Genomic DNA, 56,813 nt, shown 5'->3' on the forward strand with positions numbered 1-56,813 from the left:
CCAGTCACCAGGCTCACTTCATCCGGACCACCCCGACGATGCCTGAGTACGAGCCGGTGGCCCTTTCGAAGCGCGCCGGTGAGGACGCGCTCCGAGAGCTCATCCCTGGTCTCGCCGAGAAGGGGATCGGATTCACCGTCGTCTCCGGCGACATGATCGAGGGCACCATCACCGCCACTCTGCTGGAGCGTGCCAACCCGGGCGCGATCGCAGAGCGCCGGGAGTCGGCCGGGAAGCTCTACAACGTGTCGGAGTTCGCGGCCGAGGTCGCGAAAGCGGCCGTCGAGCCCGTGCCCGCCGACAACACGCGTCTCGTCGGAGACGTGAGCGCGTTCGTCGCGGAATAGCCGCCGAAACAGAGGATCGGCCCGCCCTGCACGATGCAGGGCGGGCCGATCTCGTCGGGGAGAGGTCAGCCCTGGACTGCGGCGACGTACTCCTTCTCGTCCTTGCCGAGCGTGATGGCTCGGACGATCTGGATGATGCCGAGCACCACCAGCGAGATGCCGAGCAGCAGCCAGAAGGCGAAGCCGGCGATGAGCGGCGAGAACAGGACGATGATTCCCGCGATGATGCTCAGGATCGCGTAGAGCAGCGTCCACACGCGGGAGCCGTCGCTACCCAGGAGCGACAGGGCGACGACCCCGTCGACGATCCAGCTGACTCCGATGAAGATCACGACGACGAAGGCCAACGTGGCGGCGGCGACGTTCAAGTTGAAGAACGCGATGACACCTGCGGCGATGTAGAGCAGCCCGAGAACGATGTGACCCACGCGGGCCCACCCTCCCTTCGTGCTCGAGAAGATCCCGAGCCCGATGTACACGAGGCCGGCGATGATCAGGTAGGAGGCGAAGATCGCCGTCACGATGACCGCGGACTTGACGGGCCAGACGAGCAGGACGATTCCCGCGATGAGCGCGAGGACTCCGGCGACGGCCAGCGTGACCCGGATCGACTTGAACAGCGACTTCGCCTCGGTGAGTGGTTCAGACATGGTGGGGACCCCTTTCTGAGAAGATCCTGTGAGGATGCCCCTCAGGGTAGCGCCCTCGCGGCACACGATGGGGGAGGAGTGCACACCCGCGTTTCCCGAAGTCATGCCAGGACTCGCGGCGTCATGGCAAAATCAAGTCGTGACCGCCCTGGAAGATTCGCGCCTGCGCGAGCTCACCGTGATGCGGAAGGTCAGGGACCGCATCGACCGGGAGTATGCGAAACCCCTCGACGTGGAGGCGCTGGCGCGCGGGGTGCACATGTCTGCCGGTCATCTGAGCCGCCAGTTCCGGGACGCGTATGGAGAATCCCCTTACTCCTATCTGATGACCCGACGGATCGAGCGAGCGATGGCGCTCCTGAGGAGAGGCGACCTGACGGTGACCGAGGTCTGCTTCGAGGTCGGGTGTTCATCGCTCGGCACATTCAGCACGAGATTCTCGGAGCTGGTCGGTGTCGCACCCAGCGTGTACCGTGAACGCGCCGCGAACGTCGAAGGGATTCCCTCCTTTCAGGCGAAGCAGGTGACCAGACCGATCAGGAATCGAGAAGCGCCGCGCACCGATGCGCACCTAACGTGATCACCATGAACATCAGCATCCACTACGCATTCCTCCCACACACCGACGCTGACGCTGCCCTCGCCTTCTACCGAGATGCTCTCGGCTTCGAAGTGCGAAACGACGTCGGCTACGACGGCTTGCGCTGGCTCACGGTCGGCCCCGAGGGGCAGCCGGAGACCTCGATCGTGCTGCACCCGCCGGCAACCGACCCCGGCATCACGGATGCCGAGAGGCAGACGATCCTGGAACTCATCGCCAAGGGCAGCTACGCGGCGCTCACGCTGGCGAGCGACGATGTCGACGGGCTGTTCGAACGCCTCGTCGAAGGCGGCGCCGACGTCGTCCAGGAGCCGATGGATCAACCGTACGGCGTGCGCGACTGCGCCTTCCGCGACCCCGCAGGCAACCTGCTCCGTATCAACCAGGCCGTCTGACTCTCCCAACCGACCGAACGAAGGACGCCGATGGCCGCCGATTCGCATCCCGCCGACACCCACGACCTGATCCGGGTGCAGGGTGCTCGTGAGAACAATCTGAAGGAAGTCAGCGTCGACATTCCCAAGCGCCGCCTGACGGTGTTCACCGGTGTGTCCGGTTCGGGGAAGAGCTCGCTCGTCTTCGATACCATCGCGGCGGAATCGCGACGCATGATCGACGAGACCTACAGCGCTTTCGTGCAGGGCTTCATGCCCTCCGTGCCGCGGCCCGACGTGGACATCCTCGAGGGTCTCACGACCGCGATCATCGTCGACCAGGAACGCCTCGGCGCGAATCCTCGGTCGACCGTCGGCACCGTGACGGATGCCAACGCGATGCTCCGCATCCTGTTCAGCAAGCTCGGGCAGCCCTACATCGGCGGGCCGACCGCGTTCTCGTTCAACATCCCCACGCAGCGGGCCAGCGGCGTGATGACCGGTCCCGGTGGTGAGAAGAAGATTGTCAAGGATGCCATCTACCTCGGTGGCATGTGTCCGCGGTGCGAAGGCAGGGGAGCGGTGTCCGACCTCGATCTCGCCCAGATCGTCGACGAGTCGAAATCCCTCGACGACGGTGCCATCATGGTGCCCGGTTACACCGCGGACGGATGGATGGTGAAGGGCTTCTCGCAGTCGGGGTTCTATCCGGCCGACAAGCCGATCTCGCAGTTCACCGAGAAGCAACGGCACCTCTTCCTGTACGGGGAGGTGACGAAGGTGAAGATCTCGGGGATCAACATGACCTACGAGGGCCTGATCCCGAAGATCACCAAGGCGATGCTGTCGAAGGATCTCGACGCTCTCCAGCCGCACATCCGAGCATTCGTCGAACGTGTGGCGACGTTCGCGGTGTGCCCCGAGTGCGACGGCACCCGGCTCACGGAGGGCGCTCGGTCTTCCAAGATCGACGGGATCAGCATCGCCGACGCGTGCCGGATGCAGGTGACGGATCTCGCCGCGTGGGTCCGCGGGCTCGACCTTCCCGGCGCGGGACCGCTGCTGCAAGCCCTCAGCGCGAACCTTGATGCCTTCGTGACGCTGGGCCTCGGTTACCTCAGCCTGGAACGGCCCTCCGGCACGTTGTCCGGGGGAGAGGCGCAGCGCATCAAAATGCTGCGGCACCTCGGCTCTTCTCTGACTGACATCACCTACGTGTTCGATGAGCCGACCATCGGCCTGCACCCACACGACATCCAGCGCGTGAATGGTCTTCTGCTGCAGCTGCGAGACAAGGGGAACACCGTGCTGGTCGTCGAGCACAAGCCGGAGACGATCGCGATCGGCGATCACGTGATCGACCTGGGCCCCGGCGCCGGAAGCGCCGGCGGGGAGATCTGCTTCGAGGGCACGGTCGAAGGACTCAAGGCCAGCGGCACGAAGACCGGCGATCATCTCGAGGATCGTGCGCAGCTGAAGGATGCCGTGCGCGCGGGCGACGGCTCGATCGAGGTCCGGGGTGCGACAGCGAACAATCTGCAGGATGTCGACGTCGACATCCCGACCGGCGTCCTCACGGTGGTGACGGGCGTGGCCGGGTCGGGCAAGAGCTCGCTCATCCACGGGTCGGTGTCCAAACGAGAGGGCGTCGTGGCGATCGACCAGGCCGCGATCAAGGGCTCGCGGCGGAGCAACCCTGCGACGTACACGGGGCTGCTCGAGCCGATCCGCAAAGCGTTCGCAAAGGCGAACGGCGTGAAGCCCGCCCTGTTCAGCGCGAACTCCGAGGGCGCCTGTCCTTCCTGCAAAGGCGCGGGCGTCATCATCACGGAGCTCGGATTCATGGACACGATCGAGACGCCGTGCGAGGACTGTGGCGGCAAGCGCTTCCAAGCAGGCGTCCTGGAATACAAGCTGGCGGGCAAGGACATCACCGAGGTGCTCGATCTGCCGGTCTCCGAGGCGCGGGTGTTCTTCAGCGAGGGAGAGTCCAAGCTCCCTGCCGCCACCGCGATCCTCGGCCGCATGGAAGACGTCGGACTCGGCTACCTGTCGCTCGGGCAGCCCCTGTCGACGCTTTCCGGCGGTGAACGCCAGCGCATCAAGCTCGCGATCCAGATGGGGGAGAAGGGCGACGTATACGTCCTCGACGAACCCACCACGGGTCTCCATCTCGCCGATGTCGACAAGATCCTCGGCCTGCTCGATCGACTCGTCGACGCCGGGAAGACCGTGATCGTCATCGAGCACCATCAGGCGGTCATGGCCCACGCCGACTGGATCATCGACATCGGACCCGGCGCCGGGCACGACGGCGGAAAGATCGTCTTCGAAGGAACCCCCGCCGATTTGGTATCCCAAAAATCGACGCTGACGGGGGAGCACCTCGCGCAGTATGTCGGAGCCTAGAGCGACGGCGAAGACGAGCCTCGGAGTTCAGCGACCCCCGACCGGCTCTCCATCACCGAGCACGCGAACGGGAAACAGCTCCGTGCGCGCGATCACACGGTCTCGCTCGTCGGCGCGTTCCTGCCGACGCGGATCCGCCAGGAACCCGTCGAGCGCGTTCTGGTTCGGAAACCAGAACGTCTGGACCTCGTCGGGGCGGTCATCTGCGCCGTCGGAGATCGGCGTGCTCATGACACGCTGCAGGACCACGGCACCATGGTCCGCGACGAGCGCCAGCACGGCATCCTCATAGGCGGTCAACTCGTCCGAGAGTCCCGGTCGAGCCCAGAGGAGGCAGCAGAGCGTGATCTCGGGGGAAGCGTTCGCCATCATCCGATTCTGGCACCGGCAGGCCGACGACCCCTTCCGAGATATAGCCGATAATGCACATTATGTCAGAACGAGTCACGATGCCCTCCAGCCCCTCCGAGCCATCGTTCCCCCGTTTCGCTGACTCGGACGGGATCGGTCAGCGCCTCGGACGGAAAAGTCGTCCGCTCTGCGTCAGCCCCGTGGGGACGGATTCTCTTCGAAGATCTGCTGTGCGCGGGCAACGATGTCGTCGAGTCGCGATTGCAGGTATGGCCCAGGACATTCGGTTCCCGACCACGTTTCCTGGTGGCTGATGACGTGGTCCCTGTCGATGGCGAACGACACCGGCACCCCGTCCAGGCTCTTGCCGTCGAATGTCGCGAGCCACGCGACCATCTGTGCGAGTTCTTCCATCTGGGCCGTCGTCACGGCGTACTCCGGAGCATCGGTTTCGTTCAGCGTCTCCACCGCCACGGATCGCCAGTTCCAGTCGGCCCCGGTTGAGGAAGGTTTCGCGCCCGGACGAATGAGCTCGATGACGGATCCGTCATGCCGCAGATAGAACGTGGGCGCGGACGATCTCCTGTTGCAGCGCGAGAGGAAGTCCAGCTGGTCCGCAGTCGTGCCGGTGTGGTGAATGATGAACCGGTCTATGACAGGCGCCACCGCGTGGCGGTCTCTTCCTGCCGTGCCACGGTTCGCCCGAGCGACGGGGCGGGCACAGTCCTCGAACCCCAAGGGCGCTTCAAGACCCCGCACCGCGCGCTCGTAAACCGGGTCGTACTGCTTCAGGTTCCTCGGGTTATCCGGGTCCACCGCGGGCATCGCGTCGTCTGGCACCACGCGGCTCGCAGCGAGCCAGATCTCCGCTGCGGTCACAGAAACACCTGTGCCCGCAGCGATCAGAAAGCGCCGACGGGTGGGGGCCGAAGAATACTCACCGGAGTCGGGTGCCTGGGGGCGCTGCATCTGCCTATTCAACACGCGCTCGCCCAGGGTCAGCGCGACGGACACAGCTGTTGTCGACGGGACTGCGTCGTCTCCCCGAGGATTCTCTGCGAAGATCTCCATCTTCATTTGTCGGCCCTAGGATCGGGATGTGTTCATCGCCGATTGCATCGCCGTCCTCGAAGCCCACGATGTCCGGCTCGAACCCGGACTGCGCCCCGCGGAGATCGACGAGATCGAACGACGATACGGATTCGAGTTCAGTCCCGATCATCGACAACTGCTCGAGACCGCACTTCCGACCGGCGAACGGTGGGTCGACTGGCGGAACGGCAGCGCGGAATCGATTCAGGCGCGGCTCGATTGGCCGTTGGACGGCTTGCTGTTCGACGTCGAACACGACTCGTTCTGGCCGTCGACATGGCCCCTGAAGCCTGAAACGCTCGCGGAACAGAGAAGACTCGCGACGGAGCGGATCAGGAAGTGGCCCACGCTGATCCCGATCTACTCGCACCGGTACATGCCGGCGGCACCGGCCAGGACGGGTGCCCCCGTCTTCTCCGTGTGGCAGGCCGACGTGATCTTCTACGGCGACAACCTGCTCGACGATCTCCGACGGGAGTTCGCACCGGCCGACGCACGCCTCGATGTCCAGAGCATCACGGCCGGTCCGGACATCTGTCCGCCGTGGTCTTTCCTCCCCTTCGAGATCGAAGTGATCGGCTGAAGGCCGCTTCCCTCCGCTGCACTCCCCTCCCCTGCGATTCCCGCGCGGCGGCCTTCGGCGATGACGATGGCTAAGTCCGCCGCGCCTGGCTGCAACGTTTCGTCGCCTGCCGGGAATGTACCGGCAGAGGAGGAACGGAGTGAACATGGATGACCTCGAGCTCGACCAGCTGCTGTCGGCGTCGATCGCCCCCCTATCTGCATCGGTGATGCGTGAAACGAGGACGCTGGCGGCTTCGACGAAGCCGGCACGGCTGCGCCGTGGACGGATGCCACGACCGCGGTGGGCGATTCCGGTGATCGTCGCGGGTGCCCTGGCACTCACCGGCGCGGCGAGCATCGCCACTGCCCAGCTGTCGGTCTGGCCGTGGGTGACCCTCCCCGACGGTTTCGAGCGCACCATCCGCATTCCGATCGAGTACACGACCGACGAGGGACACACGGAGGAATGCGGAGCGTACATCGAACTCCGCAACGCCGGCGATCGCGATCTGGCCGCACTCAACGCGGCCATCCACACTCGCGACTGGACCGGATTCGGTCAGGAGCTCTACGAACGAGGGACCGTCGTCCCGGACGATCCCGACAGCGAGATGCGGGTGAGCAACGAGCTCTACCCGGTGCTCGTCGAGATGACGAGAGCGGCGGTTCCGGGCGTGCTCACGCTCGGCGAGAGCGGCGACACCGTCGCGATCGGCGCAATGGGCCTGAGCTGCAGGGTGGACACCCCGTGAGCGCGCGTTCAGACGACAAGCGCCGCCGCATCGAACGGGCGGTGCCGGAACACTCCCCCGCGCTCCTGGCCTACTTCGTACGTCGTGTGGTGCCCGCCGACGCCGCCGCCGATCTCCTTGCGGAGACTCTGCTGGCACTGTGGAAGCGAGCGAACGCGTTGCCGGCGCGCGACGAGGAGATCCGTCCATGGATGTTCGGCATCGCGAGGAACGTGCTTCTGCACCACCAGCGCAGCACGGCCCGGCGGCTGGCCCTCGGCGAGCGGCTCCGGAACCAGCTTTCCGCGGAGCCGGCTCCGGGCTTCGTCGACGTGTCCGTGTTCGGCGAGCTCCACGACGCACTCGGCACGCTTGACCAGACGGACCGAGACATCATCGGCCTTCTGCACTGGGACGGCCTCTCGCACGTCGAGATCGCCCGAGTGCTGCGGATGAAGGAAGGCACCGTCCGCAGCCGATATCACCGCGCGAGGGAGCGCCTTCGCCGCGAGTTGACAGGCGCACCCTCCTCGCTCGACAGCCGGTGACCCGCCGGCCAGCCGGATGGTCGCTACGCTGTCGGCATGAAGTGGTCCCGCGGTCTCGTCCTTCTCGGCGCCTTCGCCGTCCTGATCGGCATCTCCGGATGCGCGGCCGTTCCGTCGATCGGGGTGACCGATCAACGAAAGCCAGGCGTCCCCGAAGGGGTTGACATCGTCCCGTTCATGGAGGGCCCCGCCGTGGTCGCCTATGACGACGGAAGCATCGACGTCGTGACGTGGGGAAGCGGCAGCTGCCCTGCGGAGGCGGCCTCTGCCGAGAAGGACGGTGTCGAGTTCGTGGTCGTCTTCACGACGAACTCGGAAGGCGTCTGCACCGCCGACATGGCACCGACCACGCACACGTTCAGTGCGGAGTCGGTCGGTTCGAGGGTGCCGGAGACCGCGACGGTGCGCTTTCAGGAGTACGACGACGAGATCGTCGTCGACGTCATACGCGCCGAGGAACGTGGCGGCATCTCGCCCTGAGCGGGACCCGGAACTACTGCGCGGACCAGACGCCGAGCTCGTTGCCGCTCGGGTCGGCGAAGTGGAGCCGGCGACCTCCGGGAAACCCGTACGGCTCCTGCAGGATCGTGCCGCCGGCCGCGACGATACCGCTCATGGTGGCGTCGAGGTCGTTCGAATACAACAGTACGAGCGGGCCACCGACGGGGCGCGCCTCTTCGGCGAGCAGCAGTCCGCCGACTTCGCTCCCGTCGCCCTTCGGAGACACGATTCCCGCGTATCCGGGTCCGTAGTCGTTGAAGGTCCAGCCGAACGCGGCGCTGTAGAACGTCTTCGCCGCGGAGAGATCGGTGACGACAAGCTCGACATAGTCGAGCGAGTGGTGCAGGGATGAGTCCGTCATGCAGCCACGCTAGCCGCCGCTTCCGACATCCGGTCTCTGGTCGGAGCGCGCACCTCCGCAGGAGTAGCGTTGAAGGGTGTCGCAGGTCTCCCACTCCCCCGTCTCCACGCCGGGATGGCGCGCATGGGTGATCTGGTCCGTCGGAGTCGCCGCCTACGTCCTCGCCATCACCAACCGGACGTCGCTCGGAGCGGTCGGCGTCGAGGCTGCCGAGAGATTCCAGGCGGATGCTTCAACTCTGGCCCTGTTCGCCGTGGTGCAGCTGGCCGTGTACGGCGGAATGCAGATCCCGGTCGGCGTCCTCCTCGATCGCTTCGGATCTCGACCGATCATGACGGTCGGCATGCTGCTCATGGCGGCCGGTCAGCTGACGATGGCCCTCTCCCCCAGCATCGGCGTGGCGATCGCCGCGCGCGTCCTGCTCGGCGCCGGCGACGCGGCGATCTTCCCTGCCGTGCTGCGTCTCGTCGCGACCTGGTTCCCTGCGCAACGAGGACCGATCATGGTCCAGTTCACGGGGATCATCGGCCAGACGGGCCAGCTGATCGCTCTGGTCCCCCTCGCCGCGATGCTGCACGCCACGACCTGGACGATCACGTTCGGGAGCATCGCCGGACTCGGCGTGCTGTTCACCATCCTCGTCGCGCTGGTGATCCGCAATCACCCGGCCGAGCGCGGCGCCGACGTCACCGTGAACACCGACACGGGAGTCATCCGCGTCGTCACCTCGGCGATCGATACGGGCGTCGGCATCCGCGCCGCCTGGGCGCACCCGGGTACGCGCCTGGCGTTCTGGTCGCATTTCACGACACCGTTCGCGGGAACGGCATTCGTGCTGCTGTGGGGAATGCCCTTCCTGACGGCGGCTGAAGGCCTCGACACCCCCCACGCCGCAGGCATCATCTCCGTATATGTCGTTGCGGGCATGCTTCTCGGCCCGGTCATCGGAGATCTCTCGCGGCGTCTCCCGAACCATCGCTCCCTCGCTCTCGTCCTCCCGGCGGTCGGCGTGCAGATGGCGGCGTGGATCGCCGTCATCTCCCTCCCGGACACGGCGCCGATCTGGCTTCTGTACGTACTCGCGGTCGCTCTCGCGACCGGTGGCCCTGCGTCGATGATCGCTTTCGATCATGCGCGGACCCACAACCCGAGCCACCGGTTGAGCACGGCCACCGGAGTCACGAACGCGGGCGGCTTCATCGCGGCGCTCATCGCGATCTTCCTGATCGGGCTCGCCCTCGATGTGCAGGGAGCAGGCACTCCTGAGACGTACTCGCTCGATGCCTTCCGCATCGCTTTCCTCATGCCGATCCCCTTGTGGCTCATCGGCACCGTGTTCATCCTGGTCGAGCGGAAGCGGACACGGATCCGGATGGGCCTCGATCCCGAACGGCGCCGCTGAGCCCTCATAGGATGAGGCGTGACCTCCGCGCCTCCCCTACCCGTCCCCTCCTCCGTCCCGAGCCCGGACGGACGCCTCCGGCGTCTGCTCCGCTCGCCCGGCATCGTCGCCGGGCTCATCCTCTCCGCTCTCTGGGTCATCTCCGGCGGGGTTGCGCGGATCGCCACAGCGGACATCATCGTGACGCGTCTCGTCAGCTTCCTGGGCGTCGGCTGGGTTCAGACGCAGGAATGGCTGCTCCCGGGGTTGTGGACTCCGCTCTCCCTCCTGGCCGCATCCGCCGTACTCACGACGGTCACCTGGTTCATCGCCGCACGGGGTGCTCGCCGCGGGAACGCTTTCCTCGTGCTGTGGCTGGCCGCGATCCTCGCGGGGACGGTCCTCGGCCTGAGCTTCGACCTGACCCGGGTCCTCACCTTCATCCCCGACTTCGGCATGCGCGGTCTCACCGAGGCCGTCGTCGAGTCCGCGCCCATCACCACATACTGGGGCGCGGTCGTCGGCTGGATCCCGGCCCTCATCGTCTCCCGCCGGATGAAGCGGGATGACTTCGTCACGCCGAGGACGCTGGTCTCGGTGGGCGCAGTGCTCGTGAGCATCGTCGTGCTCGTCGTCGTCAGCTTCTTCGGCTACGAAGCCAGGCAGGCCGACGTCATCCGCCAGAATGCCGAGGAACAGGGCCTGAGCGCGGAGGACGGCGCCTACCCGGACCCGGGTGCGGAAGGAGACCCTGTTCCCGACACCGCACCGGGAGCCGCGGAACCGGACCTCGAACCGGGCTGGTGCACGAGCGACAACGCCATGCTCCTGCTCGGCGGCGCCGACGCGGCGACCGGACACCGCATCCAGGTGATCCATCTGATGAACTTCACCGACGAGCCGTGCATGATCGAGGGCTACCCTGACATCGCGTTCGCGGATCAGAACGGGAACGAACTGAACGTCTCGGTCGCTCGCGGCTCGTCATTCATGTCGGAGGATCCCGGTCCCACCCTCATCACGGTGCCGGCCCAGGGGCAGGCCAAGACCACCATCTCGTGGGACGCGAACTCCACGAACGGGGAACTGGTCGCGCGACAGCTGTACGCCGCCTCGCTCGCCGGTCTCCCCCGCGGTTCCTGGCCCGTGGAGCTGGATGTCGTCGAAGACTCCGAGGTCACGATCAGCGCCTGGCAGGTGGACACGACCGCAGGAAGCACTCCATAGGCTGAGGGGAGTCGCCGCGCCCGATCAGCCGAGCAGATGCTGGACGGTCTCCAAGACCAGTTCGACACTCACGCGCTCCGGAACCTCCGCGTCGCCTGCTTCGAACTCCGCGAGTTCGACGCCGCGCACCGCCCCGGATGGCAGAGCCGCGAAGATGGCGGCGATCTGATGCGGCAGCAAGCCGCCTCCGACCCGGTAGGCGGCGGGGATGTAGCCCGGCTCCAGGACGTCCCAATCGACATGGATCCACACCGGACGTCCGGCCAGGAGTTCGCGGACCCGTTCCGGCGTGCTCTCGGACGGAGCGAGCACGGTCACGCCCGCATCGGCGAGAAGCTCAGCCTCCGCGGGATCGATGTCGCGACCTCCGACCACGACCACCTGCTTCGGATCGATGCCCGAACCGTGCCCACTGTCCCAGAGCCCGCACGCCGCGGCGAGGACCATGCCGCCCAGATAGCCCGAGTCGGTGGTGTCGGGGGTGTTGAAGTCACCGTGGGCGTCGATCCAGAGCAGAACGGCGTCAGGATGGCGCTCGGCGACGGTCGGCAGGGTTCCCAGGCTCGCGGCGCACGTGTTCGTGACCAGCAGCGGTGTCGTCTCCGCCGTGATGGCGTCCTCCACAGCGGTGCGCAGGCCATCCAGGGTGGCGGTCGCCTCAGGGAGCGCGCGGGACCAGTCGTCGACGACGCTCGGTGTCGGTGTGCCGACGATCACGGGATCGAGGTCGAGCAGAGTCGAGAACGCCTCGCCCACAAGTCGGGCCCCGACGAGCGCGCCGTCGGTGCGATCGGCGACGCGACCTTGAGAGACGATGAGCGAGAAAGCGGGGGTCATGCCTCCAGCCTTTCATCCGTTCACCTCCGAACAAAACGCGGAGCGTCAGGGCTGAACCTCGCCCTGAGGGGCCGCGGCGACGTCAACGACGGCGCGGCGTCCATCCCGACGGCAGCGGACCGTCTTGCGCGGCACGCTCCCGATCTTCCCCGGCCGACCATCCCTGGGCCTCGTCCAGAGTGTCGAACGCGCCCCGGGCGAGGCGAAGACCGACATCCTCATGGTGCATGCGGGGCGCTCCCCCGCGGCGGACGGACGCGCGCACGCTCCAGGCATCGTCAGCGAACCCGCCGCCGCGAAACACCCGGTACTCGTCGTACCGGGCGGGGTCGAGCAGATCCCAGCACCACTCCCAGACGTTGCCGAGCGTGTCGAAAAGTCCATTCAGGTTCGGCAGCTTCCCACCGACGTTCTGCGGAGACCGCACGCCGTCGGCACTCGTCCATGCCGCCTCGGCGAGCGGTGCGTAGTGCGGTCCGGTCGAACCTGCGCGACACGCATACTCCCACTCCGATTCCGTCGGGAGCCGGTAGCCGTCCGCGGTCGTGTCCCAGGTCACGTCCTCACCATCGAAGAGGTAGACGCGATCGAGGCCCTCCCACTCGGACGCCGCATTGCAGAAGTGCACCGCTCTGAGCCAGCTGAGGTCCGCCGCGGGGCGATTCGGATGCCGCGCCGGAATACCGAGCACGTCAGCGAACTGCTCCTCGGTCACGGGGTAGACCCCGATCTCGAACGGCGCCAGGACGACCTCCCGCTGCTGTTCCCGGCGCGCATCCCGCAGGGTCAGCACTCCGGCAGGTATCCGTGCCAGCTCGAAGTCGGTCATGGCCCGGTCCGCAACGGCCGGATGCACGTCACGAGGGTACTCTCTCGACCCAGCTGGGGTACTTCGCCGCCCGACCATCGCCGGAAGAGGTCCGTGTCACCCTGCGGCGCACCCAGGGCCCGACGAACTCGCGGTAGTAGGCAAGTCCGGACGGCCCGGCCCCGAGCCGATCATTCGGCGCCCACCACGTCTCCTGCGGCTCGAAACCCAGAGCATGCAGGACGCGTGCGGCCACGCGGTGATGGCCCGATGCGTTCATGTGCAGGCGATCGTCGGCCCAATAGGCACCTCGGGACAACTCACGATCCGGCCAGTTGAGGGCTCGGATCACGTCCGGTCGATCTTCGATCCGCCGAAGCACGGCCTCCGAGAGGAGGTCACCACGACGCTGCACGAGAGAACCCATCGGAAGCTGCCCGCTCGGATTCGCACCAGAGAGCACGATCATCGTCACGCCCTCCTCGTCGCAGCGGCGCAGCACTCGGCTGAAGGCGTCGGCGATGTGCTCCACATCGGTGCGGGGACGCAGCATGTCGTTGCCCCCGCCGTTGAACGAAAGATGCGTGGGCCGCAGCGCGAGCGCCGGCTCGAGCTGCTGCTCGACGATGGGCCAGGCGAGCTTGCCTCGGATCGCGAGATTCGCATACTGGATCGAATGTCCTGCCGCGTCCGCCCATCCCTGGGCGGCGAGATCCGCCCACCCGCGCTCACGCCCGTCGGGAAGGACGTCGCCCACTCCCTCCGTGAACGAGTCGCCGATCGCCACGAAACGCACATCTGCCATCAGGCAAGCCTATTGCGCGCGCAGACAGTGGGTCACCGATCGTCGAGCGCCATGCCGCCCCGATCGACGAGCCCCCACGCCGCCGCGGCCGCCGCGAGGAAACAGAAGCCGAACACGGCGAACAGCAGGGGTGCTCCCCCGGCGACGAGCAGAACGGGAACCGACAGCGGCGCCACGATGGACGCGATCCGCCCCACGCCCGCAGCCCACCCTGCGCCCGTTCCTCGCAGAGACGTCGGGTAGATCTCCGGCGTCACCGCGTACAGGGCGCCCCATGCTCCGAGGTTGAAGAACGACAAGGCCATCCCCGCAGCGATGATCGCCACCTCGGTGGTCGCTGTGCCGAAGACCACGGCCGATACCGCGGATCCGAGCAGGAAGACCGAGAGGGTCACCCGTCGTCCCCAGACCTCGATCAGCCAGGCGGCGACCGCGTATCCCGGCAGCTGTGCGAGAGTGATGATCAAGGTGAAGCCGAAGGACTTCACCAGGTCGAAGCCGGCATCGACGAGGATGCTCGGGATCCAGATGAACGCGCCGTAGTACGCGAAGTTGACTCCCAACCAGACCAACCACAGGCAGAGCGTCCGCAGTCGGAACTCCGGGTTCCACAACGTCGCGAGCCGTGCTCGCGCCGTCACCGCGATCGCGCGGGATGCGGGCTCCTTCCGAATGGCCGGTGCGGTGACGATGCCGGCATCCGCCTCGAAGGCGGACACGATGCGATCGGCTTCGGCGATGCGTCCACGTGACGCGAGCCAACGGGGCGATTCCGGCATGCGCCAGCGCACGAACAGGGCGTAAACGGCGGGAATCGCCCCGAGCGCGAACGCCCAGCGCCAGCCGTCCGCGGAAGCCGGTATCACGAGGAACCCGATCACGGCGGCGGCCGTCCAACCCAGCGCCCAGAACGCCTCGAGCACGACGATCAGGCGTCCACGGATGCGGGCGGGAGCGAACTCGCTCACATACGTCGATGCGACCGGGAGCTCTGCGCCGAGGCCGAGTCCGACGAGGAAGCGCAGCACCAAGAGCGCGGCGATGCCGCCCACCAGCGCGCTGGCTCCCGTGGCGACGCCGTACACGAGCAAGGTGAGCGCGAACACCTGCCGTCGTCCGAAACGGTCTGCGAGGAGTCCGCCGAGCGTGGCGCCGATGGCCATGCCGATGAAGCCGACGGAGGCGATCCAACCGGCCTCACCCTTGCTCAGCCCCCACTGCTGCGTGAGCGCGGCGAGGATGAACGAGATCAGGCCGACGTCCATCGCATCCAACGCCCAACCGAGACCGGAGCCGGACAGCAGACGGAGGTGACGGCGCGTGAACGGCAGGACATCCAGGCGCTCGGCCAGCGATTCGCGGCTCGGCAGGGCGGTGTTGGCCATGCTTCACATCGTAGGGCCGCGCGGCGGACGGATCGTGCTCGATGTCGTCAGTCGCGGGCGGCGAGGATCTTCCGCACCCGCGGGATCACCTCGGTGCCGTAGAGCTCGATGCTGCGCAACATCGACTCGTGAGAGAGAGTCCCGGTGGCGTACTTGAGATCGAAACGTCCGAGCCCCAGCGTCGTGATGGTGTCGGCGATCTTCGCTGCGACCCGCTCGGGCGAACCAGCGTAGATCGCACCCTCCGGGCCCACATCGTTCTGGAACCGGGCACGGCTGTACGCAGGCCAGCCGCGTTCGCGGCCGATCGTGTTGTTCATCGCCTCGAAACCCGAGTAGGCGGCGTCCCAAGCCTCGGCATCCGTCTCGGCGATGTGCCCGGGCGAATGCACCGAGACCGGGTGGGAAGCCGTACCGAACGATGCCACGGATCGGTGGTAGAGGTCGACGAAGGGCTTGAACCGATGGGCCGGTCCGCCGATGATCGCGAGCATGAGTCCCAGGCCGTGCCGGGCGACTCGGACCACGGACTCGGGGCTGCCTCCGACCCCGACCCAGGTGCGCAGGCCCTTCTCGGTCTTGGGGAAGACGTTCGCATCCTCCAGCGAAGCCCTCATCGTTCCCGACCAGGTGACCGGCTCCTCCTTCAAGAGCTCGACGAAGAGCTCGAGCTTCTGCTCGAAGAGCGCGTCGTAGTCACGGAGGTCGTAGCCGAACAGCGGGAAGGACTCGATGAAGGACCCGCGTCCGAGCACGACCTCGGCGCGGCCGTTCGACAGCGCATCGAGGGTCGAGAACCGCTCGAAGACACGCACAGGATCGTCGGACGACAACACGGTCACCGCCGTGCCGAGTCGGATGTGCTGGGTGCGGGCTGCGATGGCAGCCAGCACCATCTCGGGCGCGGACACCGCGAACTCCTTGCGGTGGTGCTCCCCCACGCCGAAAAAGTCCACGCCGACGGTGTCGGCGAGTTCTGCCTGGGCCACGACGTTGCGGATCGTCTGGGCGCCAGTGAGGAGCTCTCCGTCCGCGTCCCTGGTGATGTCCCCGAACGTGTCCAACCCGAATTCGATGCCCATGTCATCCCTTCCTATTCAGATGCATGAACACGCGGTGGTCGGACCGCATTCCCGTCAGCGCGGAAGGAGCGCGGAGCGCAACGTGTCGAGGCCGACGCCACCGAGGTCCAGGGCCCGCTTGTGGAAGTCCTTGAAGGAGAAGTCGTCTCCCTGCGCGGCTCTGACACCGTCACGTACCTGCTCCCAGATGCGCTGCCCGACCTTGTAGGAAGGCGCCTGACCCGGCCAGCCGAGGTAGCGGTTGACCTCGAACTGCACGAACTGGTCCGACATGTTCACGTTCTTCCGGAGGAAGTCGAGCGCATAGTCGGCATCCCACATCCCGGTGCCGTCGAGGCGCGGCTTGCCGAGATGCACGCCGATGTCGAGGACGACACGGGCCGCGCGCAGCCGCTGCCCGTCGAGCATGCCGAGACGGTCGGCAGGATCGTCGAGGTAGCCGAGCTGCTCCATGAGTCGCTCGGCGTAGAGAGCCCAGCCTTCGGCGTGACCCGAGGTCCCGGCCAGCAGGCGACGCCAGGTGTTCAATTCGGCCCGGTTGTACACTGCCTGCGCGATCTGGAGGTGGTGGCCGGGAACACCCTCGTGGAAGACCGTCGTGAGCTCACGCCACGTGTCGAACTCCGTCACACCCTCCGGAACCGACCACCACATGCGTCCGGGACGGGAGAAGTCGTCCGTCGGGCCGGTGTAGTAGATGCCGCCCTCCTGTGTGGGGGCGATCATGCACTCGAGAGTGCGAATGGCATCCGGGATGTCGAAGTGCGAGGCGCCCAACTCGGCGACGGCGCGGTCGCTCGTCTCCTGCATCCACTTCTGGAGGGCCTCCGTGCCGACGAGCTTGCGAGCGGGATCCGCCTCCAAGTGGGCGACGGCCTCTTCGACGGACGCGCCGGGCAGGATCTCGTTCGCGATGGCGGTCTGTTCCGCGACCATGCGTGCGAGCTCCTCGCGACCCCACTCGTATGTCTCGTCGAGGTCGATCGTCGCGCCGAGGAAGCGCCGCGAGTTGAGCGCGTACAGGTCGCGGCCGACGGCGTCGACATCTCCCGCGGCCGGCGCGAGTTCCTCGGCGAGGAACCGACGCAGTTCGTCGTAGGCAACGCGCGCAGCCGCCGAATTGTCCGCGAGGGTTCGGGCGAGAGAAGCGGGCAACTGGCCCTCATCGGGATCGGCGTTCGCCACGAAGGCGGCGAAGAAGCCGTCGTCCGCGGTGTACCGATCGATCTGGGTCGCCACCTCGGTCACCTGGCGACGCGCCGGAGTGACGCCCTCGGCGATGCCTGTGCGGAGCGTCTCGACGTAGCCGCGGAGGGCTCCGGGAACAGCAGCGAGACGCGTGGCGATGACGTCCCAGTCGTCCACCGTCGCGGTGGGCATCAGGTCGAACGCCGACCGCACGTCCTGTGCGGCGGAGGCGATGACGTTGAGGTCACGCAGATGCCATTTCGCGTCGTGGAGCTCGAGATCCAGTCGAAGCTCGGCGCTGAGGTCGGTCTTGGTCACCTCGTCGATGCCATCGACAGGCTCGAGCGCCGACAACTTGTCCAGAGTCGTCCTGGTCGCGGCGGCGATCTCCTCGTGTCCGGCGGGGCTGAGGTCCCCGAACCGGTCGTTCACCTCGTCACGACCGATGTAGGTGCCGAGAGTCGGCGCCAGAACAGCGATCGTGTCGACCCATTCATCGGCGACGGCGTCGATGGCAGAGGGAGTGCGGGGTGCTGAAGTCATAGCTGCCAGCCTAATCCCCGACTCCCTCCCGCACCGGGACCTCAGTGCGCGGCTTCGTTCCAATCCTTGCCGCGCCCGACCTGGACGTCGAGGGGCACGGACAGGGCGGCGGCGTCTCCCATGCGTGCGCGCACGATGCGCTCTGCGGCGTCCCACTCCCCCGGCGCGACCTCGACGACGAGTTCGTCGTGGATCTGCAGGAGCACCCGCGAGGCGAGCTGCTCAGAGCGGAGATCGTCATGGATGTGCAGCAGCGCGATCTTCATGATGTCGGCTGCGCTGCCCTGGATGGGAGCGTTGAGTGCCGCACGTTCGGCATTCTCGCGCAGCACACGGTTGGGGCTCGCGAGGTCGGGGAACGGTCGGCGGCGCCCGAAGATGGTCTCGGTGTAGCCGACCTCTTTCGCCTTCATCACGGAAGCGCGGAGGTAGTCCCGGACCGCGCCGAAGCGCGCGAAGTACTCGACCATCAGCTGCTTGGCCTCGGACTGCTCGATCCGCAGCTGCTTGGAGAGGCCAAAGGCCGAGAGCCCGTAGACCAGGCCGTACGACATCGCCTTCACCTTCGTGCGCATCGCGGCGGTCACCTCGCTCGGCTCGACTCCGAACACCCGGGCGCCCACGAAACGGTGCAGGTCTTCGCCGCTGTTGAAAGCCTCGATGAGACCTTCGTCGCCGGAGAGGTGCGCCATGATGCGCATCTCGATCTGCGAGTAGTCCGCGGTGAGGAGAGCCTCGTAGCCCTCGCCGACCTCGAATGCGCTGCGGATGCGGCGGGACTCCTCGGTGCGCACCGGGATGTTCTGCAGGTTGGGGTCGGTGCTGGAGAGACGGCCGGTCTGGCTTCCGGTCTGCACGTAGGTCGTGTGCACGCGGTGGTCGTCTCCGATCGCCGTGTCGAGCGACTCGATGATCTGTCGGAGCTTCGTCGCCTCGCGATGCTGCAGCAGCAGGCTGAGGAACGGGTGCGGGTTGGACTCCTGCAGATCTGCCAGCACCGCGGCATCGGTCGAATACCCCGTCTTGGTCTTGCGTGTCTTCGGCAGCTGCAGGTCTTCGAACAGGACTTCCTGCAGCTGCTTCGGCGAGCCGAGGTTGAACTCGCGCCCGACGACGGAGAACGCCTCCTGCGCGAGGCCCTCCGCGCGGGTCGCGAGCTCACCGGAGAACGTCGACAGCACCTCGTGCGAGACCGCGACACCCGCGACCTCCATGTCGGCGAGGGTGAGCAGCGTCGGCAGCTCGATGTCGACCAGGACCGTGGCGACGGACTCGGGGATGTCTTCGCGGAGAGCGTCGGCGACCCGCAGAGCGAACCACGCCTCCTGTGACGGCGTCGCGCCCTCGGTCTCGGGCACGAGCTGTGACGGGTCGGCTTCGGGCAGCTTCTCGCCGAGGTAGCGTTCGACCAGATCGGCGAGCGTCTTGTCGGGGAAGCTCGGACGGAGCAGCCAGCCGGCGAGACTCGTGTCGTAGGCGAGGCCTCCGAGGCGGATACCCTGGCGGATCAGCGCCTTCACCTGCGGCTTCGCATCGTGGAGCACCTTCGGCTCATCGGACTCGATCCATCCGCGCAGCGCGTCGGCGGCGGCATCCGTCCAGTCGGTCTCACGGACCTCGGTGAGGGTGGCGGCACCGATGCGCACCGGCACACCGCCCTGGGTCGTGACGCGGAGCGCGACGTCGCCCTCTTGCGCCGTCGCCCACGTTGCGAGCTCGACGGGCGTCACCTCTTCCGGGACGGGAAGGACCACGACCGATGCGGGGTCGTCGGCGACCTCTCCCGCTCCGACGGCCTCGAACACCCGCGGCAGCAGGGTGCGGAACTCCAGGCGCGCGAAGATGTCGCGCACGGCCTGGGCGTCGATCGGCGCGACCGCCAGGTCTGCAGGCCCGACCGGAAGCTCGACGTCGGTGAGCAGGCGGTTCAGCTTGCGGTTACGGCGGACATCGTCGATGTGGTCGCGGAGGTTGCCGCCGACCACGCCCTTGATCTCGTCGGCGCGAGCGATCAGATCGTCGAGGGAGCCGAACTGCGTGAGCCACTTGACCGCGGTCTTCTCCCCCACCTTCGGCACACCGGGGAGGTTGTCGCTGGTCTCGCCCACGAGAGCGGCGATGTCGGGGTACTGCTCCGGCCTCACACCATAGCGTTCCTGCACAGTCGCCGGATCGTAGCGCTTGAGCTGCGAGACACCCTGCACCGACGGGTACAGCAGCGTGACATCGTCATTGACGAGCTGGATGGTGTCGCGGTCACCCGAGACCACGAGCACGTCGAAGCCCTGTTCGGCGCCCTGCGAGGCGAGCGTCGCGAGGATGTCGTCGGCTTCGATCCCCTCTTTCGTCAGGACCGGGATCGACATCGCGGCGAGGCAGTCCTGCAGGAGGGGGATCTGGCCTTTGAACTCCTGCGGCGACTCCGATCTCGTGGCCTTGTACTCGGGGTACTCGTCGGTGCGGAACGAGTGACGCGAAGTGTCGAAGGCGATCGCGAGATGCGTCGGCTGCTCGGCCTTGATGAGGTTGACCAGCATCGACAGGAAGCCGTAGATGCCGTTGGTGTGCTGGTTGTCCTTGGTCGTGAAGTTCTCCACCGGGAGGGCGAAGAAAGCACGGTAGGCGAGCGAGTGGCCGTCGACGACCATGAGGGTAGGCTTTGCGGAGTCCGTCACCCTGTCAGCCTAACGAGGACGACAGACACCCGCTGAGGAGGATGCATGAGCGACGTCGCGACGAGCGAGGGACTCGACTGGGCCACGGCCCGCGGAATGGGCGCTCTGGCCGAGAAGATGGGCATGGAGTTCGTCGAGTTCAGCGTCGAACGCTGCGTCGCGACCATGCCGGTCGAGGGGAACACGCAGCCCGTCGGACTCATGCACGGCGGCGCCTACGTGGTGCTCGGCGAGTCCCTCGGCTCCATGGCGGCGAATCTGCACGCCGGTGCCGGACGACTCGCGGTCGGCGTCGACATCAACGCGACCCACACGCGTTCGGCGACCTCGGGCGTCGTCACCGGCGTCTGCACGCCCGTGCACCTGGGGCGCAGCATCACCGTGCACGAGATCGTGGTCACCGACGATCAGGGCCGCCGATGCTCGAGCATCCGGATCACCAACATGATCAAGGATGCTCCCGCCGCGCGCTGAGCGGTTCCTCCAGCAGCAGCTGGAACAGCAGGTGGTCCTGCCACTCCCCCGCGATGCGGAGATACTTCGGTGCGAGGCCGATCTTCTCGAAGCCGTTTCCGAGCAGCACGCGTTGAGAGCCGAGATTGTGCAGGAGCGTCGCGGCCTGGAGTCGATGGAGTCGGAGCTCGGCCCGCGCGTAGTCCGCCACCTGCGCGACCGCGCGGCCGGCGAGTCCCCGTCGGAGGCGGTTCACGTCGATCCAGTATCCGAGATCAGCGCTCCAGAACGCCCCACGGACGACGTTGTTGATGTTCATCCGTCCGCGGATCTCGCCATCATCGGACTCGATCACGAAGCGGATGCTGCGGCCCGCCGCAGCATCCTCGACGCACTGCTGGACGTGCTGCTCCTGCGATGCGACGGTGAAGAACGCATCCGTCCGCGTGGGTTCCCACGGCGCGAGATGCTCGCGATTGGAGAGGTACGCTCTCGAGAGCGCCGCCCCGTCGCCGAGACGGACCGGGCGCAGGATGTGCTCGGCGTCGAGCCGGAACACCGCTCTACTTCTTGGGAGCGAGCTGCTCGATGATCGCCTTCGCGACGTCCTGCATCGTCAGACGGCGGTCCATGGACGCCTTCTGGATCCAGCGGAACGCTTCCGGCTCGCTCAGGCCCATCTTCTCGTTGAGGAGGCCCTTGGCACGATCGACGAGCTTGCGGGTCTCGAAGCGCTCGACCATGTCGGCGACCTCGGCCTCGAGCGTGATGATCTGCTCGTGACGCGCCAGCGCGATCTCGATCGCAGGGAGAAGGTCGTTCGGGGTGAAGGGCTTCACGACGTAGGCGAGTGCACCGGCCTCGCTCGCACGCTCGACGAGCTCCTTCTGGCTGAACGCCGTGAGGAGGACGACGGGTGCGATGTTGCCCTTGTGCAGCTTCTCGGCTGCGCTGATGCCGTCGAGCTGAGGCATCTTGACGTCCATGATGACCAGGTCGGGGCGCAGCTCGGTCGCGAGCGCGACCGCAGTCTCGCCGTCACCGGCCTCACCGACGACATCGAAGCCGTTGTCGCGGAGGATCTCGACGATGTCGAGGCGGATCAGCGACTCATCCTCGGCGACGACGACGCGTCGGGGGGCGGATGACGTGGGCTGTTCGGCCTGCTCTTCTTGCTCTGTCACAGAACCATCCTAGTGGAGTGCTCCGTGAGCAGGCTGTAGGTGCTCGGCGCGGAGGACCGTGCCCCTCCCCTGCGCTAAAGTCGTAGACGCGACACACGAGCCGGCGTGGCGGAATGGCAGACGCGGAGCACTCAAAATGCTTTGTCCGAAAGGGCGTGTGGGTTCGAGTCCCACCGCCGGCACTGTGAGAGACGGATTGCCCTCCCTCGACCCCCGCTGACTTCCCCTGCTGCTCGACCGCGCGGTGCTGATCGGATCCTGATGCCCACCCGCAACCGGCGGGCCGCGATCATCGTCGCGGCAGCCTCGGCCCTCGTCATCGCGACCGGCACCACCGTCGCCGCGACTGTCGCCGCCGCCGAGGCCGCGGAGACGGAGCGCCTGTGCGCGGTCTCGACCGAGGGCGCTGCGCGGGCCGCCGACACGGCGGCGCGCTCCCTGACCGCCGCCGCCGATGCACTCGCGGCCGTTGAGGTGATCGATCTGCCGGAGAGCGATGGGTGGTCGAGCACCGAGTACGCCGACCGCCCCGGCCGCGATGCCGTCGAGGCCACCGAAACGACCGCGGCGCTCCCCGGTCGCCCGAGCGGCGCCCGGCTCACCGCGGCGGTGGCCGATGCGCGCACGTCACTCGAGGGCATCGACACCCCGGCGACATGCGGCACGCGTGAGGACGCCTCCGCCATCAGCGCGGCGGCGAAGGAGACGGACGCGGCCGTCGTGGAGCTGGATACTCGCGTCCGTACTCTGACTGCCGATTTCGCGGTCTTCCAGGACGAGGAGAGGGCCCGTATCGCGGCCGAGATCGAGGCCGCCCGCATCGCTGCGGAGCAGGAGGCCGCACGTCTCGCGGCTGAGGAGGCCGAACGCCAGCGGCTGGCGGAGGAGGCCGCACGCCGATCGACCCAGAACGGCGGCGGCAACGGCAACCGGGGCGGCTCGGCCCCGTCCTCACCCGGCGGATCCAAGCCCTCGGGACCTCCCGGAGGCGGCCAGGTGGGCGACGGCAACAGCAACGGAGTGTCGGTATGCGACAACGGCATGGGCGGCACCAGGCCCTGCTGACTCCTCCCGAACGATGACCCCGCCTCTCCGACCGGGACTGCCGTTCGCCGGCGGGCTCGCTCGACGGAAGCAGTCGCCTCCACCACCATCCGCGCGAGGAACCCTCCCGCGGGTGCCCATCCATGCGCTAGACATTCCTCATGCACAACGATGACGCCGTACCGGCTGCCCACGCCCGGCGCCCGCGACGTGGACGACGCGCGTTCGTCATCATCGGCGCTGTCCTCGTCGTCGCCCTCGTGCTCATCGCGGCCGAGGTCACGCGCAGGACGCTCGCCGAGCAGGACGACCTCCGAACGGATCCCGCCTTCTACGCCGTTCCCACTCCCCTACCGGAGGGCGAGCCGGGCGAGATCATCCGCATCGAGGCGATCGCCAGCGCACCGGTCGGCACGAACGCCTGGCGCGTCGTGTACCACTCGCGGGACATCGCCGGAGAGGACATCCCGGTCTCCGGTATCGTGATCGTTCCGGACGGACCCGCTCCTGAGGGCGGGCGCACCGTGATCGCCTGGGCGCACCCGACGACGGGCGCCGCGACGAGATGCGCGCCGTCGCTCGGCCTCGATCCCTTCCAGGACATCGAGGGGATGCACGAACTCCTCGCCGAGGGCTATGCCATCGCCGCCACCGACTATCCCGGACTGGGCGTCGAAGGAGACTCGTCCTATCTGCTCGGCGTCCCCGAATCCAACAGCGTGCTCGACATGGTCAGAGCGGCCCGCGAGATCGACGACGCCCGCGTGAGCGAGCATCTCGTACTGTGGGGACACTCGCAGGGCGGCCAGGCCGTGCTCTTCGCCGCCGAGCGGGCTGCGGAGTACGCACCGGAGCTGAAGCTCGAGGGGGTCGCGGTGGCGGCGCCGGCGGCGAACCTGAACGCCCTGATGACGGACGACATCGTGAACCTCTCCGGCGTCACGATCGCTTCCTTCGCGATCCCGGCGTACGAGGTCGCCTACGCGGATACCTACTCGTCGAGCGCGATCACGGCGATCCTGACCCCCGCAGGTCTCGAGGCGACGCCGGATATGGCCGCGCTTTGCCTGCTCACCCAGAACGAGGAGATCCACGAGATCGCGGATCCTCTCGTCGGCGCATACGTCACCAGCGACCCCGCCAGCACTGAACCCTGGCAGACGATGCTTGAGGAGAACAGCGCGGGGAACAGCCCCATCAGCGTGCCGGTCTTCGTCGGACAGGGAGAAGCCGACGAGCTCGTGCTCCCGAGCGCCACCGAAGGCTACGTGAAGCTGCTGTGCTCGCAGAACGCGGATGTCACCTTCCACCGCTATCCGGATGTCACACACGGTCTCGCCGCCTACGCCTCGCTTCCTGATCTGCTCCTCTGGCTGCCGACGCTGGGGTCCCAGCGTTCTCCCGGCGACGGCTGTCGCTGAGCGACCTACTCCGCGAGAACCGCCAGCTCCGCCAGGACGCGAGGATGAGCGAGGATCCGGAAGTGTCCGCCGGTGTCGAGCCGCACGTTCCTCGCGCCGGCGAGCTCACTCCCCTCCGGGATGTGCGGGTCGAATCCGGCGTAGATCGACACGATCCTCTCGTTGACCGTGAGCTGCTGGGCGAGGCTCACGATCGAGGGGTCGTCCGGCGAGAACTCCCGAAGCGTCCGCGACAGCATCAGCCGGGCGTAGCGCGAGCCGCCGAAAGGCGTCGCGATCGCCAGCATCGACCGTACGCGCGTCTGCGCGCCCCCCGTCATGACGACCTTGCCCGCGAGGCCGCCCTTGCTGTGCGCGACGAGGATCACATCGGTCAGGTCGCGATGATCCAGGTACTCCTCGACGCGGCGGGCCATGTCGACCACCGGACGCTGATTCCGATGGAGCGTGTCGACGATGTGGACCGGGTGTCCGCGTTCGTGTAGCGCGGTGACGAGCGGCTGCATGAACTTCCAGGTCTCGTAGACCCCGGGAAGGACCACGATGTGCGCCCCAGTCCCCGAGGAGAAGGACGCGGGGTCGGTGCGATCGAACATCGCCCGCACCTGCCAGTAGCCGGCGTACAGGTAGTCGGCGGCCCACCAGCCGGCTTTTCTCAGCACGCCGATGACGTGCTCCTCGGACGGTGGTGCGGACCCATGAGTGCAAACTACCCGACATGCACGACAGAGGGGGCGAGACCGAAGTCCCGCCCCCTCTGGATGCTGTTCGTCAGACGCCGGCCTTGTAGATCGGCGCGGCACCGCGGATCGCGTCGCCGACCTTGTGCACGCGAAGGTCGTTCGTCGATCCGATGATTCCGGGAGGGGAACCGGAGATCACGACGACCTTGTCCCCTTCTTCGGCGAGGCCGTTGCCGAGCAGGTACTCGTCGACCTGGTGGTACATCAGGTCGGTGTGCTGCACCATGTCGACCAGGGTCGAGCGGATGCCCCACGTGAGCGCCATCCGACGACGGATTCCGGGCTCCGGCGTGAACGCGATCATCGGGATGCGCGAGCGCAGACGCGACAGGCGGCGAGCGGAGTCGCCCGACTGCGTGAACACGCAGAGGAACTTCGCGTCGACGAACTCGGCGACCTCGAGGGCGGCCAGGGTGATCGCACCGCCCTGCGTGCGAGGCTTCGTCGTGAGGGGCGCGATGCGCTCCAGACCGTGCTCCTCGGTCGATTCGATGATGCGGGCCATGGTCTCGACGACCACGACCGGGTAGTCGCCGACGCTGGTCTCGCCGGACAGCATGACCGCGTCCGCACCGTCGAGCACCGCGTTCGCGACGTCCGAGGTCTCGGCACGCGTCGGAACCGGGCTGTTGATCATCGATTCGAGCATCTGCGTCGCGACGATGACCGGCTTCGCCATGCGGCGCGCGATCTCGACCGCGCGCTTCTGCACGATCGGCACGGCCTCGAGCGGGAGCTCGACGCCGAGATCGCCACGGGCGACCATGATGGAGTCGAACGCGTCGACGATCTCCTCGAGCGCGTCGACGGCCTGCGGCTTCTCCACCTTGGCGATGACGGGAACGCGCACGCCCTCTTCCGCCATGATCTCGTGGACGCGGGTGACGTCGGCGGCGTTGCGCACGAACGAAAGCGCGATCAGGTCGGCGCCGATGCGCAGACCCCAGCGCAGGTCGTCCTCGTCCTTCTCGCTCAGCGCGGGGACGTTGACGGCGACGCCGGGCAGGTTGATGCCCTTGTTGTTCGACACGGCACCGGCGACGATCACCTTCGTGGTGACGGTCACGCCGTCGGTCTCGACGACCTCGACGCGGACCTTGCCGTCGTCGATGAGGAGGAAGTCACCGGGCTTCACATCCTGCGGGAGCCCCTTGAAGGTCGTTCCGCAGATTTCCTTGTTGCCGATGATGTCTTCGGTGGTGATCTTGAAGATATCGCCCTTGGCGAGCTCGTACGGGCCGTTCTCGAACTTGCCCAGACGGATCTTCGGTCCCTGCAGATCGACGAGGATGGCGACCGGACGACCGGCATCCTCGGCGGCACGACGCACGTTGGCGTAGTTGTTCTCGTGCACGGAGTAGTCACCGTGGCTGAGGTTCAGTCGAGCGACGTCCACCCCCGCATCGATCAGTGCGCGCACCGTCTCATAGGTGGAGGTGGCGGGGCCCAGGGTGGCGACGATTTTCGCGCGTCTCAAAGATTTCTCCAGGGTAGAAGTGGGGGAAGGTGAATCAGGCGACGGTGCCGGCCTCAGCCTACGCGGGCTGGAGACCGATCGCGACATCACTCGGACGCACCGGCTCGGGAAGCACGGTGGTGCCCATCAGGAACCGGTCGACGTTCGCAGCGGCCGCACGTCCTTCGGCGATGGCCCACACGATGAGCGACTGTCCGCGGCCGGCGTCGCCGGCGACGAACACGCCCGGAACCGTCGACTCATAGGAGGAGTCGCGGCGGAAAGCACCGCGGTCGGTCACCTGCGGAAGAGTGTCCTCGGTGTACCCGCCCTGCTCGGGGCCGGTGAAGCCCATGGCGATCAGGATCAGGTCGGCCGGGATCTCGCGCTCGGTGCCGCTCTTCGGCACGCGGCGTCCGTCGACGTACTCGGTCTCGGCAACGCGCAGCGCGCGGACCTCGCCGACCTCGTTGCCGAGGAACTCGACGGTCGATGCGAGGAAGACCCGCTCGCCACCCTCCTCGTGCGCAGAGGACACCTCGAACAGGGTCGGCATCATCGGCCACGGCTGGTGGTCCGGGCGTGCATCGCCCGGCTGCTTGCCGATCGCGAGGTTGGTGACGCTGAGCGCTCCCTGACGATGTGCCGTCCCGATGCAGTCCGCACCGGTGTCGCCGCCGCCGATCACGATCACGTGCTTGCCCTCTGCACTGATCTGGTCGGCGACCTTGTCACCGGCGACCGCGTGGTTGGACTCGACCAGGTACTCCATGGCGAAGTGGACGCCGTCGAGATCGCGGCCGGGGATCGCGAGGTCGCGCGGGACCGTGGAGCCCGTCGCGATGACGACCGCGTCGTAGCGAGCGCGCAGGTCTGGCCAGGAGATGTCCTTGCCGATCTCGACGCCCGCGCGGAAGCGGGTCCCCTCCTCCTGCATCTGGCGAAGACGCGACTCGAGCTGCGTCTTCTCCATCTTGAAGTCGGGGATGCCGTAGCGGAGCAGACCGCCGATCCTGTCGTCGCGCTCGAAGACCGCGACGGTGTGCCCGGCGCGGGTGAGCTGCTGGGCGGCGGCGAGACCCGCGGGCCCCGAACCGACGACTGCGACCGTCTTGCCGGTCAGACGCTCCGGCGGCTCCGGCTCGACCCAGCCCTTGGCGAAGGCCTCGTCGATGATCGACACCTCGATCTGCTTGATCGTGACCGCCGGCTGGTTGATGCCGAGCACGCACGAGCTCTCGCAGGGCGCGGGGCACAGACGACCGGTGAACTCCGGGAAGTTGTTCGTCGCATGCAGGCGCTCGATCGCGGCGCGACCCTCACCCCGCCACGTCAGATCGTTCCACTCGGGGATCAGGTTGCCGAGGGGGCAGCCCTGATGACAGAACGGCACGCCGCAGTCCATGCAGCGTCCGGCCTGACGGCGCAGGACCTGCTTGTCGCCGGGCTCGTAGACCTCTTTCCAGTCCATGATGCGCACCGGCACCGGACGTCGTGCGGGAAGCTCCCGCTCGGTCACCTTCAGAAAGCCTTTGGGGTCAGCCACCGGTCACCTCCAGGATGCGGTTCCACACGATGTCGCCGTCGGGGTCGATCCCCTCGGCCAGCGCCTCCTCGCGCATGCTCCGCACGGCGGCGAAGTCACGAGGCAGCACCTTCACGAACTCTGCGGCCGTCTCCTCGAAGCTCTCGAGCAGCGCGGATGCTCGCGGAGACGCGGTCCGCTCGACATGAGCGACGAGCAGACTCCGCAGCACCTCGAGATCCGCACGATCGAGCGGCTCGAGCAGCAGCTCACCACTACCCAGGGACTGCGCGTTCACCTTGCCGGTGTCGAGGGCGTGCACGTACGCCACGCCGCCGGACATCCCGGCGCCGAAGTTGCGTCCGGTCGGGCCGAGGATCACGGCGAGGCCGCCGGTCATGTACTCGAGCGCGTGGTCGCCCACGCCTTCGACGACCGCCGTCGCGCCCGAGTTGCGGACGAGGAAGCGCTCGCCCACGACGCCGGAGATGAACATCGTCCCGGACGTCGCGCCATAGCCGATCACGTTGCCGGCGATCACGTTCTCGTGCGGTGCGATCGAGGAACCGCGCGGCGGACGGATGGTGATGTCACCGCCGGAGAGCCCCTTGCCGACATAGTCGTTGGCGTCACCCTCCAGACGGAGCACGATCCCGGGCGGCAGGAAGGCGCCGAGCGACTGCCCTGCCGTTCCGTGCAGCGTCACGTCGATGGTTCCCTGCGGCAGCCCGGCCGCACCGTGCCGCGAAGTCACCTGGTGGCCCAGCATCGTGCCGACCGCACGCTCGGTGTTGGCGATGGGGAGCTCCACGACGACGGGTTCGCCGTTGAGCAGCGCACCCTTCGCGATGTCGATGAGCTGCACGTCGAAGTGCTTGTCGAGCTCGTGATCCTGGGAGCGACCGCTGCGACGCGGCTCGCCGGCCGGGAACACCGGGCCTTCGAGCACGGGCGTGAGGTCGAGACCCTCCGCCTTCCAATGCTCCACCGCGGCGTTCGCCTCGATGAGGTCGGCCCGGCCGACGATCTCGTCGAGGGAGCGGAACCCGAGTTCCGAGAGCAGCTCGCGCACCTCTTCCGCGATGAACTCCATGAAGTTCACGACGAACTCCGGCTTGCCGGTGAAGCGCTCCCGCAGCACCGGGTTCTGGGTCGCGACGCCGACCGGGCATGTGTCGAGGTGACATACGCGCATCATGATGCAGCCGCTCACCACGAGCGGAGCGGTCGCGAAGCCGAACTCCTCCGCACCGAGCAGCGCCCCGATGATGACATCGCGGCCGGTCTTGAGCTGACCGTCGACCTGCACCACGACGCGGTCGCGCATGCCGTTGAGCATGAGCGTCTGCTGCGTCTCCGCGAGACCGAGCTCCCACGGCGTGCCCGCATGCTTGAGCGAGTTCAGCGGGCTCGCGCCCGTGCCGCCATCATGCCCGGAGACGAGGATGACGTCGCTGAGCGCCTTGGCGACACCGGCGGACACCGCGCCGATGCCGGACTGGCTCACGAGCTTGGTGTGGATGCGCGCCTCGGGGTTCGCCCGCTTCAGGTCGAAGATGAGCTGCTTGAGGTCTTCGATCGAGTAGATGTCGTGGTGCGGCGGCGGGGAGATGAGTCCGACGCCGGCGGTCGCATGGCGAGTGCGCGCGACCCACGGGTACACCTTCGTCGGCGGAAGCTGCCCGCCCTCGCCCGGCTTCGCACCCTGGGCGAGCTTGATCTGGATGTCCTCCGCCTCGGTGAGGTAGAGACTCGTCACGCCGAAGCGACCGGATGCGACCTGCTTGATCGCACTGCGCCGCTCGGGGTCGACGAGACGATCCGGGTCTTCGCCGCCCTCTCCCGTGTTCGACTTGCCGCCGATGCGGTTCATGGCGATCGCGAGCGTCTCATGGGCCTCACGGGAGATCGAGCCGTAGCTCATCGCCCCCGTCGAGAACCGCTTGACGATCGCGGAGACCGGCTCGACCTCGTCCAGCGGGACGGGCTTGCGGGTGCCGGTACGCAGCGTGAAGAGCCCACGCAGGGTCTTCAGCTCCGCCGCCTGGTCGTCGACGAGCTTCGTGTACTCGCGGAAGATGTCGTAACGCCGCGTACGGGTGGAGTGCTGCAGCTTGAAGACGGTCTCCGGGTTGAACAGGTGCGGAGAACCGTCTCGTCGCCACTGGTACTCGCCGCCGGTCCAGAGACGCTCGTGCGCACGCGCAGCGGCGTCCTCGGGGTAGGCGTAGTCGTGACGCGCCTGGTTCTCGGCGAAGATCTCTTCGATGCCGATGCCGCCGAGCTTCGACTCGGTGCGCGTGAAGTAGGCGTCGATGAACTCCTGGCTGAGGCCGATCGCCTCGAAAACCTGAGCGCCCGCGTACGACGAGACCGTGGAGATTCCCATCTTCGACATGATCTTGAGCACGCCCTTGCCGAGCGCGTAGATCAGGTTCTTGACCGCCTTCTCCGGCGTGATGCCGTTGATGTAGCCGGTGCGCACCAGATGCTCGACGGTCTCCATGGCGAGGTACGGGTTGACGGCGGAGGCGCCGTAGCCGATCAGAGTCGCGACATGGTGGACCTCGCGCACATCGCCGGCTTCGACGATGAGACCCACCTTCATGCGGTTCTCGCGGCGGATCAGGTGGTGGTGGATCGCCGAGACCATGAGCAGGGAAGGGATCGGCGTCAGATCTTTGTTGGAGTCGCGGTCCGACAGGATGATGAACTCGGCGCCGTCCTCGATCGCCTCGTCGACCTCGGCGCACATCTCGGCGAGGCGCTCCTGCAGCGTCTGGGGCCCCGCATCGAAATGGTAGAGACCGCGGATGGTCGCGCTCGACCGACCCGGCATGGCCTTGTCGATGTGGCGGATCTTCGCGAGCTCGTCATTGTCGATCACCGGGAAGTCGAGCGACACGGTGCGCGTGTGCTCCGGCCCCCATGAGAGCAGGTTGCTCTCCGGTCCGAGGCCGAGCTTCAGGCTCGTGACGACCTCTTCGCGGATGGAGTCGAGCGGCGGGTTCGTGACCTGTGCGAACTGCTGGGTGAAGTAGTCGAACAGCAGACGCGGGCGCTTGCTGAGGACCGCGATCGGGGTGTCGGAGCCCATCGCGCCGAGAGGCTCGACGCCCGTCTGCCCCATCGGGGTGAGCAGGATGCGCACCTCCTCCTCGGTGTAGCCGAAGGTGCGCTGACGGCGGGTGATCGACGCCGGCGGGTGCACGATGTGCTCGCGCTCCGGGAGCTCAGCGAGTCGCACGGCTCCGGCATCCAGCCATTCCTGCCAGGGATGCATCGTGGCCAGGTCGTGCTTGATCTCACTGTCCTCGACGATGCGGCGCTGCGAGGTGTCGACCAGGAACATCTTGCCCGGCTGCAGACGACCGCGGCGCTTGATGCGCTCGGGCTCGAACTGCAGCACGCCGGTCTCGGACCCGATCACGACGAGGCCGTCGGTCGTCTCGGTCCAGCGCCCGGGGCGCAGGCCGTTGCGGTCCAGGGTCGCGCCCACGAGCGTGCCATCGGTGAAGATGAGGGCTGCAGGGCCGTCCCACGGCTCCATCTGGTTGGAGTGGTACTCGTAGAACGAGCGCAGCTCCGGCGTGATGTCGGCCTGCTTCTCGTAGGCCTCCGGCACCATCATCATGATGGCGTGCGGAAGGCTCCGCCCGGTCAGGGTCAGGAGTTCCAGAACCTCGTCGAACGAGGCGGAGTCGCTGGCGCCGTCGGTGCAGATCGGCAGCAGCGGCGAGATGTCGCCGAGCAGCTCGGACTCCAGCTGCGATTGCCGGGCGCGCATCCAGTTGCGGTTTCCGCCCACAGTGTTGATCTCGCCGTTGTGCGCGAGCATCCGCAGCGGCTGCGCGAGCGGCCACGACGGGAAGGTGTTCGTGGAGTAGCGGGAGTGCACCACGGCCAACTCGGAGGCGAAGCGCTCGTCCTGCAGGTCGGGGTAGAACGGCTCCAGCTGGAGCGTCGTGACCATGCCCTTGTAGCCCAGCGTCCGGGCCGAGAGCGAGACGAAGTAGGCGCCGAGCTCGTGACCGGCGCGCTTGCGCAGACGATAGGCGACGCGGTCGAGGGCGATGCCCGTGAGAGGGGCGTCGGCGTGCGAGGCTCCGCCGGCGCTGACGAACAGCTGCTCGAACGCGGGTCGCGCCTCATCGGCGAGCTTGCCGAGGTTCTCGTTGGCGGTGGGGACCTCGCGCCAGCCGAGGACGCGAAGTCCCTCGGAACGGGCGATCTTCTCGATCCCGGCTTTCTGCTGGCGGCGCTCGCTCGAATCGCGAGGCAGGAAGGCCAGTCCAGCGGCGTACTCCCCCACGGGCGGCAGTTCGAAGCCGACGACTGCGCGGAGGAATGCATCGGGCATCTGCGTCAGGATGCCGGCGCCGTCACCGGTGCCCGCGTCGGAGCCGATGGCTCCGCGGTGCTCCAGGTTGCGCAGGGCCTCGAGGGCCAACGCGATGATGTCGTGCCCGGCTTCGCCGCGCAGGGTCGCGACCATGGCGAGGCCGCAGGCGTCCTTCTCGAACGCCGGGTTGTACATGCCCTGCTTCGGGGGGTAGGCGCCGGACGCGCCGTAGGGTGGCTGGAAGTACACCAGTTACCGTCCTCAGATCTTCGGTGAAACCCGGGGACGACGTCGGCCCGCTCGTTCAGTGCAATGGTTCTCCCGCCACGAGGTGGCGTTGTTATCGGGAGCCGTCCTCGCTCGTGGGAGCAGTGCTTGTGGCAGTGGCTCCTGCGGTGACTTCCTCGGTCGGAGGCTCGCTCACGTCCACGAAGTCAGAGGGATTGTTCTGCGATTGTACATCAGCGTCGGCGTCGGTCCTCTCGCGGCCCGGCTGGTACGGCGAGGGCTCGAGGCCGGGGTGCCGGCGCGTCTGCACGACGAGGATCACGAGTCCGACGACGACGCCGATGATCGCGGCCCAGACGTTGCTGCGAAGGCCCAGGATGATCTCGCTCGGATCGATGCGGATCGACTCCCAGACGATGCGGCCGGCGCTGTACCAGATCAGGTAGATCGCGAACAGTCGACCCCACTGGAAGAAGAGCTTGCGGCCGAGCCAGAGCAGGACCAGGACGCCCAGTCCGTTCCAGAGGACTTCATAGAGGAACGTGGGGTGGAACAGGGTGCCATCGGGCAGTCCGGGCGGGAAGGCGGAGTTCGTCGACTCGATCTCCAGACCCCACGGGAGGGCGGTCGGCAGGCCGAAGAGCTCATGGTTGAACCAGTTGCCGAAGCGCCCCATCGCCTGTGCGAGCAGAAGGCCGGGGGCCAGCGCATCGGCGAACGTCCAGAAGCGGATGCCGGTCCAGCGGCAGCCCAGATAGGCGCCGATGGCACCACCGATGAGAGCACCGAAGATCGCGATGCCCCCCTCCCAGATGGCCCAGACCGAGCCCGGCTCGAAGGGATTCCAGGTGTTCTTGCCCTCGCCGAAGTAGAAGTTCGGGTGGGTGAGCACGTGGAAGATGCGAGCGCCGATGATGGCCAGCGGCACGGCCAGGATCGAGATGTCGATCACGACCCAGGGCTCTGCGCCGCGCTTCGTGAGACGACGGTTGGTCAGCAGCGTGGCGGCGATGATGCCGGCGATGATGCACAGCGCGTAGAAGTGGATGCGTACGGGCCCGAGGTCGAAGTACGAGACCGGAGGGCTCGGGATGCTGGCGAGCACACCGGTGAAGGTGCTGTGGAGCGCGAGTGACATGAGTGCGATTCTAGTTCTCGGGATCGGGGCGCGCCGACGAAGTGCCGGATGCCAGGTTTCGGGTGACTTCGGCGAGGGCGGGGACGCCGCCGTCGCGAAGTGCGCGGACCAGCGCGGTGCCGACGATCGCGCCGTCTGCATACTCCGACACACCGGCGATCTGCTCGGCAGTGGAGATGCCGATACCCACGCACGCACGGTGGGCGCCGTGCTCGCGCAGACGGCCGACCAGGGTGCGGGCGGCGCGGTCGAGTTCGGCGCGCTCCCCCGTGATGCCCATGGTCGAGACGGTGTACACGAATCCGGTGGACGACTTCACGACCAGGTCGAGGCGCTCGTCGGACGAGGTGGGCGCGGCGAGGAAGACCCGGTCGAGGCCCGTCCGCTCGCTGGCGGCGATCCACTCCCCCGCAGCATCCGGCGTGATGTCGGGCGTGATGAGTCCCGCGCCGCCGGCGGCGAGGAGATCGTCGGCGTAGCGATCGATGCCGTACTGCATGACGGGGTTCCAGTACGTCATCACGAGGACCGGGACGTCGGTGGCAGCCGTGATCGCACGGATCGCCGTGAAGAGGTCCGCCATCCGGAAGCCTGCGGCGAGAGCCTTCGTCGTCGCCTCCTGGATGATGGCGCCATCCATCACCGGGTCGCTGTACGGCGGGCCGAGTTCGATGATGTCGACGCCGTTCTCCGCAAGGGCGATGGCGGCCTGGATGCTCGTCTCGAGATCGGGGAAACCGACCGGGAGATAGCCGACGAAGGCGCTGCGGCCCGCGTCGTGGGCGGCTGCGATCGCCTGTTCCACACGGCTCATAACTGCGGCTCCCCCTTCGAGACCAGATCTTCGTCGGCGCTCTCCTGGGCGACGTCGTGCGCGAGAGCGGCCTCGTCGTAGAGCTCGAAGTAGCGGGCGGCGGTGTCCATGTCTTTGTCACCGCGCCCGGAGAGGCAGACGGCGATCAGTCCGTCGGGGCCGAGTTCACGCCCGATCCGCAGCGCACCCGCGAGAGCGTGCGCGGATTCGATGGCGGGGATGATCCCCTCGGTGCGGCTGAGCAGACGCAGTGCCTGCATGGCCTCGTCGTCTGTCGCCGGGATGTACCGGGCGCGCCCGATGTCGGCGAGCCAGGAGTGCTCGGGTCCGACGCCGGGATAGTCGAGTCCGGCGGAGATCGAGTGCGACTCGACCGTCTGGCCGTCCTCGTCCTGGAGCACGTAGGTGCGGGCGCCGTGCAGCACGCCCGGGCGTCCTCGTTCGATAGACGCCGCGTGCTTCTCGGTGTCGACACCGTCGCCTGCGGCCTCCACGCCGTAGAGCGCCACGCCCTCATCGTCGAGGAACGCGTCGAACATGCCGATCGCATTGGACCCGCCGCCCACGCACGCGACGACCGCGTCCGGAAGACGACCGACCTCGTCGAGCAGCTGGGCGCGGGCCTCCTCGCCGATGATCTTCTGGAAGTCGCGGACCATCGCCGGGAACGGGTGGGGTCCTGCGGCCGTGCCGAAGATGTAGTTCGTCGTCTCGACGGAGGCCACCCAATCGCGGTAGGCGTCGTTGATCGCATCCTTCAGAGTGCGCGAGCCGGAAGTGACGGGGATGACCTCGGCGCCGAGAAGACGCATGCGGGCGACGTTGAGAGCCTGACGCTCGGTATCGACCTCGCCCATGTAGATGGTGCAGTCCAGGCCGAACAGTGCCGCAGCGGTTGCGGTGGCGACGCCGTGCTGACCGGCGCCGGTCTCCGCGATCACCCTGGTCTTGCCGAGCCGCTTGGTGAGGAGCGCCTGGCCGAGCACATTGTTGATCTTGTGCGAACCGGTGTGATTCAGGTCTTCGCGCTTCAGGAAGATGCGTGCGCCTCCGGCGTGCTCGGCGAACCGGGGCACCTCGGTGATCGCGGAAGGCCGTCCGGCGTATGAGCTGAGCAGGTGGGCCAGCTCGGCACGGAACTCCGGATCGACGATCGCCGCCTCGTAGGCGACGGTGAGCTCGTCGATCGCGGCGATGAGCGACTCGGGCATGTACCGCCCGCCGAAATCGCCGAAGAAGGGGCCGTGCTGATCGCGCAGGCTCATCATGCCTCCAGGAAGGTCTTGAGGGTGGCGACCGGGTCACCGGTCACGAGCGCCTCGCCGATCAACACGACATCGGCACCGGCCTCGCGGTAGTGCAGGACATCGGCCGGCGTGAGCACGGCGGATTCCGCGATCTTCACCGCAGTATCGGGAATGCGATCGACCAGGCGTCCGAAGAGATCCCGGTCGAGCTCGAGCGTCTTGAGGTCGCGAGCGTTGACACCGATCAGGGGCGCCCCGAGGTCGATCGCGGCTTCGAGCTCGTCCGCCGAGTGCGTCTCGACGAGAGGCGTCATGCCCAGGTCGGTGATGAAGCCGAACAGGTCGCGCAGCACCTCGGGGTCGAGGCCCGCGACGATCAGCAGAACGAGATCCGCGCCCGCCGCCCTCGCTTCCAGCACCTGGTATCGGGTGGCGATGAAGTCCTTGCGCAGCACCGGCAGGGAGACCCGTGCCGTGACAGCCTCGAGGTCGGCGAGGCTGCCACCGAAACGGCGCTCCTCGGTGAGCACGCTGATCGCGGACGCGCCACCCGTCTCATACAGCGATGCCTGATGGGCGGGGTCGGGGATCTCCGCGAGCGCACCACGGGACGGACTCGCTCGCTTGACCTCGGCGATGATCTTGACCCTGTCGGCAGGCGCCAGGAATGAGAGGGCATCCTTCGCGGACGGGCGCGCGAGCGCCTCCCGCTCGACGGTGGCCAGCGGGCGCGACAGAGAGCGACGCTCGGCGTCTGCGACAGCGCCGGCCGTCAGGTCGGCGAGGACCATTAGTGCGCCTTCGGAGCGTACTTCGGACCCTTCACGCCGTAGCCGGCCTTCGCGAGCGCCCAACCGACGATCGCACCGATCGGGATGAGCGCGATCGAGATCACGACGAGGGTCGGCTGCTCGAAGCAGAACGCGACGGTGCCGGCGGCGACGCCGACCAGCATGATCACGACGGCGGTCCAGGCTGCAGGCGAGTGTCCGTGGCCGGGATCGGCGATCGGGTTGGTCATGTTCTCCTCCGGGGGACGACGTGCAGTTCGGAATCAGTCTATCGGGGTCAACGCGTCGGATCGGTTCCCCGAGACAGCTCGTCCCAGGAATCGACGGCATCGACCGGGCCGTCGTGGGGCACGTCGACGCTATCGGTGCGGTAACGCCGCCCGCCGGCCTTCCAGCCGCGCCAGGTCGTCAAGACGACGACGGATGCGGCGAGCAGGATCACCCAGCCGACGAGGGCGATGTACGGCCACGCGGACGGGACGATGCTCGCCACGACCTCGTGGACCGCCCCGCCGCCGGCGAGACCCGTGACCTCGGTCACGGTCGCGGCGACAGAATCGAGAGGCTCGGTGACGAGGAGCTGGAGCGTGGACCACCCGAGGAACAGCGCCGTCGCTGCGGCGAACACGGCGAACACGACCCGCACAGCCTTGCCGGCGATCGAGAGCGCGGCGCCGAGGGCGAGGACCGCCAGGCTGAGCGGGGCGAGCAGGACCAGAGCCGACGCGCCCGGGACCAGGATCGCCTCCCCCGCGTCGACCCGTTCGACGGTCAGCCAAGTCTGGGTCGAGGAGATGATCCCGATCGCGCCCGCCAGCAGGAAGCCGGAGACCGACAGGGAGCGACCGCGCTTCGCGAGGGTCATGCCTCGTCCGTTCCGGCGATCGCCTCGAGGTCGTTCGTGTCGAAGCACGTGCGTGTACCGGTGTGGCAGGCGGGTCCTGACTGGTCGACGAGGAGGAGGATCGCGTCACCGTCGCAGTCCAGACGGGCCTCGTGCACGACCTGGATGTGTCCGGACGTGTCGCCCTTGCGCCAGTACTCCTGACGGGAGCGCGACCAGTACGTCGCGCGCCCGGAGGTAAGAGTGCGTCGGAGGGCCTCCGCGTCGACCCACGCGAGCATGAGCACCTCATGCGTATCCCACTGCTGCACGATCACCGGTGCCAGACCGTCGGCGTTGAAGGCGACCTGCGCGATGCGGTCGTCCACGGAGGCGGCCTGTCCGTCTGCGTCGCTCATCGTACGAGCACTCCCTCCGCGCGAAGCGCGTCCTTGACGTCGCCGACCGTGAGAGCGCCGGTGTGGAAGACGCTCGCAGCCAGCACCGCATCCGCGCCGGCCTTGATCGCGGGCGCGAAGTCGGATGCACGCCCTGCGCCTCCTGAGGCGATGACGGGAACGGAAGCCGCCTCCCGCATCAGCCGGACGAGCTCGAGGTCGAAGCCGTCGCGCGTGCCGTCCGCATCGATCGAGTTCACGAGCAGCTCGCCGGCGCCCCGCGCTGCGGCCTCGCGCGCCCAGTCGATCGCGTCGAGAGTCGTCTGGGTGCGGCCGCCGTGCGTGGTCACCACGAAGCCGGAGCGAGTGGTCGGCGCACGCTTCACGTCGAGTGACAGAACGAGCACCTGCGCACCGAAGCGGTCTGCGATCTCGCCGATGAGCTCCGGTCTCGCGATGGCGGCGGAGTTCACCCCGACCTTGTCGGCACCCACCGCGAGGAGGCGTGCGACGTCGTCGACGCTGCGGACTCCCCCGCCGACGGTCAGCGGAACGAACACCTGCTCCGCCGTTCGCTGCACGACGTCGTAGGTCGTGGCTCGCGCGTCCACCGTCGCCGTGACATCGAGGAAGGTGATCTCGTCCGCGCCCTGGGCGGCATAGTGCCTGGCGAGTTCGACGGGGTCGCCCATGTCACGCAGGTTCTCGAAGTTCACACCCTTGACGACGCGGCCGTCGGCCACATCGAGACACGGGATGACACGACTGGCGAGGGTCATCAGAGCCTCGCGTTGTGGATGGCGGTGACCAGGATGGCCCGCGCACCGAGGCCGTAAAGCGCATCCATCACGGGGTTCACACGCGACCGGGCGACCATGACGCGCACCGCCACCCACTCGGGGTCACGCAGCGGAGAGACGGTCGGCGACTCGACGCCACCGGCGATCTTCACGGCATCGTCGAGCAGTGCGACCGGCAGATCGTAGTCGATCATGACGAAACGACGCGCCACCATGACTCCGCGGAGGCGCCGCAGGAGCGTGTCGGATCCTTCCGCATCGGCCGGGCCGGCGATGAGCACGGCTTCGGATTCCAGGATGACCGGGCCGAACACCTCGAGCCCCGCCTGACGCAGCGTGGTCCCCGTCTCCACGACATCGGCGACCGCATCGGCGACACCGAGCCGAACGGCCGATTCCACGGCACCGTCCAGCGGCACGAGGTCGACCGCGATGTCGCGCTCGTCGAGGAACGCGTCCACCAGCCCCGGGTAGGAGGTGGCGATGCGCAGCCCGTCGAGCTGGCTGACATCCGTGTAGCGCCCTGTCGGCGCGGCGAAGCGGAACGTGGAGCCGGCGAAGCCGAGCGCCTCGATCTCGCGAGCGCCCGGCATCCGTGCGTCGAGGAGGAGATCACGTCCGGTGATGCCCACATCGATGGCGCCGGAGCCGACGTACGTCGCGATGTCCTTGGGACGGAGGAAGAAGAACTCGACGTCGTTCTCGGCGTCGATGACATGCAGGGTCTTGGGGTCGCGTCGACCGGCGTAGCCCGCCTCGGCGAGCATGTCGGCGGCGGTCTCGGAGAGCGAGCCCTTGTTGGGAACAGCGATGCGCAGCATGGATGGCTTTCAGTTCGAGGGGATCGGAACGGAGCGCATCACAGATGTCGGTAGACGTCCTGCAGGCTGAGACCCTTCGCGATCATCATCACCTGGACGTGGTAGAGCAGCTGCGAGATCTCCTCGGCTGCGGCCTCGTCGGACTCGTACTCCGACGCCATCCACACCTCGGCGGCCTCTTCGACGATCTTCTTGCCGATCGTGTGCACGCCGCCGTCGAGCTCGGCGACCGTGCCCGATCCCTCAGGACGGGTCTCGGCCTTGACGCTGAGCTCGGCGAACAGCTCGTCGAAAGTCTTCACGATTCCAGGCTAGCGGCTCTGGCGAGGTCTCTGAGCCGGGAGACGGCCGCCTCGACGTCGTCCGCTCCGTACACGGCCGACCCCGCGACGAACGTGTCGGCACCCGCGGCGGCGGCGATCTCGATGGTGCGGTCGGAGATTCCGCCGTCGACCTGCAGCCACACCGAGGACCCGCGTCGACGCGCCTCCTCCGCGAGCGCCCGCAACTTCGGCATGGTCTCCGGCATGAACCCCTGTCCCCCGAAGCCCGGCTCGACGGTCATCACGAGGATCTGATCGAACTCGTCGAGGATCTCGTACAGGGACTCGACCGGAGTCGCAGGCTTCACTGCGACTCCGGCACGGGAGCCGATGTCGCGCAGCCGACGCGCGAGGGCCACCGGTTCGGTGGCGGCCTCGAGGTGGAAGGTCACGCTGGCGGCACCGATCTCGGCGTACCCCGGAGCCCACCGCTCCGGATCCGTGATCATCAGGTGGACGTCGAGCGGGATCGGGCTGGTCGCCTGGATCCGCTCGACCATCTGCGGGCCGAAGGTCAGGTTCGGGACGAAATGGTTGTCCATCACGTCGACGTGCGCGAAATCGGCCGTCGCGATCCGGGCCAGATCCGCCTGCATGTTCACGAAGTCGGCGGCGAGGATGCTCGGGTTGATGCGCGGTGCGCGAGGCAGTTCCACAGTCCTAGTCTTCCTTCCCTGAGGTGTTCACGGTTGCCGGGCGCTGCAGGAGCGCGAGGAACATGGCGTCCGTGCCGTGCCGGTGCGGCCAGAGCTGTGCGCTGCCCGAACCGGCTCGCCCGTCTTCTGCGAGGTCGATAGGCGACACGGCGACGTCGGTGATCGCCGCACGCGCATCGAGCTCGACGATGTCCGAACGACTCCGCAGAACCTCCTGCACGACGCCCGTCGTCTCGGCCAGATGCGGCGAGCACGTGACGTAGGCGACGATCCCGCCGGGGGCGAGAGCGTCGAGCGCTGCCGAGAGCAGCTCGACCTGGAGCGGGACGAGCTCGGCGACGTCGGCCGGAGACTTCCGCCACCGCGCCTCCGGACGACGACGCAGTGCGCCAAGGCCCGTGCAGGGAGCATCGACGAGGATGCGGTCGAACTCTCCTGCACGCTCGGCAGCGAGCTCACGACCATCCCTCTCGTGCACGGTGATCTCGCCCGGCACCGCGCGAAGAGCCTTGCGGACCAGCCGCGCGCGGACGGGGACGACCTCGTTCGCCTCCAGGGTCACGTCGTGATCGTGAGCTATCGCGCCGAGAAGCGCGGTCTTCCCTCCCGGCCCGGCGCACAGGTCGAGCCAGCGCTCTCCCGCGCGGATGGGCGCGGCGCCCGCCAGTGCGAGCGCCACGAGCTGGGAGCCCTCATCCTGTACGCGGATCGCGCCACCGGAGGCCTCCACGGAACGACGCGGGTCTCCACCCGGAGAGGCGAACGCCGTCGGCGCGTACGGGAGGCGTGGGTCGGACGGCTCCGCGAGGCCTGGCAACGCGACGAGGGTGACCTCCGGCGAGGCGTTGTCGGCCTCCAGAAGCGCATCCAGCTCGTCACCGCGGCCCTCAGCGGCGAGAGCTCGTCGCAGAGCGCGGATCACCCAGACGGGATGCGCAGACCGCAGCGCCAGGCGTTCGTCGTCCGAGCGAGCCTGCTCTTCGATCCGTTCCTGCCAGACCTCGCCCGAGTCTCGGGTGATGCGCCGGAGCACCGCGTTCGCGAAGCTCGATGCCCCGCGGCCCGAGGTGGCGGCCACGAGGTTCACAGACTCGTTCACCGCCGCATGGGGGGCGACACGCGTGGCGAGCAGCTGGTGGACGGCGAGGCGCAGCGCGTCGAGGACGGCAGGGTCGATGCTGTCGGTCGAGCGGTCGGCAGCGGCGGCGATGATCGCGTCGTAGGTTCCCAGGCGACGCAGAGTGCCGTACGTCAGCTCGGTCGAGAGCGCGGCGTCCTGAGGCGAGAGACCCGCTTCGGCGATCGCGGAGGGAAGCACGAGGTTCGCATAGGCGTCCGTCTCCGACACCGCCCGCAGGACGTCGTAGGCCACACGTCTCGCGGGCTGCACGGCGCGTGTCGGCCCGCGCTGTTCGGTGCGCTGTCTGTCGCCGGGGCCTCGTCCCGTCGTCGTCCGTCGCTGCGGCCGCGGGTTTCTTCGGTCGTCGCTCATGAGCCCGCCTTCATGTCTTCATCGCGCTGCCCGCGCCACCAGTCGACGGCGCTCATCGCTCCCTTGCCCGCGGGCTGGACGCGAGTCACTGCCAACGCACCGGAGGCGGTGCCGATGAGGAGGGCGGTCTTGGTCCCTCGGAAGCGTCCGGGCGCCAGCGGCTCGGCATCCGGCGCCGGCGTGGCTTCGAGCACCTTGAGCGGCTGACCTCCGACAGTGGTGTGCGCCCCGGGCTCGGGGGTGACACCGCGGAAACGTGCGAAGACCGACTCGAGCGGCTGTTCCCAGTCGAGCAGTCCGTCTGCGAGGGTGAGCTTTCCGGCGAAGCTCGGCTCCCCCACCTGAGCAACCGCCTTCGCCGTGCCGTCCGCGATCGCGGAGACGACCTCCGCTGTGAGCTCGGCACCATCGCGCGCGAGCACATCGAGGGCTTCCCCGGCCGTGGCGGTCGCGGGAACCTCGATCTCGCGCATCGCGTACACGTCTCCGGCGTCGAGCTCAGGGACGAGCTGGAACACGCTCGCGCCGAGCACCCGGTCCCCGGCGATCAGGGCGCGCTGCACAGGCGCTGCTCCTCGCCAGGCGGGAAGCAGCGAGAAGTGCAGATTGATCCAGCCGGCGGCCGGCGCCGAGAGCAGGGGCTCGCGCACCAGTGCCCCATAGGCGACGATCACACCGAGATCCGCGTTCAGGGTCGAGATCTGCGCGGTGGCGGCGTCGTCGAGGCGCGTGGTCTTGATCACCGGCAGGCCCAGTTCGACGGCGGCCTGCGCCACGGGCGACGGTGTCAGCACACGTCGGCGGCCGAGCGGGGCATCGGGCCGGGTGACCACCGCGGCGATGTCGTGGGACGTCGCGAGACGTCGGAGGGTGGGCACGGCAGCAGCAGGTGTGCCGGCGAAGACGAGGCGCATGAAGGTTCTCCGGAAGGGTCAGAGCTCTGGTTCGAGGATATCGAGGCGGACGGAGAGCGTGCTCTTCGTCGCGCGCCCCCTTCTGCCGCGGCCGCTCACGGCTTCGGCGACGACGGCGGCGCGCAGCGCGGTCGCAACCCGCGTCCCGGCACCATAATCGAACCTGACGAGAGCACGCACTCGAGGCGGGACGTCATCGGATTCGACGGGCACCGGGCCGAGCACCGCATCGGAGGGCAGCGCGAGCTCCGTGAGCGCGGCGAGAGCACGGCCGACGGCCGGCACTGATCCTTGAACCAGTGCCACACGCGTCGTCGGGGGCATGTGCAGCGGGGCTCTGCTCTCGAGCTCGGATCGAGCGTGACCTGCCTGGTTCCAGGTCGCCAGCGCTTTCGCTGCCGCCCCGTTCACGCCGACGAGGTGGATGGGAGCACCCGGCGCCGCCAGCGCCGCTGCATTCGACCACCAGCGCAGGCAGGACTCGGCGACGCGCAGATCGGGAGCCTGGAGCATCCGCGGTCCGTCGAGGAGGACCACCGCGCGGTATCCGCCGTCGGCGATCGGCTCGGCGCCGCGAGTGGCGACCACCAGCGCGGGTTTGGCGGGAACGCGCTCCACCGGATGTGCGCTGTCGGCGACGATCACGCGCACGCCGGGGAACGCCCGGCCCAGTTCATCGGCTGTGCGTTCACTGCCCGAGGATGCGAGGCGAAGCTTGGTGGACGAGCAGGCGGGACAAGCCCAGGCACTCGCTCCGCGTCCGCACCAGCCGCATACCGGCACCGCACCGCGGTGACGGGCGCCGAGAGGGCCGCCGCAGTGCGGGCACCGTGCCGGGGCCCGGCACTCCGCGCAGACGAGGGACGGGGAGAACCCCGGGCGCGACACCTGCACCAGCACCGGGCCCTCCGCCGCGGCATTGCGCGCAGCCAGGAACGCGGAGGACGGCATCCGCTGAGCCGTCGGCTGCTCCATCTCCTGGGGCGTGCTGAGCACGACACGCGGCAGCACACGGCGCGTCGCCCTGACATCCTGCAACCACCCGAGGACCACGAGACGCTCGACGTCGGTCGTGCGAGTGTGCCCGGCGAACAGCAGGGCGGAGCCTTCGTGCTCCTGCCGTAGGAGAGCAGCATCACGGGCGTTGACGTACGGAGCGAGCGGTTCCCCGAGCAGCGGGTCGCCGTCGTCCCAGATCGCGACCAGGCCCGCGACGACGGGGGCGTAGACGGCAGAGCGATTCCCGACGACGATGCACGGGGATTCCTCGAGCGTGCGCAGGAAGGCTCGATAGCGGTCGGGATTCGTCTGTCGGGAGTCGTGGCGGACCACGGCCTCGCCCGGCACGAGATCCTCCAGCGCCGCGAGGAGTCGATCGAGGTCCCGGTGATCAGGCACGACGATGATCGACGACCTCCCGGACGCGAGCATCCGCGCGGCCGAGGCCGCCAGCAGCAGCGCCCATGCCGGCACTCCGTCGGCGATCAGGGGCGTCGCTTCGACCGCCGCGCGACCACCCGTCTCGAGCACCGCGCCGAGGCCGTCGTACACCCCGACGATGTCCTCAGCCCGCACGAGGGCCTCCGCTTCCGGAACCACGGCCGGCGTGTCGCCGGTCCAGGCCTTCTCGACGCGCACCTGCCGTTTCGGGATGACGAGGCGCAGCACGTCCGAGGCAGAGCCCGCGGCCCGATCGGCGACCCGCCGCGCGAGCGCGTGCAGGCGTTCGGGCAGCACGGGAACGGCGGATACCACGCTCTCGACCTCTGACAAGGGGCGGTCGGCGTCGTCCTCGCTGTCGATGTCGACGACGTACCCGTCGATCACACGACCTGCGGTTCGCAGCGGCACCCGCACGCGGACGCCCAGCGGAACATCGCCGAGCTCGGGCGGAAGGGCGTAGTCGAAGAGCCGATCGAGTTGGGGCAGGGGTGAGTCGAGGAGCACACGCGCGATGCGCCGGCTCTCCGGAGGCATCAGGACCGCGGTCCCATCAGAGTCCGGCAGCGCGACGCAGCTCTTCGACGCGGTCGGTCCGCTCCCAGGTGAAGTCGGGAAGCTCCCGCCCGAAGTGGCCGTAGGCCGCAGTCTGGGCGTAGATCGGACGCAGCAGGTCGAGCTGCTCGATGATGGCCTGCGGACGCAGGTCGAACACCTCGGTGATCGCCCGGGTGATGATCTCGTCCGACACCTTGCCGGTGCCGAACGACTCGACGTAGAGACCGACGGGCCGCGCGACTCCGATCGCGTAGGCGACCTGCACCTCGAGACGGTCTGCAAGCCCTGCGGCCACGGCGTTCTTCGCCACCCACCGTGTCGCGTAGGCTCCGGAGCGGTCGACCTTCGAGGGATCCTTGCCGCTGAAAGCCCCGCCACCGTGGCGCGCGGCTCCCCCGTAGGTGTCGATGATGATCTTGCGTCCGGTGAGGCCAGCGTCGCCCTTCGGCCCACCGGTCACGAACGGGCCGGCCGGGTTGATGTAGAGCGTGACGTCGCCGAGGTCGAGACCCGTCGTGGCGAGCACCGGGTCGATGACGTGCCGGCGCACCTGCTCCTGGAGCTCTTCCTGGGAGATGTCGGGGTGGTGCTGCGTGGAGACGACGACCGCGTCGACGGTCTTCGGCGTGAAGCCGTCGTAGCCGAGCGTGACCTGGGTCTTGCCGTCGGGTCGCAGGAACGGCAGCTCGCCGCTGCGGCGCACCTCCGTGAGGCGCTCCGCGAGGCGATGAGCGGTCCATGCGGCCATCGGCATCAGCTGCGGGGTCTCGTTCGTCGCGAAGCCGAACATGATGCCCTGGTCGCCGGCGCCGAGGGAGTCGAGCGGGTCGACGGATGACCCGTCGCGGTGCTCCTGGGCGCTGTCGACGCCGTGCGCGATGTCGCTCGACTGCTCCCCCACCGAGACGCTCACGCCGCAGGAGGATCCGTCGAAGCCGGTGTCGCTGGAGGTGTATCCGATGCCGTTCACGACCTGGCGGACGATCGTCGGGATGTCGACGTAAGCCTCGGTGCGGATCTCACCGGCCACATGCACGAGGCCCGTCGTGACGAGCGTCTCGACCGCGACGCGGGAACCCGTGTCCTTCGCGAGGAGACCGTCGAGGATGCTGTCCGAGATCTGGTCGCAGATCTTGTCCGGGTGCCCTTCGGTGACGGACTCGGACGTGAACAGACGCAGGGCGCTCATCGGAACTCCAGAACGGGGACGGACGGAAGGAGGGTGTTGCACCCATTCTGGACCGCGCCCCCGACAAGGCGGGAGGCGCGGTCTCGAATATCACTCTGCGTGACGCAGGCGGAGCTTGTCCTCGTTGATCTCGTGCAGCGCGATCGTGAGCGGCTTGTCCTCGACGGAGGAGTCGACGAGCGGGCCGACGTTGTCGAAGAGGTTGCCCTCGTGCAGGTCGGAGTAGTAGTCGTTGATCTGACGCGCGCGCTTGGCGGCGTAGATGACGAGCTCGTACTTGGAGTCGACGCGGTCGAGCAGGTTGTCGATGGGGGGATCGATGATGCCGTTGTTGTGTCCGGCCATGGTGAGACCTCCTGATCAGGCGACGGGATCGTCGCGAAGACGGTGCGAAAGGCGCGCGAAGACGCTCAGCGCGCAGAGCTTGAAGACAATTCTACGACCTCGCGGGCCGCAGTGGCGACGTCCTCGTTCACGATGAGGTGATCGAACTCGTTCTGAGCGGCCAATTCCACCTTCGCGGTGCGCAGTCGCCGCGCGCGTTCCTCGGCTTCCTCCGTCCCACGGCCGACCAGGCGATGCACGAGTTCGTCCCAGTTGGGAGGCAGCAGGAAGATGAGCGTCGCCGCCGGTTCCGCCTGTCGGACCTGGCGGGCGCCCTGCAGGTCGATCTCGAGCAGAACGGTCTTGCCTTCGGCCAGTGCAGCGTCGATCGGCGCTCGCGGCGTGCCGTATCGGGACCGGTTGTGCACCACGGCGTACTCGAGCAGCTCGCCGTCGGCGATCAGCCGATCGAACTCGGCGTCATCGACGAAGTAGTAGTGCACGCCGTCGATCTCGCCGGGACGCGGTGGCCGCGTCGTGGCCGATACCGAGAGATGGATCTCCGGGTTGTGCTCGCGGATGTGGGCGGCGACCGTGCCCTTGCCGACGGCCGTCGGACCGGCGAGCACGAGCAGACGGCTTCGCGCGCCCCGCGGAGTCGGCTCCGGGAAGCGGTTGTCCAGCCAGGCCTCCAGCACCCGGCGCTGACGTGCGCCGAGTCCGCCGAGGCGCTTGACCGGTGAGATGTGCAGCTCCTCCAGCACCCGGTCCCGCTTTCCGGCGCCGATCGCGGGGAGGGACACCAAGAAGTCGGTGATGCGCATCGACCCCTCCACCGAATCCGCGTCCGCCGAAGCGCGGCGGAGGACGGATTGCGGCGTCACCACACGCATCGTGAGGTCGCGCTTGACGGAAGCCCTCGCGCGACGGCGTTCGACGGCGCGGCGCGCCGCGGCAGCCCTGTCGACCTCGGGAACCGTGCGCTGCGCGTCAGACACCGGCCACCTCGAGATACTCGGTGGCGCGCGTGGAGATCGCTTCAGCGAGATCCGCGGGGCCGGCGGAGAGGATGCTGCGACTCTCGCTCGCGATCACCGTGTCCGACATCTCGCCGAAGCGCGGACGAAGATCGGTGGGAGCGGCACCCTGCGCGCCGAAGCCCGGAGCGAGGATGGGCGCCGAAGGCGCGAAAGGCACGATGCCCGCCGCGGCCCAGTCGACGGTCGCGCCGATGACGAAGCCGATGCTCCCCCACTCGCCTCGCGGAGACAGGGCGGCATTGCGCGCCGAGACCTCAGCGACGATCGATGCCGAGACCGTCGTCCCCGTCGTGTCGGTCGAGCGCTGAAGGCTCTCGGCCTCGGGGTTGCTGGTCGCGGCGAGCACGAACAGACCTTTTCCCTGCTGCTCGGCCAGGTCGAACGTCCCGGCGAGGGCGCCGACTCCGAGGAATGGACTCACCGTGAGCGCATCGGCCTCGAGAGGTGATCCGGGGGTCAGCCAGGCGCGCGCGTAATCGTCCATCGTCGATCCGATATCGCCCCGTTTGGCGTCCGCGATCACGAGGAGACCGGCAGCGCGTGCTGCAGCGAGCACCTCTTCGAGCGCCGCGATGCCGTGCGATCCGAAACGCTCGAAGAACGACACCTGCGGCTTCACGAACCCCACGCGGCCCGATGCCGCCTCGACCGTGCGCAGGCCGAACTCACGGACGCCGCGCGCGTCGTCGGTGAGTCCCCACGCCGCGAGCAGCGCAGCGTGGGGGTCGATGCCGACGCAGAGCGGTCCCCGCGCCTGCAGTGCAGCCCGGACCCGCTCGCCGAAGCGTTCGCTCACAGTGCCGCCTTCCGGTCCAGCGCGTACTCCTGCAGGCTCTTCACCTGGAACCCCTCGTGGGCTGCGTCCATCCCGCTCACAGCGGCCCCGAGCACCGCCATCGTGGTGAACAGGGCCTTGTCGGCTGCCACCGCCGCGGCGCGGATCTCGTAGCCGTCCGCGCGAGCGGCCCCGCCGGACGGGGTGTTCACGACGATGTCGATCGCGCCCTCGTTGATGAGGTCGACGATGTTCTTCGCCCCCGACTGCTGCGTCTCGCTGTACTTCTCGACGACCGTGACCGCGATGCCGTTGCGGGACAGGATCTCGGCGGTGCCCTCGGTCGCGACGATCGTGAAGCCCAGCTGCTGCAGGCGGTGCGCGGGGAGGATGACGGCACGCTTGTCCGAATCGGCGACCGAGATGAACACGGTCCCCGAGGTCGGCATGCCTCCGTAGGCTGCGGCCTGGCTCTTCGCGAACGCCGTCGGGAAGTCGCGGTCGATGCCCATGACCTCTCCGGTCGAGCGCATCTCCGGGCCGAGGACGGAGTCGACCGTCTTGCCGTCAGCCGTGCGGAAGCGCTTGAACGGGAGCACGGCCTCCTTGACCGACACCGGGGCGTCGAGCGGCACTCGGGAGCCGTCCTGTTCGGGCAGCATGCCCTCGGCACGCAGCTCCGCGACCGTGGACCCCGTCATGATGCGACTCGCGGCCTTGGCCATCGGGATTCCGAGCGCCTTCGACACGAACGGCACGGTGCGGCTGGCGCGGGGGTTCGCCTCGATGACGTAGAGCACGCCCGCGCTGATGGCGAACTGCACGTTCAGCAGTCCGCGCACGCCCACGCCCTTCGCGATCGCCAGGGTGGCCTCGCGTACGCGGTCGACGTCGGTGCGGCCGAGCGAGACCGGCGGCAGCGTGCAGCTGGAGTCGCCGGAGTGGATGCCGGCCTCTTCGAGGTGCTCCATGACGCCGCCGATGTACAGATCGGTGCCGTCGTAGAGCGCGTCCACGTCGAGCTCGATCGCGTCGTCGAGGAACCGGTCGACCAGCAGCGGCTTGCCCTCCTCGATGATGACCTCGCCGGCGGTGCGCACGAAGTAGTCCCGCAGTGATGCGGTGTCGTAGACGATCTCCATACCGCGCCCGCCGAGCACGAAGCTCGGACGCACCAGGACCGGGTAGCCGATCTCCTCGGCGATGCGCACGGCGCCTTCGACGTCGATCGCGGTGCCGTTGCGCGGTGCGACGAGGCCTGCCTCGTCGAGGAGGCGGGAGAAGAGCTCGCGCTCCTCCGCCAGGTCGATCGCCTCGGGGCTGGTGCCGAGCACCGTGTATCCGGCAGCCTCGATCCCCTTCGCGAGTCCGAGCGGCGTCTGTCCGCCCAGCTGGCACACGACGCCGAGGATGGTGCCGCTCGCTGCCTCCGCGTCGAGCACCTCGAGCACGTCTTCGAGCGTCAGCGGCTCGAAGTACAGGCGGTCGGAGGTGTCGTAATCGGTCGAGACGGTCTCCGGGTTGCAGTTGACCATCACGGTCTCGAAACCGGCGTCGGAGAGGGCGAACGACGCGTGCACGCAGGAGTAGTCGAACTCGACACCCTGCCCGATGCGGTTCGGACCGGAGCCGATGATGACGACCTTGGTGCGCTCGGACGGTGCGACCTCGGTCTCGAAGTCGTAGCTCGAGTAGTGGTACGGCGTCAGGGCGGGGAACTCGCCGGCACAGGTGTCGACCGTCTTGTAGACCGGACGGATGCCGAGGCCGTGACGGACTCCGCGCACCTCCGCCTCCTTCGTGCCGCGGAGCTCGGCGAGCTGCACGTCCGAGAAGCCGTGCTCCTTGGCGTAGCGGAGCGTCGCAGCGTCCAGCTCGGGAGCCGTGCGCACGATCTCGGCGACCTCGTTGATCAGGACGATCTGGTCCAGGAACCACGGGTCGATCGCGGTCGCCTCGAAGGCCTGCTCGACGGTGGCGCCCTTGCGCAGCGCCTGCTGCAGCGTGACGATGCGGCCGTCGGTCGGGATCTTGGAGATCTCGAGCAGCTCCTCCACCGAGCGCTCTTCGGCACCCCAGTGGAAGCTCGAGCCACGCTTCTCCAGCGAACGGAGCGCCTTCTGCAGCGCGGTGGCGTAGTTGCGGCCGATCGCCATCGCCTCGCCCACGGACTTCATGGTGGTGGTGAGCGTGGCGTCGGCTGCCGGGAACTTCTCGAAGGCGAAGCGCGGAACCTTCACTACGACGTAGTCGAGCGTCGGCTCGAAGCTCGCCGGGGTAACGCCGGTGATGTCGTTGGGGATCTCGTCGAGGCGGTAGCCGAGTGCGAGCTTGGCCGCGAGCTTGGCGATCGGGAATCCGGTGGCCTTCGAGGCCAGGGCGCTGGACCGGGAGACGCGCGGGTTCATCTCGATGACGATGATCCGGCCGTTGGACGGATCGACCGCGAACTGGATGTTGCAGCCACCGGTGTCGACGCCGACCGCGCGGATGATGTCGATGCCGATGTCGCGCATCTTCTGGTACTCGCGGTCGGTGAGGGTCAGCGCGGGGGCGACCGTGATCGAGTCGCCCGTGTGCACACCGACCGGATCGACGTTCTCGATCGAGCAGACGACGACCGTGTTGTCGGCGGTGTCGCGCATGAGCTCGAGCTCGTACTCCTTCCAGCCGAGGATGGACTCCTCCAGGAGCACCTCGGTGGTCGGCGAGTCACGCAGGCCCGCGCCCGCGATGCGACGCAGGTCTTCTTCGTCGTACGCGAAGCCGGATCCGAGGCCCCCCATCGTGAAGCTCGGACGGACCACCATCGGGTAGCCGAGTTCGTCGGCGGCGGCCAGGACCTCGTCCATCGTGTGCGCGATGCGGGAGTCGGCCACGTCGGCACCGGCGTCGAGGACCAGCTGCTTGAAGATCTGGCGGTCCTCGCCCTTGTTGATCGCCTCGAAGCTGGCGCCGATGAGCTCGACGTCGTACTTCTCGAGGATGCCGTGGTTGTGCAGCTCGATCGCGGCGTTCAGGGCCGTCTGTCCGCCGAGGGTCGGGAGGATCGCGTCGGGACGCTCCTTCGCGATGATCGTCTCGATCACCTGCCAGGTGATCGGCTCGATGTACGTCGCGTCCGCGAAGTCGGGGTCGGTCATGATGGTGGCCGGGTTGGAGTTGACCAGGATGACCCGTACGCCCTCCTCGCGGAGCACGCGGCACGCCTGGGTGCCGGAGTAGTCGAACTCGCAGGCCTGACCGATGACGATCGGGCCGGAGCCGATGACGAGGACGGAGTTGATGTCGTCGCGCTTGGGCATTACTTGGAGTCCTTCTGGCTTGCGATGACCAGGTCGCGGAACCTGTCGAAGAGGTAGTTGGCGTCGTGCGGGCCGGCCGCCGCCTCGGGGTGGTACTGCACCGAGAAGGCCGGGATGTCGAGGGCGCGGAGTCCCTCGACGACGTTGTCGTTGAGGCCGACGTGGCTGACCTCGACCTTGCCGTAGCCGTTCGGGCTGTCGAAGGTGCCCTCGAGCGGAGCCTCGACCGCGAAGCCGTGGTTGTGGGCGGTGATCTCGACCTTGCCGGTCTGCTTGTCGAGCACCGGCTGGTTGATGCCGCGGTGGCCGAACGGCAGCTTGTAGGTGCCGAGACCGAGCGCGCGGCCGAGCAGCTGGTTGCCGAAGCAGATGCCGAAGAACGGAAGACCGTCGTCGAGCACGGAACGCAGCAGCTCGACGTGGTCGCCGGAGGCCGCAGGGTCTCCGGGACCGTTCGAGTAGAAGACGGCGACGGGGTCGACCGCGCGGATCTCGTCGATCGTCACGTTCTGCGGAAGCACGTGCACCTCGAAACCGCGGGCGGCGAGGTTGTCGATCGTCGCCTGCTTCACGCCGAGGTCGAGCACGGCGAGGTTGCCGATCCGCTCCCCCATGGCCGTCGTCACGGTGGCGACGTCGACCGAGACCTCGGCGGACAGGTTGCGCCCGGCCATCTCGGGTGCTTCGCGGACGATGCGCAGCTGCTCCTCGGAATCGAGCGCCGCGTCGGCGCCGGAGAAGATCCCGCCGCGCATGGAACCGGCCGAGCGGATATGACGCGTGATCGACCGGGTGTCGATGCCGCTGATGCCCACGACACCGTCCTCGACGAGCACGTCGTCGAGCGAGGCGTTCGCGCGCCAGTTCGACACCACGCGTGAGGGGTCGCGCACGATGTAGCCGGCGACCCAGATACGCCGTGATTCGGCATCTTCATCGTTCATCCCGGTGTTGCCGATGTGAGGGGCCGTCTGCAGCACGATCTGGCCCGCATACGAGGGATCGGTGATCGTCTCCTGGTATCCGGACATGCCGGTCGCGAAGACGACCTCGCCCAGCGTGCGTCCGCGGGCGCCGTAGGCGCGTCCCGCGTGGCGGGTGCCGTCTTCCAGGACGAGGACGGCGGGATCGGGGAGCTGGGCCGCGGAGGCCTGCTCGGAGGTTGTCGAGAGTGTCATGACGTTGCTCCTGTGTCGGGGGCGGCGGGGACGAGCCGCTGCAGATCGGAGATGAGGTTCTGGGGGTCGCCGGTGGCGAGGCGCAGGTAGCTGTCGACGATCGTGTCGTCATCGATGCTCCAGGCGATGCGGACGAGGCCGCCCGGCTCGACGACGCGGTCGATCGTGACCGTGGCGCGGTCGACGGCGACGAGTCGGTCTTTCGCGAGGAAGACCGTCGGGGTGCCGTCGAGACAGAGCGCGATACCGCGATCCGTGAGTGCGATCTCACCGCGTGCCCGGTATGCGAGAGGCGAGACCGCGAGGCGCTCGAGCGGCTGCTCATGACGTGTCGTCGACACGTACAGCACCTCGTCGCGGCGGGCGACCTCCGCATGCTCAGGGACACCCAGCGGGGCCGAGAACACGGAATCGCGGCGGATTCGTCGTCGCCAGGCGAGCAGCATCACCAACAGCACCAGGAGCGCGACCGCGATCGTGATCGCGACGGCGAGGTCCCGAGCGCTCATGCGCGAAGCTCCTCGACGACGCTGCCGCCGTCGACCGTGAGGGCACCGCCGTGGATCGTGTACTCGACGCGTCCCGGAAGCGCGCGCCCGAGATACGGCGAGTTCACGCTGCGACCGTGGAGGTCGTGCTCGGTGAACACCCCGTCGACCGAGGCGTCGTAAAGGGTGATCTGCGCCGGCTGCCCGACCTCGAGCGGCGTGCCGTGCCCTGCGAGTCGCCCGATCCGTGCCGGTGTCGCGCTCATCACCCGCGCGATGTCGGACCAGTCGAGCAGCCCGGTCTGCACCATCGACTGATGCACCACGCGCAGGGCGCTCTCGAGCCCCACCATGCCGTTCGCGGCGGCCTGCCACTCGCAGGCCTTGTGCTCGCTGGGGTGGGGCGCGTGGTCGGTGGCGACGATGTCGATGGTGCCGTCGGCGAGGCCTTCGCGCACGGCGAGCACATCCTCTTCCCGACGCAGCGGCGGGTTCACCTTGTAGCGCGCGTCGTACCCGCGCACGAGCTCATCGGTCAGCAGCAGGTGGTGAGGGGTGACCTCGGCCGTGACATGGATACCGCGCTTCTTGGCCCAGCGGATGATGTCCACCGAACCCGCGGTCGACAGGTGGCAGACGTGCAGCCGCGAGCCGACATGCTCGGCGAGCAGCACGTCGCGGGCGATGATCGATTCCTCGGCGACGGCGGGCCAGCCGGCGAGGCCCAGCTCGGCAGATACCGTGCCCTCGTTCATCTGCGCGCCTTCGGTGAGGCGGGGGTCCTGCGCATGCTGGGCGATGACCCCGTCGAACGATTTCACGTACTCCAGCGCGCGACGCATGATGAGCGGGTCGAACACGCAGAAGCCGTCGTCGCTGAAGACGCGGACCTGCGCACGGGACGTGGCCATCGCGCCCAGCTCGGCGAGGCGCTCGCCCTTCTGTCCGACGGTGACGGCGCCGATCGGCTGCACGGTGGCGTAGCCTGCGGCCTCTCCGAGGGCGAGCTCCTGCTCGACGACGCCCGCGGTGTCAGCGACCGGTGAGGTGTTGGGCATCGCGAACACGGCGGTGAATCCGCCGGCGGCCGCGGCCTTCGTTCCGGTGAGGATGGTTTCGGACGCCTCGTAGCCGGGCTCCCGCAGATGCGTGTGCAGGTCGACCAGGCCCGGTAGCGCGACGAGTCCTGCCGCATCCACGACGCGGGCACCAGAGCGGGTCAGTCCGGTGCCGATCTCGGCGATCCGGCCGTCCTCGATGATGATGTCGGCGCTCTCAGCACCGAGCAGCTGCGCACCGGTGATGACGAGGGTCTCGTTCACAGGTCTCCCCCTCGTTCGTCGTCTCGTTCGCCTGCCAGCAGCAGGTACAGCACCGCCATGCGGACGGACACCCCGTTCGTGACCTGTTCCAGCACCGTCGAGCGGGGGGAATCGGCTGCTTCCGAGGAGATCTCCAGTCCCCGGTTCATCGGCCCGGGGTGCATCACAATGCTACCTGCCGGAAGACCCGCCACACGCCGTGCGTCCAGCCCCCAGCGCCGGGAATACTCCCGCTCAGTCGGGAAATACGCGGCGTTCATCCGTTCCAGCTGAATGCGCAGCATCATCACGGCGTCCGGGTCTTCGGCCAGAGCCTGATCGAGGTCGTATACGACGCGAACCGGCCAGAGCGAGACGTTCTGCGGAACCAGCGTCGGCGGCGCCACCAGGGTGACCTCGGCGCCGAGGGTGGTGAGCAGCCAGACGTTGGATCGGGCGACCCGCGAGTGCAAGACGTCCCCCACGATCACGACGCGCATTCCGGACAGGTCGCGACCGCGGCTGTCCCCGCCGAACCGGCGCTTGCGGATCGTGAAGGCATCGAGCAGAGCCTGGGTCGGATGCTCGTGCGTGCCGTCGCCGGCGTTCACGACCCCGGCCGAGATCCAGCCGCTCGTCGCGAGTGTCTGCGGCGCACCGGAGCCGGGGTGGCGGACCACGACCGCATCGGCGCCGATGGCCTCGAGCGTCTGCGCCGTGTCCTTCAGGCTTTCGCCCTTCGAGACGCTGGAGCCCTTCGCGGCGAAGTTGATCACGTCGGCGGAGAGGCGCTTGGCGGCGGCCTCGAACGAGATGCGGGTGCGGGTCGAATCCTCGAAGAAGAGGTTGACGACCGTCTTGCCGCGCAGGGTCGGGAGCTTCTTGACCTCGCGGGACTGCGTATCGGACATGTCCTCGGCGACATCGAGGATGCGCAGGGCCGTGGTCCTGTCGAGGGTGCGGGTGTCGAGGAGGTGTCTCATTCGCCGATCGTCACCTCCTCGGCCCCGTCGTTCTCGAGGAGGCGCACGTTGACCCGCTCGGTGCGGGCGGAGGGGATGTTCTTGCCGATGAAGTCCGGCCGGATCGGAAGCTCGCGATGCCCGCGGTCGACCAGTATCGCGAGGCGCACGACGGACGGCCGGCCGATCGACTGGATCGCGTCCAGCGCGGCGCGGATGCTGCGCCCGGAGAAGAGCACGTCGTCGACGAGCACGACGGTCTTGCCGTCGATGCCTCCGACGGGGATCTCGGTGGGCTGCGGAGAACGTGTCGGGTGCTTGGCGAGATCGTCGCGGAAGAGCGTCACATCGAGCGATCCGACCGGGACGGACTGCTGCGCGATCTCGCTGATCAGCAGGCCGAGGCGGTGGGCGAGAGTCACGCCGCGGGTCGGAATGCCCAGCAGGACGAGGTTCTCGGCGCCTCGATTGGATTCGAGGATCTCGTGCGCGATACGGGTCAGCGCTCGTGAGATGTCGGCTTCGTGCAGCACGGTGCGCATGCTCATCGGCCGCTCCCTTCTCCGCCTCACAGGACGGTGTTAAAGGTTGCTTGTGACGTCAGTCTATCGGAGCGGGAGGGCTCCGGTGGATCAGCTCGCCTCCTGCAGCACCGGGTCTGTGACCTCGTCGATCTTGGAGGAGCGGATCGGGTGGCCGGCGGTGGAGAGGCAGCGACCGGTCTTCAGGTCCCACTTCCAGTCGTGCATGCTGCAGGTGAGGATGCCGTCCTCGTCGACCGTGCCCGTGCGGGTGAGGTCGGCACGGAGGTGCGGGCACCGGCGCTGCACGACCCAGTCGCCGATCTCGGCGTCCTCGGTCTGGTCGGTCTGCTCCTGGTACCAGTTCTCGACGTACTCGATCCGGTCGACCGAGAGGCACTTGAGGAACGTGGTGAGGAACTCGTTGAACTTGCCGCTGCGGCCCACCGAGAACTGCATGGAGAGGAAGATCGAGTTCGACCAGTCGATCTCGTGATCGACGATGTTCGTCGAGACCAGGCCGGCAGGGATCGTGTACCAGTACACGCACTCCTCGCCCGCGTACTCGCGGACCTTCGCACGGGGGAAGTCGACGACCATGTCGAGGTCGCCGATGCGGAATCGCACGCACCCTCCGACGCCGAGTCGGATGGTGCGGG

The 56,813-nt window shown here is 68.0% G+C and carries 55 protein-coding genes and 1 tRNA gene (2 of these 56 cut by a window edge); 14 read left to right on the forward strand and 42 right to left on the reverse strand.

Going from position 1 to position 56,813, the window contains the following annotated elements; all coding sequences use genetic code 11:
• Positions 1–347, forward strand: the 3' end of a protein-coding gene (locus CQ045_RS03260) for an SDR family oxidoreductase (protein WP_105721220.1). 418 nt of this gene lie to the left of the window's left edge; only the last 347 of its 765 coding nucleotides appear in the window; the start codon falls outside the window, past its left edge; the stop codon is at positions 345–347.
• 65 nt (positions 348–412) lie between these two features.
• Here CQ045_RS03260 and CQ045_RS03265 read toward each other — a convergent pair whose 3' ends face one another.
• Positions 413–997 carry an HdeD family acid-resistance protein gene (locus tag CQ045_RS03265; protein ID WP_105721221.1) on the reverse strand — a complete coding sequence of 195 codons (585 nt, stop codon included), beginning with the start codon at positions 995–997 and terminating at the stop codon, positions 413–415.
• A 181-nt stretch (positions 998–1,178) separates the two neighbouring features.
• Between CQ045_RS03265 and CQ045_RS03270 the strand changes: the two genes are divergently transcribed.
• From CQ045_RS03270 to CQ045_RS03280, 3 genes are read left to right on the forward strand one after another with little or no spacing between them, the layout of a single operon-like run.
• Complete coding sequence (locus CQ045_RS03270; RefSeq protein WP_374955012.1) at positions 1,179–1,577, forward strand: helix-turn-helix transcriptional regulator; 399 nt, start codon at positions 1,179–1,181, stop codon at positions 1,575–1,577.
• Between the two features lie 5 nt (positions 1,578–1,582).
• Positions 1,583–1,993, forward strand: a complete 411-nt coding sequence (locus tag CQ045_RS03275; RefSeq protein ID WP_105721366.1) for a VOC family protein — start codon at positions 1,583–1,585, stop codon at positions 1,991–1,993.
• Between the two features lie 30 nt (positions 1,994–2,023).
• Positions 2,024–4,381: an excinuclease ABC subunit UvrA gene (locus tag CQ045_RS03280; protein WP_105721222.1), complete on the forward strand. Its 2,358-nt coding sequence runs from the start codon at positions 2,024–2,026 to the stop codon at positions 4,379–4,381.
• Between the two features lie 27 nt (positions 4,382–4,408).
• Here CQ045_RS03280 and CQ045_RS03285 read toward each other — a convergent pair whose 3' ends face one another.
• Positions 4,409–4,750: a hypothetical protein gene (locus tag CQ045_RS03285; RefSeq protein WP_105721367.1), complete on the reverse strand. Its 342-nt coding sequence runs from the start codon at positions 4,748–4,750 to the stop codon at positions 4,409–4,411.
• A 174-nt stretch (positions 4,751–4,924) separates the two neighbouring features.
• Entirely contained in the window at positions 4,925–5,809 is an 885-nt protein-coding gene (locus CQ045_RS03290; protein WP_105721223.1) for a peptidoglycan recognition family protein, read from the reverse strand.
• A gap of 22 nt (positions 5,810–5,831) precedes the next feature.
• On the opposite strand from CQ045_RS03290, the gene CQ045_RS03295 reads away from it, so the two are divergent.
• The 4 genes from CQ045_RS03295 to CQ045_RS03305 all read left to right on the forward strand — a co-directional run bounded on the left by CQ045_RS03295 (position 5,832) and on the right by CQ045_RS03305 (position 8,147).
• Complete coding sequence (locus CQ045_RS03295) at positions 5,832–6,407, forward strand: hypothetical protein (protein WP_105721224.1); 576 nt, start codon at positions 5,832–5,834, stop codon at positions 6,405–6,407.
• 145 nt (positions 6,408–6,552) lie between these two features.
• Entirely contained in the window at positions 6,553–7,140 is a 588-nt protein-coding gene (locus tag CQ045_RS18740; protein WP_181156421.1) for a hypothetical protein, read from the forward strand.
• Positions 7,137–7,667 (forward strand): RNA polymerase sigma factor, encoded by a 531-nt coding sequence (locus CQ045_RS03300; protein ID WP_181156422.1) that lies wholly within the window; start codon positions 7,137–7,139, stop codon positions 7,665–7,667. The genes CQ045_RS18740 and CQ045_RS03300 overlap by 4 nt, the downstream gene beginning before the upstream one ends.
• A 36-nt stretch (positions 7,668–7,703) precedes the next feature.
• Entirely contained in the window at positions 7,704–8,147 is a 444-nt protein-coding gene (locus tag CQ045_RS03305; RefSeq protein WP_105721226.1) for a hypothetical protein, read from the forward strand.
• Positions 8,148–8,160: 13 nt separating this feature from the next.
• Here the strand turns inward: CQ045_RS03305 and CQ045_RS03310 are convergent, their stop codons facing one another.
• A complete protein-coding gene (locus tag CQ045_RS03310; RefSeq protein WP_105721227.1) occupies positions 8,161–8,529 on the reverse strand; it encodes a VOC family protein in 369 nt (122 codons plus the stop codon).
• A gap of 76 nt (positions 8,530–8,605) precedes the next feature.
• On the opposite strand from CQ045_RS03310, the gene CQ045_RS03315 reads away from it, so the two are divergent.
• Together CQ045_RS03315 and CQ045_RS03320 are read left to right on the forward strand one after the other, a co-directional pair.
• Entirely contained in the window at positions 8,606–9,931 is a 1,326-nt protein-coding gene (locus tag CQ045_RS03315; RefSeq protein ID WP_105721228.1) for a nitrate/nitrite transporter, read from the forward strand.
• An 18-nt stretch (positions 9,932–9,949) separates the two neighbouring features.
• Complete coding sequence (locus tag CQ045_RS03320) at positions 9,950–11,137, forward strand: DUF4232 domain-containing protein (protein ID WP_105721229.1); 1,188 nt, start codon at positions 9,950–9,952, stop codon at positions 11,135–11,137.
• 24 nt (positions 11,138–11,161) lie between these two features.
• Here the strand turns inward: CQ045_RS03320 and CQ045_RS03325 are convergent, their stop codons facing one another.
• The 7 genes from CQ045_RS03325 to polA all read right to left on the reverse strand — a co-directional run bounded on the left by CQ045_RS03325 (position 11,162) and on the right by polA (position 20,460).
• Positions 11,162–11,974 carry an arginase family protein gene (locus CQ045_RS03325; protein WP_105721230.1) on the reverse strand — a complete coding sequence of 271 codons (813 nt, stop codon included), beginning with the start codon at positions 11,972–11,974 and terminating at the stop codon, positions 11,162–11,164.
• An 82-nt stretch (positions 11,975–12,056) separates the two neighbouring features.
• Positions 12,057–12,803, reverse strand: a complete 747-nt coding sequence (locus CQ045_RS03330; RefSeq protein ID WP_105721368.1) for an SUMF1/EgtB/PvdO family nonheme iron enzyme — start codon at positions 12,801–12,803, stop codon at positions 12,057–12,059.
• A 28-nt stretch (positions 12,804–12,831) separates the two neighbouring features.
• Entirely contained in the window at positions 12,832–13,587 is a 756-nt protein-coding gene (locus CQ045_RS03335; protein ID WP_181156423.1) for an SGNH/GDSL hydrolase family protein, read from the reverse strand.
• Positions 13,588–13,619: 32 nt separating this feature from the next.
• Entirely contained in the window at positions 13,620–14,972 is a 1,353-nt protein-coding gene (locus tag CQ045_RS03340) for an MFS transporter (protein WP_105721231.1), read from the reverse strand.
• A gap of 47 nt (positions 14,973–15,019) precedes the next feature.
• Complete coding sequence (locus CQ045_RS03345; protein WP_105721232.1) at positions 15,020–16,054, reverse strand: LLM class flavin-dependent oxidoreductase; 1,035 nt, start codon at positions 16,052–16,054, stop codon at positions 15,020–15,022.
• Positions 16,055–16,108: 54 nt separating this feature from the next.
• Entirely contained in the window at positions 16,109–17,785 is a 1,677-nt protein-coding gene (locus tag CQ045_RS03350; protein ID WP_105721233.1) for a DUF885 domain-containing protein, read from the reverse strand.
• Between the two features lie 41 nt (positions 17,786–17,826).
• Complete coding sequence (gene polA, locus CQ045_RS03355) at positions 17,827–20,460, reverse strand: DNA polymerase I (RefSeq protein WP_181156424.1); 2,634 nt, start codon at positions 20,458–20,460, stop codon at positions 17,827–17,829.
• 45 nt (positions 20,461–20,505) lie between these two features.
• Between polA and CQ045_RS03360 the strand changes: the two genes are divergently transcribed.
• Positions 20,506–20,934, forward strand: a complete 429-nt coding sequence (locus CQ045_RS03360) for a hotdog fold thioesterase (RefSeq protein ID WP_105721235.1) — start codon at positions 20,506–20,508, stop codon at positions 20,932–20,934.
• On the opposite strand, the gene CQ045_RS03365 is transcribed toward CQ045_RS03360, so the two are convergent.
• Complete coding sequence (locus CQ045_RS03365) at positions 20,909–21,472, reverse strand: GNAT family N-acetyltransferase (protein ID WP_105721236.1); 564 nt, start codon at positions 21,470–21,472, stop codon at positions 20,909–20,911. The genes CQ045_RS03360 and CQ045_RS03365 overlap by 26 nt on opposite strands.
• A gap of 4 nt (positions 21,473–21,476) precedes the next feature.
• The gene (locus CQ045_RS03370; protein ID WP_017830602.1) at positions 21,477–22,097 is read right to left on the reverse strand and encodes an ANTAR domain-containing response regulator; all 621 of its coding nucleotides are present in this window, start codon (positions 22,095–22,097) and stop codon (positions 21,477–21,479) included.
• 99 nt (positions 22,098–22,196) lie between these two features.
• Between CQ045_RS03370 and CQ045_RS03375 the strand changes: the two genes are divergently transcribed.
• The 3 genes from CQ045_RS03375 (at position 22,197) to CQ045_RS03385 (ending at position 24,562) form a co-directional block, all read left to right on the forward strand.
• Positions 22,197–22,279 (forward strand) — tRNA-Leu (locus CQ045_RS03375).
• A gap of 79 nt (positions 22,280–22,358) precedes the next feature.
• Positions 22,359–23,162: a hypothetical protein gene (locus CQ045_RS03380; RefSeq protein WP_105721237.1), complete on the forward strand. Its 804-nt coding sequence runs from the start codon at positions 22,359–22,361 to the stop codon at positions 23,160–23,162.
• Positions 23,163–23,302: 140 nt separating this feature from the next.
• Positions 23,303–24,562, forward strand: coding sequence for an alpha/beta fold hydrolase (locus CQ045_RS03385; protein ID WP_105721238.1), 1,260 nt, complete (start codon positions 23,303–23,305; stop codon positions 24,560–24,562).
• 5 nt (positions 24,563–24,567) lie between these two features.
• On the opposite strand, the gene CQ045_RS03390 is transcribed toward CQ045_RS03385, so the two are convergent.
• From CQ045_RS03390 to CQ045_RS03530, 29 genes are all read right to left on the reverse strand, one after another.
• Positions 24,568–25,158: a triacylglycerol lipase gene (locus tag CQ045_RS03390; protein WP_258130941.1), complete on the reverse strand. Its 591-nt coding sequence runs from the start codon at positions 25,156–25,158 to the stop codon at positions 24,568–24,570.
• Between the two features lie 175 nt (positions 25,159–25,333).
• Positions 25,334–26,782: a pyruvate kinase gene (gene pyk / locus CQ045_RS03395; protein ID WP_105721239.1), complete on the reverse strand. Its 1,449-nt coding sequence runs from the start codon at positions 26,780–26,782 to the stop codon at positions 25,334–25,336.
• A 58-nt stretch (positions 26,783–26,840) separates the two neighbouring features.
• Complete coding sequence (locus CQ045_RS03400; RefSeq protein WP_105721240.1) at positions 26,841–28,307, reverse strand: glutamate synthase subunit beta; 1,467 nt, start codon at positions 28,305–28,307, stop codon at positions 26,841–26,843.
• A complete protein-coding gene (gltB, locus tag CQ045_RS03405; protein ID WP_105721371.1) occupies positions 28,300–32,823 on the reverse strand; it encodes a glutamate synthase large subunit in 4,524 nt (1,507 codons plus the stop codon). Before gltB ends, CQ045_RS03400 begins: the two co-directional genes overlap by 8 nt.
• Positions 32,824–32,968: 145 nt before the next feature.
• Positions 32,969–33,994, reverse strand: a complete 1,026-nt coding sequence (gene lgt, locus CQ045_RS03410) for a prolipoprotein diacylglyceryl transferase (protein ID WP_105721241.1) — start codon at positions 33,992–33,994, stop codon at positions 32,969–32,971.
• 10 nt (positions 33,995–34,004) lie between these two features.
• Positions 34,005–34,808, reverse strand: coding sequence for a tryptophan synthase subunit alpha (trpA, locus tag CQ045_RS03415; protein ID WP_105721242.1), 804 nt, complete (start codon positions 34,806–34,808; stop codon positions 34,005–34,007).
• On the reverse strand, positions 34,805–36,073 hold the full coding sequence (gene trpB / locus CQ045_RS03420) for a tryptophan synthase subunit beta (protein ID WP_105721243.1): 1,269 nt from the start codon (positions 36,071–36,073) through the stop codon (positions 34,805–34,807). Before trpB ends, trpA begins: the two co-directional genes overlap by 4 nt.
• Complete coding sequence (trpC, locus tag CQ045_RS03425; RefSeq protein WP_105721244.1) at positions 36,073–36,846, reverse strand: indole-3-glycerol phosphate synthase TrpC; 774 nt, start codon at positions 36,844–36,846, stop codon at positions 36,073–36,075. Before trpC ends, trpB begins: the two co-directional genes overlap by 1 nt.
• Positions 36,846–37,076 carry an HGxxPAAW family protein gene (locus tag CQ045_RS03430; protein ID WP_105721245.1) on the reverse strand — a complete coding sequence of 77 codons (231 nt, stop codon included), beginning with the start codon at positions 37,074–37,076 and terminating at the stop codon, positions 36,846–36,848. Before CQ045_RS03430 ends, trpC begins: the two co-directional genes overlap by 1 nt.
• A 47-nt stretch (positions 37,077–37,123) precedes the next feature.
• Positions 37,124–37,711, reverse strand: coding sequence for a Trp biosynthesis-associated membrane protein (locus CQ045_RS03435; RefSeq protein ID WP_105721246.1), 588 nt, complete (start codon positions 37,709–37,711; stop codon positions 37,124–37,126).
• Positions 37,708–38,088: a phosphoribosyl-AMP cyclohydrolase gene (gene hisI, locus CQ045_RS03440; RefSeq protein WP_105721247.1), complete on the reverse strand. Its 381-nt coding sequence runs from the start codon at positions 38,086–38,088 to the stop codon at positions 37,708–37,710. The genes CQ045_RS03435 and hisI overlap by 4 nt, the downstream gene beginning before the upstream one ends.
• On the reverse strand, positions 38,085–38,846 hold the full coding sequence (gene hisF, locus CQ045_RS03445; protein ID WP_105721248.1) for an imidazole glycerol phosphate synthase subunit HisF: 762 nt from the start codon (positions 38,844–38,846) through the stop codon (positions 38,085–38,087). The genes hisI and hisF overlap by 4 nt, the downstream gene beginning before the upstream one ends.
• Positions 38,846–39,688 carry an ATP phosphoribosyltransferase gene (hisG, locus tag CQ045_RS03450; RefSeq protein WP_105721249.1) on the reverse strand — a complete coding sequence of 281 codons (843 nt, stop codon included), beginning with the start codon at positions 39,686–39,688 and terminating at the stop codon, positions 38,846–38,848. The genes hisF and hisG overlap by 1 nt, the downstream gene beginning before the upstream one ends.
• A gap of 38 nt (positions 39,689–39,726) precedes the next feature.
• Entirely contained in the window at positions 39,727–39,990 is a 264-nt protein-coding gene (locus CQ045_RS03455; RefSeq protein WP_042536637.1) for a phosphoribosyl-ATP diphosphatase, read from the reverse strand.
• Positions 39,987–40,667: a ribulose-phosphate 3-epimerase gene (gene rpe / locus CQ045_RS03460; RefSeq protein ID WP_105721250.1), complete on the reverse strand. Its 681-nt coding sequence runs from the start codon at positions 40,665–40,667 to the stop codon at positions 39,987–39,989. The genes CQ045_RS03455 and rpe overlap by 4 nt, the downstream gene beginning before the upstream one ends.
• 4 nt (positions 40,668–40,671) lie before the next feature.
• Positions 40,672–42,159 carry an RsmB/NOP family class I SAM-dependent RNA methyltransferase gene (locus CQ045_RS03465; protein WP_181156425.1) on the reverse strand — a complete coding sequence of 496 codons (1,488 nt, stop codon included), beginning with the start codon at positions 42,157–42,159 and terminating at the stop codon, positions 40,672–40,674.
• On the reverse strand, positions 42,156–43,073 hold the full coding sequence (gene fmt, locus CQ045_RS03470) for a methionyl-tRNA formyltransferase (RefSeq protein ID WP_105721252.1): 918 nt from the start codon (positions 43,071–43,073) through the stop codon (positions 42,156–42,158). The genes CQ045_RS03465 and fmt overlap by 4 nt, the downstream gene beginning before the upstream one ends.
• 18 nt (positions 43,074–43,091) lie before the next feature.
• Entirely contained in the window at positions 43,092–45,050 is a 1,959-nt protein-coding gene (locus CQ045_RS03475; protein ID WP_105721253.1) for a hypothetical protein, read from the reverse strand.
• Between the two features lie 16 nt (positions 45,051–45,066).
• A complete protein-coding gene (metK, locus tag CQ045_RS03480) occupies positions 45,067–46,260 on the reverse strand; it encodes a methionine adenosyltransferase (protein ID WP_105721254.1) in 1,194 nt (397 codons plus the stop codon).
• A 90-nt stretch (positions 46,261–46,350) separates the two neighbouring features.
• A complete protein-coding gene (rpoZ, locus tag CQ045_RS03485; protein ID WP_017204385.1) occupies positions 46,351–46,605 on the reverse strand; it encodes a DNA-directed RNA polymerase subunit omega in 255 nt (84 codons plus the stop codon).
• Positions 46,606–46,670: 65 nt separating this feature from the next.
• Positions 46,671–47,582, reverse strand: coding sequence for a guanylate kinase (gene gmk, locus CQ045_RS03490; protein ID WP_105721255.1), 912 nt, complete (start codon positions 47,580–47,582; stop codon positions 46,671–46,673).
• The gene (gene pyrF, locus CQ045_RS03495; RefSeq protein WP_105721256.1) at positions 47,575–48,420 is read right to left on the reverse strand and encodes an orotidine-5'-phosphate decarboxylase; all 846 of its coding nucleotides are present in this window, start codon (positions 48,418–48,420) and stop codon (positions 47,575–47,577) included. Before pyrF ends, gmk begins: the two co-directional genes overlap by 8 nt.
• Positions 48,417–51,704: a carbamoyl-phosphate synthase large subunit gene (gene carB / locus CQ045_RS03500; protein ID WP_105721257.1), complete on the reverse strand. Its 3,288-nt coding sequence runs from the start codon at positions 51,702–51,704 to the stop codon at positions 48,417–48,419. Before carB ends, pyrF begins: the two co-directional genes overlap by 4 nt.
• A complete protein-coding gene (carA, locus tag CQ045_RS03505; protein ID WP_105721258.1) occupies positions 51,704–52,882 on the reverse strand; it encodes a glutamine-hydrolyzing carbamoyl-phosphate synthase small subunit in 1,179 nt (392 codons plus the stop codon). Before carA ends, carB begins: the two co-directional genes overlap by 1 nt.
• Positions 52,879–53,391, reverse strand: coding sequence for a hypothetical protein (locus tag CQ045_RS03510; protein ID WP_105721259.1), 513 nt, complete (start codon positions 53,389–53,391; stop codon positions 52,879–52,881). The genes carA and CQ045_RS03510 overlap by 4 nt, the downstream gene beginning before the upstream one ends.
• Positions 53,388–54,692, reverse strand: a complete 1,305-nt coding sequence (locus tag CQ045_RS03515) for a dihydroorotase (RefSeq protein WP_105721260.1) — start codon at positions 54,690–54,692, stop codon at positions 53,388–53,390. The genes CQ045_RS03510 and CQ045_RS03515 overlap by 4 nt, the downstream gene beginning before the upstream one ends.
• Positions 54,689–55,654 carry an aspartate carbamoyltransferase catalytic subunit gene (locus tag CQ045_RS03520; RefSeq protein ID WP_105721261.1) on the reverse strand — a complete coding sequence of 322 codons (966 nt, stop codon included), beginning with the start codon at positions 55,652–55,654 and terminating at the stop codon, positions 54,689–54,691. Before CQ045_RS03520 ends, CQ045_RS03515 begins: the two co-directional genes overlap by 4 nt.
• Complete coding sequence (gene pyrR, locus CQ045_RS03525; protein ID WP_105721262.1) at positions 55,651–56,181, reverse strand: bifunctional pyr operon transcriptional regulator/uracil phosphoribosyltransferase PyrR; 531 nt, start codon at positions 56,179–56,181, stop codon at positions 55,651–55,653. Before pyrR ends, CQ045_RS03520 begins: the two co-directional genes overlap by 4 nt.
• Before the next feature lie 84 nt (positions 56,182–56,265).
• Positions 56,266–56,813: the 3' portion of a Rieske 2Fe-2S domain-containing protein gene (locus CQ045_RS03530; protein WP_105721263.1), read on the reverse strand. Its footprint extends 1,030 nt past the window's final position; 548 of the gene's 1,578 nt are visible here — the last part of the coding sequence; its start codon lies off the right edge, out of view — the gene reads right to left on this strand; it ends in the stop codon at positions 56,266–56,268.

It is taken from the genome of Microbacterium sp. MYb66 (genome assembly GCF_002979435.1).
GTDB lineage: Bacteria > Actinomycetota > Actinomycetes > Actinomycetales > Microbacteriaceae > Microbacterium.

Excerpts from the sequence above, each read along its gene's own strand:
- CQ045_RS03280 (WP_105721222.1), top strand. The coding sequence starts at position 2,024 with ATGGCCGCCGATTCGCATCCCGCCGACACCCACGACCTGATCCGGGTG.
- CQ045_RS03305 (WP_105721226.1), top strand. The coding sequence starts at position 7,704 with ATGAAGTGGTCCCGCGGTCTCGTCCTTCTCGGCGCCTTCGCCGTCCTG.
- fmt (WP_105721252.1), bottom strand. The coding sequence starts at position 43,073 with ATGCGCCTCGTCTTCGCCGGCACACCTGCTGCTGCCGTGCCCACCCTC.
- CQ045_RS03325 (WP_105721230.1), bottom strand. The coding sequence starts at position 11,974 with ATGACCCCCGCTTTCTCGCTCATCGTCTCTCAAGGTCGCGTCGCCGAT.
- trpC (WP_105721244.1), bottom strand. The coding sequence starts at position 36,846 with ATGGTCCTCGCCGACCTGACGGCCGGCGCTGTCGCAGACGCCGAGCGT.
- hisI (WP_105721247.1), bottom strand. The coding sequence starts at position 38,088 with ATGAGCGACGCAGACGGACAGGCCGCCTCCGTGGACGACCGCATCGCG.
- CQ045_RS18740 (WP_181156421.1), top strand. The coding sequence starts at position 6,553 with ATGGATGACCTCGAGCTCGACCAGCTGCTGTCGGCGTCGATCGCCCCC.
- trpB (WP_105721243.1), bottom strand. The coding sequence starts at position 36,073 with ATGAGCCTGCGCGATCAGCACGGCCCCTTCTTCGGCGATTTCGGCGGG.
- CQ045_RS03340 (WP_105721231.1), bottom strand. The coding sequence starts at position 14,972 with ATGGCCAACACCGCCCTGCCGAGCCGCGAATCGCTGGCCGAGCGCCTG.
- CQ045_RS03390 (WP_258130941.1), bottom strand. The coding sequence starts at position 25,158 with ATGTTCGATCGCACCGACCCCGCGTCCTTCTCCTCGGGGACTGGGGCG.
- CQ045_RS03380 (WP_105721237.1), top strand. The coding sequence starts at position 22,359 with ATGCCCACCCGCAACCGGCGGGCCGCGATCATCGTCGCGGCAGCCTCG.
- CQ045_RS03435 (WP_105721246.1), bottom strand. The coding sequence starts at position 37,711 with ATGACCCTCGCGAAGCGCGGTCGCTCCCTGTCGGTCTCCGGCTTCCTG.
- CQ045_RS03285 (WP_105721367.1), bottom strand. The coding sequence starts at position 4,750 with ATGGCGAACGCTTCCCCCGAGATCACGCTCTGCTGCCTCCTCTGGGCT.
- hisG (WP_105721249.1), bottom strand. The coding sequence starts at position 39,688 with ATGCTGCGCATCGCTGTTCCCAACAAGGGCTCGCTCTCCGAGACCGCC.
- CQ045_RS03350 (WP_105721233.1), bottom strand. The coding sequence starts at position 17,785 with ATGACTTCAGCACCCCGCACTCCCTCTGCCATCGACGCCGTCGCCGAT.
- CQ045_RS03335 (WP_181156423.1), bottom strand. The coding sequence starts at position 13,587 with ATGGCAGATGTGCGTTTCGTGGCGATCGGCGACTCGTTCACGGAGGGA.
- pyrR (WP_105721262.1), bottom strand. The coding sequence starts at position 56,181 with ATGAGCATGCGCACCGTGCTGCACGAAGCCGACATCTCACGAGCGCTG.
- CQ045_RS03270 (WP_374955012.1), top strand. The coding sequence starts at position 1,179 with ATGCGGAAGGTCAGGGACCGCATCGACCGGGAGTATGCGAAACCCCTC.
- rpoZ (WP_017204385.1), bottom strand. The coding sequence starts at position 46,605 with ATGGCCGGACACAACAACGGCATCATCGATCCCCCCATCGACAACCTG.
- CQ045_RS03430 (WP_105721245.1), bottom strand. The coding sequence starts at position 37,076 with ATGACCAACCCGATCGCCGATCCCGGCCACGGACACTCGCCTGCAGCC.
- CQ045_RS03520 (WP_105721261.1), bottom strand. The coding sequence starts at position 55,654 with ATGAGACACCTCCTCGACACCCGCACCCTCGACAGGACCACGGCCCTG.
- carB (WP_105721257.1), bottom strand. The coding sequence starts at position 51,704 with ATGCCCAAGCGCGACGACATCAACTCCGTCCTCGTCATCGGCTCCGGC.
- carA (WP_105721258.1), bottom strand. The coding sequence starts at position 52,882 with ATGACACTCTCGACAACCTCCGAGCAGGCCTCCGCGGCCCAGCTCCCC.
- CQ045_RS03475 (WP_105721253.1), bottom strand. The coding sequence starts at position 45,050 with ATGCCTCCGGAGAGCCGGCGCATCGCGCGTGTGCTCCTCGACTCACCC.
- CQ045_RS03330 (WP_105721368.1), bottom strand. The coding sequence starts at position 12,803 with ATGACCGACTTCGAGCTGGCACGGATACCTGCCGGAGTGCTGACCCTG.
- CQ045_RS03265 (WP_105721221.1), bottom strand. The coding sequence starts at position 997 with ATGTCTGAACCACTCACCGAGGCGAAGTCGCTGTTCAAGTCGATCCGG.
- CQ045_RS03290 (WP_105721223.1), bottom strand. The coding sequence starts at position 5,809 with ATGAAGATGGAGATCTTCGCAGAGAATCCTCGGGGAGACGACGCAGTC.
- CQ045_RS03310 (WP_105721227.1), bottom strand. The coding sequence starts at position 8,529 with ATGACGGACTCATCCCTGCACCACTCGCTCGACTATGTCGAGCTTGTC.
- lgt (WP_105721241.1), bottom strand. The coding sequence starts at position 33,994 with ATGTCACTCGCGCTCCACAGCACCTTCACCGGTGTGCTCGCCAGCATC.
- gltB (WP_105721371.1), bottom strand. The coding sequence starts at position 32,823 with ATGTACAACCCGGCGTTCGAGAAGGACGCCTGCGGCCTCGCCATGGTC.
- metK (WP_105721254.1), bottom strand. The coding sequence starts at position 46,260 with ATGAGCGCCCTGCGTCTGTTCACGTCCGAGTCCGTCACCGAAGGGCAC.
- CQ045_RS03345 (WP_105721232.1), bottom strand. The coding sequence starts at position 16,054 with ATGGGCATCGAATTCGGGTTGGACACGTTCGGGGACATCACCAGGGAC.
- hisF (WP_105721248.1), bottom strand. The coding sequence starts at position 38,846 with ATGACCCTCGCCAGTCGTGTCATCCCGTGTCTCGATGTGGCCGACGGC.
- CQ045_RS03465 (WP_181156425.1), bottom strand. The coding sequence starts at position 42,159 with ATGAGCGACGACCGAAGAAACCCGCGGCCGCAGCGACGGACGACGACG.
- trpA (WP_105721242.1), bottom strand. The coding sequence starts at position 34,808 with ATGAGCCGTGTGGAACAGGCGATCGCAGCCGCCCACGACGCGGGCCGC.
- CQ045_RS03385 (WP_105721238.1), top strand. The coding sequence starts at position 23,303 with ATGCACAACGATGACGCCGTACCGGCTGCCCACGCCCGGCGCCCGCGA.
- CQ045_RS03275 (WP_105721366.1), top strand. The coding sequence starts at position 1,583 with ATGAACATCAGCATCCACTACGCATTCCTCCCACACACCGACGCTGAC.
- CQ045_RS03510 (WP_105721259.1), bottom strand. The coding sequence starts at position 53,391 with ATGAGCGCTCGGGACCTCGCCGTCGCGATCACGATCGCGGTCGCGCTC.
- CQ045_RS03360 (WP_105721235.1), top strand. The coding sequence starts at position 20,506 with ATGAGCGACGTCGCGACGAGCGAGGGACTCGACTGGGCCACGGCCCGC.